The 56,417-nt window shown below is 73.3% G+C and carries 51 protein-coding genes and 5 pseudogenes (2 of these 56 only partly in view); 18 read left to right on the top strand and 38 right to left on the bottom strand.

Annotation, left to right across the window (positions count from 1 at the left end; genetic code table 11):
- The 14 genes and pseudogenes from KRR39_RS10975 to argC all read right to left on the bottom strand — a co-directional run.
- A protein-coding gene (locus tag KRR39_RS10975; protein WP_254185667.1) for an alpha-hydroxy acid oxidase crosses the window boundary here: on the bottom strand, nt 1–685 show its 5' portion. 356 nt of this gene lie to the left of the window's left edge; 685 of the gene's 1,041 nt are visible here — the first part of the coding sequence; its start codon is at nt 683–685; its stop codon lies off the left edge, out of view.
- Nucleotides 682–1,956, bottom strand: coding sequence for a tyrosine--tRNA ligase (tyrS, locus tag KRR39_RS10980; protein WP_302053575.1), 1,275 nt, complete (start codon nt 1,954–1,956; stop codon nt 682–684). The genes KRR39_RS10975 and tyrS overlap by 4 nt, the downstream gene beginning before the upstream one ends.
- Before the next feature lie 165 nt (nt 1,957–2,121).
- A complete protein-coding gene (locus tag KRR39_RS10985; RefSeq protein WP_254185668.1) occupies nt 2,122–3,489 on the bottom strand; it encodes a serine hydrolase domain-containing protein in 1,368 nt (455 codons plus the stop codon).
- 69 nt (nt 3,490–3,558) lie between these two features.
- A pseudogene (locus KRR39_RS26090) lies at nt 3,559–3,786 on the bottom strand (FMN-binding negative transcriptional regulator); the annotation flags it as partial.
- Between the two features lie 66 nt (nt 3,787–3,852).
- Nucleotides 3,853–5,397, bottom strand: a complete 1,545-nt coding sequence (locus tag KRR39_RS10990; RefSeq protein ID WP_216942047.1) for an OFA family MFS transporter — start codon at nt 5,395–5,397, stop codon at nt 3,853–3,855.
- 74 nt (nt 5,398–5,471) lie between these two features.
- Nucleotides 5,472–6,059, bottom strand: a complete 588-nt coding sequence (locus KRR39_RS10995) for a DNA-3-methyladenine glycosylase (RefSeq protein ID WP_216942048.1) — start codon at nt 6,057–6,059, stop codon at nt 5,472–5,474.
- Nucleotides 6,043–7,471, bottom strand: a pseudogene (argH, locus tag KRR39_RS11000) (argininosuccinate lyase). Before argH ends, KRR39_RS10995 begins: the two are co-directional and overlap by 17 nt.
- Before the next feature lie 84 nt (nt 7,472–7,555).
- Nucleotides 7,556–8,986 carry an argininosuccinate synthase gene (gene argG / locus KRR39_RS11005; RefSeq protein WP_216942049.1) on the bottom strand — a complete coding sequence of 477 codons (1,431 nt, stop codon included), beginning with the start codon at nt 8,984–8,986 and terminating at the stop codon, nt 7,556–7,558.
- A 38-nt stretch (nt 8,987–9,024) separates the two neighbouring features.
- The gene (locus tag KRR39_RS11010; protein WP_216942050.1) at nt 9,025–9,570 is read right to left on the bottom strand and encodes an arginine repressor; all 546 of its coding nucleotides are present in this window, start codon (nt 9,568–9,570) and stop codon (nt 9,025–9,027) included.
- Nucleotides 9,567–10,493 carry an ornithine carbamoyltransferase gene (gene argF, locus KRR39_RS11015; RefSeq protein ID WP_216942051.1) on the bottom strand — a complete coding sequence of 309 codons (927 nt, stop codon included), beginning with the start codon at nt 10,491–10,493 and terminating at the stop codon, nt 9,567–9,569. The genes KRR39_RS11010 and argF overlap by 4 nt, the downstream gene beginning before the upstream one ends.
- The gene (locus KRR39_RS11020; RefSeq protein ID WP_216942052.1) at nt 10,490–11,815 is read right to left on the bottom strand and encodes an acetylornithine transaminase; all 1,326 of its coding nucleotides are present in this window, start codon (nt 11,813–11,815) and stop codon (nt 10,490–10,492) included. The genes argF and KRR39_RS11020 overlap by 4 nt, the downstream gene beginning before the upstream one ends.
- Nucleotides 11,816–11,822: 7 nt before the next feature.
- The gene (gene argB / locus KRR39_RS11025; RefSeq protein ID WP_216942053.1) at nt 11,823–12,779 is read right to left on the bottom strand and encodes an acetylglutamate kinase; all 957 of its coding nucleotides are present in this window, start codon (nt 12,777–12,779) and stop codon (nt 11,823–11,825) included.
- An 8-nt stretch (nt 12,780–12,787) separates the two neighbouring features.
- A complete protein-coding gene (argJ, locus tag KRR39_RS11030) occupies nt 12,788–13,939 on the bottom strand; it encodes a bifunctional glutamate N-acetyltransferase/amino-acid acetyltransferase ArgJ (protein WP_216942054.1) in 1,152 nt (383 codons plus the stop codon).
- A complete protein-coding gene (gene argC / locus KRR39_RS11035) occupies nt 13,936–14,961 on the bottom strand; it encodes an N-acetyl-gamma-glutamyl-phosphate reductase (protein WP_216942539.1) in 1,026 nt (341 codons plus the stop codon). The genes argJ and argC overlap by 4 nt, the downstream gene beginning before the upstream one ends.
- A 171-nt stretch (nt 14,962–15,132) precedes the next feature.
- Between argC and KRR39_RS11040 the strand changes: the two genes are divergently transcribed.
- A complete protein-coding gene (locus tag KRR39_RS11040; protein WP_216942055.1) occupies nt 15,133–15,291 on the top strand; it encodes a hypothetical protein in 159 nt (52 codons plus the stop codon).
- A 161-nt stretch (nt 15,292–15,452) separates the two neighbouring features.
- Here KRR39_RS11040 and pheT read toward each other — a convergent pair whose 3' ends face one another.
- From pheT to infC, 7 genes and pseudogenes are all read right to left on the bottom strand, one after another.
- A complete protein-coding gene (gene pheT / locus KRR39_RS11045; protein WP_216942056.1) occupies nt 15,453–17,939 on the bottom strand; it encodes a phenylalanine--tRNA ligase subunit beta in 2,487 nt (828 codons plus the stop codon).
- Nucleotides 17,939–19,042, bottom strand: a complete 1,104-nt coding sequence (gene pheS / locus KRR39_RS11050; RefSeq protein WP_216942057.1) for a phenylalanine--tRNA ligase subunit alpha — start codon at nt 19,040–19,042, stop codon at nt 17,939–17,941. Before pheS ends, pheT begins: the two co-directional genes overlap by 1 nt.
- 72 nt (nt 19,043–19,114) lie before the next feature.
- A complete protein-coding gene (locus KRR39_RS11055) occupies nt 19,115–20,158 on the bottom strand; it encodes a sensor histidine kinase (RefSeq protein WP_216942058.1) in 1,044 nt (347 codons plus the stop codon).
- Between the two features lie 55 nt (nt 20,159–20,213).
- Nucleotides 20,214–21,047, bottom strand: a complete 834-nt coding sequence (locus tag KRR39_RS11060) for a TrmH family RNA methyltransferase (RefSeq protein WP_216942541.1) — start codon at nt 21,045–21,047, stop codon at nt 20,214–20,216.
- Nucleotides 21,048–21,101: 54 nt separating this feature from the next.
- Nucleotides 21,102–21,470, bottom strand: a pseudogene (gene rplT / locus KRR39_RS11065) (50S ribosomal protein L20); the annotation flags it as partial.
- 79 nt (nt 21,471–21,549) lie between these two features.
- Nucleotides 21,550–21,744: a 50S ribosomal protein L35 gene (rpmI, locus tag KRR39_RS11070; protein ID WP_216942059.1), complete on the bottom strand. Its 195-nt coding sequence runs from the start codon at nt 21,742–21,744 to the stop codon at nt 21,550–21,552.
- Between the two features lie 74 nt (nt 21,745–21,818).
- On the bottom strand, nt 21,819–22,598 hold the full coding sequence (gene infC / locus KRR39_RS11075) for a translation initiation factor IF-3 (protein ID WP_367303737.1): 780 nt from the start codon (nt 22,596–22,598) through the stop codon (nt 21,819–21,821).
- Nucleotides 22,599–22,875: 277 nt separating this feature from the next.
- Here infC and KRR39_RS11080 point away from each other — a divergent pair, with 277 nt between their 5' ends.
- Nucleotides 22,876–23,235: a DUF1844 domain-containing protein gene (locus KRR39_RS11080; RefSeq protein WP_216942060.1), complete on the top strand. Its 360-nt coding sequence runs from the start codon at nt 22,876–22,878 to the stop codon at nt 23,233–23,235.
- Here the strand turns inward: KRR39_RS11080 and KRR39_RS11085 are convergent.
- Nucleotides 23,198–23,695, bottom strand: coding sequence for an SseB family protein (locus KRR39_RS11085; protein WP_216942061.1), 498 nt, complete (start codon nt 23,693–23,695; stop codon nt 23,198–23,200). The genes KRR39_RS11080 and KRR39_RS11085 overlap by 38 nt on opposite strands.
- A gap of 41 nt (nt 23,696–23,736) precedes the next feature.
- Here KRR39_RS11085 and KRR39_RS11090 point away from each other — a divergent pair, with 41 nt between their 5' ends.
- Genes KRR39_RS11090 through KRR39_RS11100 form a run of 4 tightly spaced genes read left to right on the top strand, consistent with a single transcriptional unit; the run spans nt 23,737 to nt 26,048 of the window.
- A complete protein-coding gene (locus KRR39_RS11090; protein WP_216942062.1) occupies nt 23,737–24,225 on the top strand; it encodes a hypothetical protein in 489 nt (162 codons plus the stop codon).
- Between the two features lie 10 nt (nt 24,226–24,235).
- Nucleotides 24,236–25,261, top strand: a complete 1,026-nt coding sequence (locus KRR39_RS11095) for an alanine racemase (RefSeq protein ID WP_254185669.1) — start codon at nt 24,236–24,238, stop codon at nt 25,259–25,261.
- A 23-nt stretch (nt 25,262–25,284) separates the two neighbouring features.
- Nucleotides 25,285–25,461 (top strand): hypothetical protein, encoded by a 177-nt coding sequence (locus tag KRR39_RS24715; RefSeq protein WP_254185670.1) that lies wholly within the window; start codon nt 25,285–25,287, stop codon nt 25,459–25,461.
- Nucleotides 25,458–26,048, top strand: coding sequence for a uridine kinase family protein (locus KRR39_RS11100; RefSeq protein ID WP_254185671.1), 591 nt, complete (start codon nt 25,458–25,460; stop codon nt 26,046–26,048). The genes KRR39_RS24715 and KRR39_RS11100 overlap by 4 nt, the downstream gene beginning before the upstream one ends.
- Here KRR39_RS11100 and KRR39_RS11105 read toward each other — a convergent pair.
- Nucleotides 26,024–26,995: a GNAT family N-acetyltransferase gene (locus KRR39_RS11105; RefSeq protein ID WP_216942063.1), complete on the bottom strand. Its 972-nt coding sequence runs from the start codon at nt 26,993–26,995 to the stop codon at nt 26,024–26,026. The genes KRR39_RS11100 and KRR39_RS11105 overlap by 25 nt on opposite strands.
- 44 nt (nt 26,996–27,039) lie before the next feature.
- Nucleotides 27,040–28,533, bottom strand: a complete 1,494-nt coding sequence (locus tag KRR39_RS11110; protein ID WP_216942064.1) for an alkaline phosphatase PhoX — start codon at nt 28,531–28,533, stop codon at nt 27,040–27,042.
- A 132-nt stretch (nt 28,534–28,665) separates the two neighbouring features.
- On the opposite strand from KRR39_RS11110, the gene KRR39_RS11115 reads away from it, so the two are divergent.
- Entirely contained in the window at nt 28,666–29,586 is a 921-nt protein-coding gene (locus tag KRR39_RS11115) for an aldose 1-epimerase family protein (RefSeq protein WP_216942065.1), read from the top strand.
- A 74-nt stretch (nt 29,587–29,660) separates the two neighbouring features.
- Here KRR39_RS11115 and KRR39_RS24720 read toward each other — a convergent pair.
- Nucleotides 29,661–30,800: pseudogene (locus KRR39_RS24720) on the bottom strand (GDSL-type esterase/lipase family protein); the annotation flags it as partial.
- 245 nt (nt 30,801–31,045) lie between these two features.
- Between KRR39_RS24720 and KRR39_RS11125 the strand changes: the two are divergent.
- Complete coding sequence (locus tag KRR39_RS11125) at nt 31,046–31,219, top strand: hypothetical protein (protein ID WP_216942066.1); 174 nt, start codon at nt 31,046–31,048, stop codon at nt 31,217–31,219.
- Between the two features lie 38 nt (nt 31,220–31,257).
- Entirely contained in the window at nt 31,258–32,145 is an 888-nt protein-coding gene (locus KRR39_RS11130; protein ID WP_216942067.1) for a hypothetical protein, read from the top strand.
- A 26-nt stretch (nt 32,146–32,171) separates the two neighbouring features.
- On the opposite strand, the gene KRR39_RS11135 is transcribed toward KRR39_RS11130, so the two are convergent.
- Entirely contained in the window at nt 32,172–33,644 is a 1,473-nt protein-coding gene (locus tag KRR39_RS11135) for an MFS transporter (protein WP_216942068.1), read from the bottom strand.
- 133 nt (nt 33,645–33,777) lie between these two features.
- Between KRR39_RS11135 and KRR39_RS11140 the strand changes: the two genes are divergently transcribed.
- On the top strand, nt 33,778–34,329 hold the full coding sequence (locus KRR39_RS11140) for a TetR/AcrR family transcriptional regulator (protein WP_216942069.1): 552 nt from the start codon (nt 33,778–33,780) through the stop codon (nt 34,327–34,329).
- A 4-nt stretch (nt 34,330–34,333) separates the two neighbouring features.
- Here the strand turns inward: KRR39_RS11140 and bar are convergent, their stop codons facing one another.
- From bar to KRR39_RS11155, 3 genes are read right to left on the bottom strand one after another with little or no spacing between them, the layout of a single operon-like run.
- The gene (gene bar / locus KRR39_RS11145) at nt 34,334–35,473 is read right to left on the bottom strand and encodes a barbiturase (RefSeq protein ID WP_216942070.1); all 1,140 of its coding nucleotides are present in this window, start codon (nt 35,471–35,473) and stop codon (nt 34,334–34,336) included.
- 12 nt (nt 35,474–35,485) lie between these two features.
- Nucleotides 35,486–36,418 carry a carbamate kinase gene (locus KRR39_RS11150; protein ID WP_216942071.1) on the bottom strand — a complete coding sequence of 311 codons (933 nt, stop codon included), beginning with the start codon at nt 36,416–36,418 and terminating at the stop codon, nt 35,486–35,488.
- Nucleotides 36,415–37,137, bottom strand: coding sequence for an SDR family oxidoreductase (locus KRR39_RS11155; RefSeq protein WP_216942072.1), 723 nt, complete (start codon nt 37,135–37,137; stop codon nt 36,415–36,417). Before KRR39_RS11155 ends, KRR39_RS11150 begins: the two co-directional genes overlap by 4 nt.
- A 242-nt stretch (nt 37,138–37,379) precedes the next feature.
- On the opposite strand from KRR39_RS11155, the gene KRR39_RS11160 reads away from it, so the two are divergent.
- Nucleotides 37,380–38,453, top strand: coding sequence for an SGNH/GDSL hydrolase family protein (locus KRR39_RS11160; protein ID WP_216942073.1), 1,074 nt, complete (start codon nt 37,380–37,382; stop codon nt 38,451–38,453).
- Between the two features lie 21 nt (nt 38,454–38,474).
- Here the strand turns inward: KRR39_RS11160 and KRR39_RS11165 are convergent, their stop codons facing one another.
- The 9 genes and pseudogenes from KRR39_RS11165 to KRR39_RS11200 form a co-directional block, all read right to left on the bottom strand.
- Nucleotides 38,475–40,394 (bottom strand): hydantoinase B/oxoprolinase family protein, encoded by a 1,920-nt coding sequence (locus KRR39_RS11165; RefSeq protein ID WP_216942074.1) that lies wholly within the window; start codon nt 40,392–40,394, stop codon nt 38,475–38,477.
- Entirely contained in the window at nt 40,391–42,475 is a 2,085-nt protein-coding gene (locus KRR39_RS11170; protein WP_216942075.1) for a hydantoinase/oxoprolinase family protein, read from the bottom strand. Before KRR39_RS11170 ends, KRR39_RS11165 begins: the two co-directional genes overlap by 4 nt.
- The gene (locus tag KRR39_RS11175) at nt 42,472–43,896 is read right to left on the bottom strand and encodes an amidase (RefSeq protein WP_216942076.1); all 1,425 of its coding nucleotides are present in this window, start codon (nt 43,894–43,896) and stop codon (nt 42,472–42,474) included. Before KRR39_RS11175 ends, KRR39_RS11170 begins: the two co-directional genes overlap by 4 nt.
- Nucleotides 43,889–44,602, bottom strand: a complete 714-nt coding sequence (locus KRR39_RS11180) for an SRPBCC family protein (RefSeq protein ID WP_216942077.1) — start codon at nt 44,600–44,602, stop codon at nt 43,889–43,891. The genes KRR39_RS11175 and KRR39_RS11180 overlap by 8 nt, the downstream gene beginning before the upstream one ends.
- Nucleotides 44,599–46,986, bottom strand: a complete 2,388-nt coding sequence (cutA, locus tag KRR39_RS11185) for an aerobic carbon-monoxide dehydrogenase large subunit (protein WP_216942078.1) — start codon at nt 46,984–46,986, stop codon at nt 44,599–44,601. Before cutA ends, KRR39_RS11180 begins: the two co-directional genes overlap by 4 nt.
- Nucleotides 46,983–47,507: a (2Fe-2S)-binding protein gene (locus KRR39_RS11190; RefSeq protein WP_216942079.1), complete on the bottom strand. Its 525-nt coding sequence runs from the start codon at nt 47,505–47,507 to the stop codon at nt 46,983–46,985. The genes cutA and KRR39_RS11190 overlap by 4 nt, the downstream gene beginning before the upstream one ends.
- Nucleotides 47,504–47,878: an FAD binding domain-containing protein gene (locus KRR39_RS26520; RefSeq protein ID WP_436972055.1), complete on the bottom strand. Its 375-nt coding sequence runs from the start codon at nt 47,876–47,878 to the stop codon at nt 47,504–47,506. Before KRR39_RS26520 ends, KRR39_RS11190 begins: the two co-directional genes overlap by 4 nt.
- Nucleotides 47,852–48,322, bottom strand: a pseudogene (locus tag KRR39_RS26525) (FAD binding domain-containing protein); the annotation flags it as partial. The pseudogene KRR39_RS26525 and the gene KRR39_RS26520, both read right to left, overlap by 27 nt.
- A gap of 45 nt (nt 48,323–48,367) precedes the next feature.
- Complete coding sequence (locus tag KRR39_RS11200) at nt 48,368–49,810, bottom strand: uracil-xanthine permease family protein (RefSeq protein WP_216942080.1); 1,443 nt, start codon at nt 49,808–49,810, stop codon at nt 48,368–48,370.
- Between the two features lie 270 nt (nt 49,811–50,080).
- On the opposite strand from KRR39_RS11200, the gene KRR39_RS11205 reads away from it, so the two are divergent.
- The 7 genes from KRR39_RS11205 to KRR39_RS11235 all read left to right on the top strand — a co-directional run.
- Nucleotides 50,081–50,797, top strand: coding sequence for an ABC transporter permease (locus KRR39_RS11205; RefSeq protein ID WP_216942081.1), 717 nt, complete (start codon nt 50,081–50,083; stop codon nt 50,795–50,797).
- A gap of 195 nt (nt 50,798–50,992) precedes the next feature.
- Nucleotides 50,993–51,748, top strand: a complete 756-nt coding sequence (locus KRR39_RS11210) for an ABC transporter ATP-binding protein (protein ID WP_367303723.1) — start codon at nt 50,993–50,995, stop codon at nt 51,746–51,748.
- Entirely contained in the window at nt 51,745–52,545 is an 801-nt protein-coding gene (locus KRR39_RS11215; RefSeq protein ID WP_216942082.1) for an ABC transporter permease, read from the top strand. Before KRR39_RS11210 ends, KRR39_RS11215 begins: the two co-directional genes overlap by 4 nt.
- A 52-nt stretch (nt 52,546–52,597) precedes the next feature.
- Nucleotides 52,598–53,602, top strand: a complete 1,005-nt coding sequence (locus KRR39_RS11220; RefSeq protein WP_216942083.1) for a glycine betaine ABC transporter substrate-binding protein — start codon at nt 52,598–52,600, stop codon at nt 53,600–53,602.
- Nucleotides 53,603–53,674: 72 nt separating this feature from the next.
- Nucleotides 53,675–54,382, top strand: a complete 708-nt coding sequence (locus KRR39_RS11225; protein ID WP_216942084.1) for an oxamate carbamoyltransferase subunit AllH family protein — start codon at nt 53,675–53,677, stop codon at nt 54,380–54,382.
- Entirely contained in the window at nt 54,379–55,833 is a 1,455-nt protein-coding gene (locus tag KRR39_RS11230; protein ID WP_216942085.1) for an AllF/FdrA family protein, read from the top strand. Before KRR39_RS11225 ends, KRR39_RS11230 begins: the two co-directional genes overlap by 4 nt.
- Nucleotides 55,830–56,417 carry the start of a YlbE family protein gene (locus tag KRR39_RS11235; RefSeq protein WP_216942086.1) on the top strand. It continues 801 nt past the right edge of the window, so 588 of the gene's 1,389 nt are visible here — the first part of the coding sequence; the start codon lies at nt 55,830–55,832; the stop codon falls past the right edge of the window. Before KRR39_RS11230 ends, KRR39_RS11235 begins: the two co-directional genes overlap by 4 nt.

Below are 56,417 nucleotides of genomic sequence, written 5' to 3' on the forward strand. Positions count from 1 at the left end.
GGGCGTCGTCCGCGCGCAGCACCCCCTTGACCACGACCGGGAGGCGGGTGGTGCGGGCCAGCCACTCGACGTCCTGCGGACCGAGGTCAGTGGCCTTCGCGTCCCCCGGCGAGCTGCCGTAGCCGTCCGGGAAGTTGGCGTGCGACCAGCCGGGGCCCGCAAGGTCCCAGATCGTCGGGCCCTCCCCGTCGTGCTTCGTGCCCACCACCGGGGTGTCGGCGGTCAGCACCACCGCCCGGGCGCCGGCGGCGGCGGCCCGGTGCAGCAGCGGCAGGCACGCGGGCCGGTCCGCGGTGACGTAGACCTGGGCCCAGAAGGTGACGCCGGTCGCGGCGATGTCCTCGAAGGTCGACCCGGAGTTGCTGGAGACGACCATCAGCGAGCCGGCGGCCGCGATCCCGCGGGCCATCGCCACCTCCCCCTCGGGGTGGACGGCGCGCTGCATCGCGGTAGGTGCGACGGCGAACGGGCACGCGAGCTCGGCGCCCAGGACCGTGCTGCGCAGGTCGACCTCGGTCACGTCACGGAGCACCTGCGGGAGGAAGCGGTGCCTCTCCCAAGCGGCTGTCGCCTCGCTGGTGGACGTGCTGTCCCGCGAACCTTGGCGGAAGTACCGGAACACGGCCTCCGGGAGGACGTCGGCGGCGCGCTCCTCGAGCCCGTCGGCGAAGCGCCCCACGCTCACCGCACGACCTCCACGCCGGCCAGGTTCTTCTTGCCCCGCCGCAGCACCAGCCACGAGCCGCCCAGCAGGTCCGCCTCGGTCGGCACCATCTCCGGATCGGTCACGCGCTCGTTGTTGAGGTAGGCGCCGCCCTCCCCGATCGTCCGCCGGGCCTCGCCCTTGCTCTTCGACAGCCCGGAGGTGACCAGCAGGTCGACGACCGACGGCATCCCGTCGGCGAGCTTCACCTGGACCGACCCCGCCTCCCTCAGCGCGGCCGCCAGCGTCGCGACGTCGAGCTCGTGCAGGGTCCCCCCGCCGAACAGCGCCGCGGACGCGGCCTGGATCCGTGCGGTCTCGGTCGCGCCGTGCACCATCGTCGTCATCAGCTCGGCCAACGCCTTCTGCCCGGCCCGCAGGAAGGGCTTCTCGGCCGTCTGCATCTCGAGCGCCTCGATCTCGGGGCGGCTCAGGAACGTGAAGGCCCGCAGCAGCTCGCCCACCTTCTCGTCCTCGACGTTGAGCCAGAACTGGAAGAAGCCGTACGGCGACAGCATCTCCGGGTCCAGCCAGAGGGCACCGCCCTCGGTCTTGCCGTACTTCGTGCCGTCCGCGCGAGTGATCAACGGGGTCGCGAGCGCGTGCACGCGATCACCGGTGGCGCGACGGATCAGCTCGACGCCGCCGGTGATGTTGCCCCACTGGTCGCTGCCCCCGAACTGCAGCGAGATGCCGTAGTCGCGATGCAGGTTCAGGTAGTCCATCGACTGCAGCAGGACGTAGCTGAACTCGGTGTAGGAGATCCCGTCCTCGAGCCGCTTCCTCACCGTGTCGCGCGCGAGCATCCGGTTGACCGGGAAGTGCTTGCCGATGTCGCGCAGGAAGTCGATGGTCGACAGGCTCGCGGTCCAGTCGTAGTTGTTCACCATCGTCGCGGCGTTCGCGCCCTCGAACGACAGGAACGGCTCGATCTGCGCCCGCACCCGGTCGACCCAGCTCTTCACCACGTCGAGGGAGTTGAGCACCCGCTCGCCGGAGTCCTTGGGGTCGCCGATCATCCCGGTGGCGCCGCCGACCAGGGCGAAGGGGATGTGCCCGGCGTCCTGGAGCCGGCGTGCGGTGACGATCTGCAGCAGGTTCCCCATGTGCAGGCTCGGCGCGGTCGGGTCGAAGCCCACGTAGAACCTGACCGGACCGGCGTCCATCTCGGCGCGCAGGGCGTCGAGGTCCGTCGAGTGCGCGATCAGGCCGCGCCACTCGAGGTCGTCGAGGACGTGCAGGTCAGAGCTCACCGAGATGCCTTCCGTTCAGGGACGTTGCAGGGCAAGCCTGCCTCATCGGGGGGCTCCACAGCCATCGGGATTGGTCTCGACCGGCACGACCGCCCGACGCGAGACCCGGCTCGACGTGACCTCGGGCCCGGCTCGACATGACCTCGGGCCCGGGTCGGGGTGTGGTTACAGCCACTCGCCGAAGGCGAGGGGTTGGCGGGTGACGAGGTACGTCGCCCAGTTCATCTTCGTGACCTGGCCGGCGGCGTCGCGAGTCACCCGCAGCAGCTCGCCGTGCTCGCGGCCCGCGACCGTGCGGAACAGGTCGGGTGAGACCTGCTCGAACCGCGAGGCCGGCTTGTGCTCGGGCTGCCCCTCCGCGCGCGCCTCGAGGCCGCCCTGGCGCACCGAGAACACGAACGGGCTGCCCTCGGAGTACCAGACGCCGACGAGCTCCGCCAGCTCCGGGGGTACGGCGGTCCCGGGCCGCCACGGCTCGGGGTCGAGGGGCTCGTGATTGGTGACGAGGTCGGCCAGCGTGGTCGCGAAGCCGGCGACGTCCGGGGTCGACCCGGAGCCGGTCAGCACCACGCCGCCGGTCTTGGCCTCCCGGTCGGTGAACACCGCCGTGATGTGGCCGGGCATGCCGCCGGTGTGGCCGACGTACGTGCGGGTGCCGGAGCGGACCAGGAAGAACCCGAGGCCCATCGCGGCCGTCCAGCGCTCGCGGTCCATCACGACCTGCGGCTCGCACATCTCCTCGAGGGTGGCGGGGGCGAGCACCTCGGCCACCGGGTCGGCGACGAACGCGGACCAGCGCGCCATGTCCGCGCCGGTGCTGGCCAGCCCGCCGCACGGGTTCAGCGCGCGCAGGTCCAGCTGGTCCTGCGGGACGGGCACGTCGGTCCACGGCGGCACGTAGTAGCCCTGCACGCGTCCGCCGCGCTGTCCTGGGCCTGTCGACGGGGCGAACCCGACCGTGGTGCGGCGCATCTCCAGCGGGTCCAGGATCCGCGCCCGCAGCGACTCGGCCCAGGGGCGCGCGTCCAGGCGGGCCACGACCTCGCCGAGCATCGAGAACACCAGGTTCGAGTAGTGCCAGACGTGGTGCGGACGGTGCACCCGCTCGGCCTGGTTGAAGCCGCTGACCAGCTCCGCGGTGTCCGGGTTGACCAGGGTCTCCCACACGTCGCCGAGCGGCTCGCGCTGCATCCCGGACACGTGCGCCAGGCACTGCCGGATCGTCAGCCCCCGCTGGGTCACCTCGGGGACGAACGTGTCCAGCGTGTCGTCGAGCGAGAGCCTGCCCTCGTCGCGCAGCGCCATGACCAGCACCGCCGTGAACGTCTTGGTGTTGGAGGCGATGAGGAACTGGTGGTCGGCGTCCGGCGGTACCGCCGGGTCGGCCAGGTCCGCGGAGCCCACGCCCTCCTGCCAGACCAGGCCGCCGTCCCGGACCACGCCGGCGAAGAGGCCGGGGATGCGGCCGGCGCGCTGCCGGTCGAGGACGGTGCGGTGCAGCTTCCGGACGGTGTCGTCGCGCAGTTCGGTCACTCGCCCGACCCTAGCCGGAGGTCCCCCGACGCCAGGATCGCCGCCCGCTCGTGGGAGTCGTCGACGACCTCGGCACGGCAGAGCAGCCCAGCGTCGGGTCGGTGCCAGGTTCGCGTTCCAGGCCGCCTCGACGTAGGCGTAGTCGCCGGTGAGCGCGAGCACGTCGTGCGGGTCGGCCGCCAGCGCCCGCCAGAGCGGGTTGGGCCGGGCCAGGTGCAGCAGCAGACCGGGTAGCCGTCGACGTGCCCGGCCGTGACCAGCTGCCCGAAGTCGACGCCGGTGAGGAAGGGCGGCCACTCGTCACGGGCGGCCTGGTCCCGGGGGTGGATGAGCTTGTGCCCCTCCTCCCCCGGGACCGGTCCGTCAGCCGAACAGGCTCGAGGCCTTCACGACGGTCTCGTAGATGCCGTAGGCCAGCGGGATGCCGACCACCAGCCAGGCGACGACCAGCAGGACCGGCCGCGTCACGGTGGCCGTGCCGGTGCGGGTCGTGGTCGCGACCCCGCCGCCGGTCTGCGGCTGCTCGGTGAGCTGCGGCTCCTGCCGGTCGGCCTCGTGGAACTTGTCGGAGACCTGGCGGATCAGCAGGTTCGCGACGAAGCCCACGGCGAGGACGCCGACCATGGTCAGCAGCGCCGGCTTGTAGGCGTCGTACGTCAGCTTGCCGGGCGTGCCCTCGGCGTCGAGGTAGCGGTTCACGATGAGCGGCCCGGCGACACCGGCCGCGGACCACGCGGTGAGCAGGCGGCCGTGGATCGCGCCGACCTGGAAGGTGCCGAACAGGTCGCGCAGGTAGGCCGGAGCGGTCGCGAACCCGCCGCCGTAGAAGGAGATGATGATGCCCGCGAACAGCACGAACAGCGCGGTGGAGCCGTGGCCGGTGAGCGCGAGCAGGGCGTAGAGCACCATGCCGCCACCGAGGTAGCCCATGTAGATCGGCTTGCGGCCGACGACGTCGGAGGTCGAGGACCAGATGAAACGGCCGGCCATGTTGCAGATCGACAGCACGCCGACGAAGCCCGCCGCGGCGGCCGGGTCGACGCTCGAGCCGGCGCCGGTGCGGAAGAAGTCCTGGATCATCGGGGCGGCCTGCTCGAGGATGCCGATGCCGGCGGTCACGTTGCAGAACAGCACGACCCACAGCAGCCAGAACTGCGGTGTCTTCACGGCGTTCTTGGCGCTCACGCTGGCGGTGGTGACCATCGACTTGGCCTTGACCTTCGAGGGGTCGAAGCCCTCGGGACGCCAGTCGTCGGCCGGGACCTTGATCAGCCAGGCGCCGAACAGCATCACCACGAGGTAGGCGAGCCCCAGCGTGATGAACATCGCCGCGACGGCCGAGCCGCTGGCCACCGAGGTGGCGTCCTTCGGGTCGAAGCCGCTGTCGTAGAGCGCGAGCAGCTTGCTCTCGACCGGCGAGGCCACCAGGGCGCCGCCGCCGAAGCCCATGATCGCCAGGCCGGTGGCCAGACCCGGCCGGTCCGGAAACCACTTGATCAGCGTGGACACCGGCGAGATGTAGCCGATGCCCAGGCCGATGCCGCCGATCACGCCGTAGCCGAGGTAGAGCAGCCAGATGTGGCCGGTGGCGATGCCGACGGCGCCCACCATGAAGCCGACCGACCAGGCGCAGGCTGCGGCGACCATCGCGCGACGCGGGCCGCCGGTGTCCACCCAGGTGCCGAGGACGGCGGCGGACAGGCCGAGCATCACGATGGCGATCGAGAACACGATGCCGACCGAGGTCAGGCTCGCGTCGAAGTTCTTGACGAGCGAGGTCTTGTAGACGCTGGTCGCGTAGACCTGGCCGATGCAGAGGTGGATGGCCAGTGCGGCCGGTGGGATGAGCCAGCGGTTGTAGCCCGCTGGGGCGATCGTGTGCTTGCGGTCGAGTGCGGCGAACGCCATGGGTGTCTCCTGGTGCCGAGGGTGTGCCGTCGGTCACGGTGCCCGATGGGCACAGGTTGAAACGTCCACTTTCCTCAGCGCTGCACGGCCGGCCGGTACGTCGACACGCTGGGGTCGCCGTCCAGCCAGAACCGCCAGGGCCGGTCGGCGGCCAGGCGCAGGCCGACGCGGGGTCCGGTGCGGACGTCGACCGCGGGCGCGTCCGCCGGGGACAGCACCAGCGGCCCCCGCGTGAGGTCGGTCCCGTCGTGGCTCAGGTCGATGCCCAGCGCCTGGCACAGCCGCGCAGGTCCGCGGGCCAGGTCCCGGTCGGTGCTCCCCCGCCGCTCCCGAGCGAGCTCGCGGCCCTCGACGACCTCGCCGGCGCGCAGCAGCACCGCCGAGGCCGAGCCCTCCGGCCCGACCACGACGTTGCAGCAGTAGTGCATCCCGTAGGTGAAGTAGACGTAGAGCCGGCCGGGCGGCCCGAACATCGTCGCGTTGCGCCGGGTGCGGCCGTTCGCCGCGTGCGAGCCCGGGTCGCCCTGGCCGTCGTACGCCTCTACCTCGGTGACGCGGACGGCGACCGGGCCGGCGTCGGTGTCGTGGCGGAGCACCGCACCGAGCAGCCGCGGCGCGACGTCGAGCACGTCGCCGGTCAGCGAGTCAGGCCAGCCACGCACGGTGGTCCACGACTGCCCTGCGGAGCTCGGCGAGCTGCTCGGCCACCCGCACGGGAGCGGTGCCGCCTCGCGCGTCGCGCGAGGACACCGAGCCCTCGACGGTGAGCACCTCGCGCACCCCGGGGGTCAGGTGCGGGGAGATCTCGGCGAACTGCGCGTCGCTCAGCCCGTCCAGCTCGACGCCCAGCTCCTCGCAGCGTCGCACGCACGCGCCGGCCACCTCGTGGGCCACCCGGAACGGCACTCCCTCGCGGACCAGCCACTCGGCGACGTCGGTGGCCAGGGGAGAAGCCCTGCGGGGCGAGCTCGGCCATCCGTGCGGTGTCGAAGCGCAGCGTCGCGACCATGCCGGTGAAGGCCGGCAGCAGCACCTCGAGGGTGTCCACCGAGTCGAACACCGGCTCCTTGTCCTCCTGGAGGTCCCGGTTGTAGGCGAGCGGCAGCGCCTTGAGGGTGGCCAGCAGGCCGGTGACGTTGCCGATCAGCCGGCCGGCCTTGCCGCGGGCGAGCTCGGCGATGTCCGGGTTCTTCTTCTGCGGCATGATGCTCGACCCGGTCGAGTAGCCGTCGTCGAGGACCACGAAGCCGAACTCCTTGGTCGCCCAGAGGATGACCTCCTCGGCCTGCCGGCTGACGTCCACGCCGACCATCGCGGTGACGAAGGCGAACTCCGCCACGAAGTCCCGGGCCGCGGTCCCGTCGATGGAGTTCGCGCTGGAGTCGGTGAACCCCAGGTCGCGGGCCACCTCCTGGGGGTCCAGGCCGAGGCTCGACCCGGCCAGGGCACCCGACCCGTAGGGCGAGTCGACCGCGACCCGGGCGTCCCAGTCCCGGAGCCGGCCGACGTCGCGCAGCAGCGGCCACGCGTGCGCCAGCAGGTGGTGGGACAGCAGCACCGGCTGGGCGTGCTGCAGGTGCGTGCGGCCCGGCATGACCGCGCCGAGGTGCTGCTCGGCCTGCCCGGCGAGGGCCTCCACGAGGTCGAGCACGTGACCGGCCACCAGCCGCGCGTGGTCGCGCAGGAACGCCTTGAACAGCGTGGCCACCTGGTCGTTGCGCGAGCGGCCGGCCCGCAGGCGTCCGCCGAGCTCGGTGCCGACCTCGTCGAGCAGCAGCCGCTCCAGGGCGCCGTGCACGTCCTCGTCGGACGCGTCCGGGTGCAGCTGCCCCGCGTCGTACCTCTGGCCGAGGCGGTCCAGGCCCGCGACCAGCGCGTCCCGGTCGGCCTCGGTCAGCAGCCCGGCGGTGTGCAGCACCCGGGCGTGCGCCCGCGACCCGGCGAGGTCGTAGGGCACCAGCCGCCAGTCGAAGTGGGTCGACTTCGACAGCGCGGCCAGCGCGTCGCTCGGGCCGGACGCGAACCGGCCGCCCCACAGGGCGCCGGTGTTGGTGCCGTGACTCTCGGTGCTCACGTGTGCCTTCCTAGCAGGTGGCGGCGAGCCGTCAGTTGTGCGACGACACGCCGCCGGATGGGCTGCATGACTGACGGGTCGGCGTCAGTCGGTGCCGGCCTCGAGGGCCGCGTGGTCCAGGGCCTGGTCGCCGGCGTCGGCCGCGGACGGGTTGCGGGAGATCCGGTCCGCGCCGCCGGCCTCGATCTCGCCGAACAGCGTGCCGTTCTCCACGAGCACCTGGCCCTGGTCCAGCGGCTGGCCGGCGTACAGCTCGAGCTTGGCGCGCGAGTCGGCGATGTCGAGGTTGCGCATCGTCAGCTGGCCGATCCGGTCGGTCGGGCCGAACGCCGCGTTGTCGGTGCGCTCCATCGACAGCTTGTCGGGGTGGTAGGAGAACGCCGGGCCGTCGGTGCGCAGGACCGTGTAGTCCTCCCCGCGCCGCAGCCGGACCGTGACCTCGCCGGTCACCAGGGAGGCGATCCAGCGCTGGATCGACTCGCGGATCATCAGCGCCTGCGGGTCCAGCCAGCGGCCCTCGTAGAGCAGCCGGCCGAGCCGACGACCCTCGCTGTGGTAGCTCGCGATGGTGTCCTCGTTGTGCACCGCGTTGAGCAGCCGCTCGTAGGCGATCCACAGCAGGGCCATGCCGGGCGCCTCGTAGACGCCGCGGGACTTGGCCTCGATGATCCGGTTCTCGATCTGGTCGGACATCCCGAGCCCGTGCCGCCCGCCGATCTCGTTGACCTTCTCCACGAGCGCCACCGGGTCGGGGTACGACGTCCCGTCGACCGCCACCGGACGGCCGGCCTCGAAGCGGATCGTGACGTCCTCCGCCGCGATCTCGACCGTCGGGTCCCAGAACTTCACGCCCATGATCGGCTCGACGCTCTCCAGCGAGACGTCGAGGTGCTCCAGGGTCTTGGCCTCGTGGGTGGCGCCCCAGATGTTGGCGTCGGTGGAGTAGGCCTTCTCCTGGCTGTCCCGGTAGGGCAGGTCGTGCTCGGTGAGCCACTGGCTCATCTCGCTGCGGCCGCCGAGCTCGTGCACGAAGGCGGCGTCCAGCCACGGCTTGTAGATGCGCAGCTCGGGGTTGGCGAGCAGGCCGTAGCGGTAGAACCGCTCGATGTCGTTGCCCTTGAAGGTCGAGCCGTCACCCCAGATGTCCACGCCGTCCTCGTGCATGGCGCGCACCAGCATCGTGCCGGTGACCGCGCGGCCGAGCGGGGTGGTGTTGAAGTAGGCCCGGCCGCCGGAGCGGATGTGGAACGCGCCGCACGCGAGGGCGGCCAGGCCCTCCTCGACGAGCTGCGTGCGGCAGTCCAGGGTGCGGGCCAGCTCGGCGCCGTACTCCATCGCGCGGCCGGGGACGCCGGCGATGTCCGGCTCGTCGTACTGGCCGATGTTCGCCGTGTAGGTGCAGGGCACCGCGCCCTTGTCGCGCATCCAGGCGACGGCCACCGAGGTGTCGAGGCCGCCGGAGAAGGCGATGCCGACGCGCTCGCCGACCGGAAGGGAGGTCAGGACCTTGCTCACAGGGGGGAATCCTTGTCGTTGACTGCAGTGGTGCGCCCTCAGGCGCGGTGGTCGGTGTCCACGCCGGGCGGCGTGGCGTGGGTCCCGTTGGCGAGCGCGAGGAGCCGCTCGGCGAGGTCGGGCCCACCGTCGGGTCGTCGGCTGATCACCAGCACGGTGTCGTCGCCGGCGATGGTGCCGAGGATGTCGTCGAGCTCCGCGCGGTCGAACGCCGAGGCGAGGAACTGCGCGGCGCCCGGGGGCGTGCGCAGCAGCGCCATGTTCGCCGACGCGTCGACCGAGGACAGCAGCTCGCCCAGCAGCCGGGCCAGCCGGCTCTCGGAGGCCGCCGACTCGGTGACCGCGCGCGGGGTGCGGTCGCCGCCCTCGGCGGGCACCGCGTAGACCAGCGCCCCCGAGGCGACCCGCACCTTGACCGCGTCGAGCTCGACGAGGTCGCGGGACAGCGTGGCCTGGGTGACGCTCACGCCGGCCGCGGCGAGCAGCTCGGCGAGCTCGGTCTGCGAGCGCACCTGGTGGTGGGCCAGCAGGTCGACGATCTTCTGCTGCCGCGCCCCCTTGGTGACCGGGATGCCGGCGCTCACGGCTGGTGCTCCGCGAGCCAGGTCAGCAGCGCCTTCTGGGCGTGCAGCCGGTTCTCCGCCTCGTCCCAGACCGCGCTGCGCGGCCCGTCGATGACCTCGGCGGCGATCTCCTTGCCGCGGTACGCCGGCAGGCAGTGCAGCACGATCGCGTCGTCACGGGCGTGCGCCAGCAGCACGGCGTCGAGCGCGTAGGGCAGGAACGGCGCCTGCCGCGCGTCGGCCTCGCCCTCCTTGCCCATCGACACCCAGGTGTCGGTGACCACGACGTCGGCGTCCGTGACCGCCTCGACGGCGTCGGGGACGAAGGCCGCCGAGCCGCCCGTCGTACCGGCGAGCGCCTGCGCGTCGGCGAGCACCGCGGCCGCCGGGGCGAACCCGGCCGGTCCGGAGACCCGCACGTGCATCCCGGCGGTGGCGCCGGCCAGCAGGAAGGAGTGCGACATGTTCGAGGCGGTGTCGCCGAGGAACACCACGGTCAGGCCGGCCAGGCGGCCCTTGTGCTCCTCGATGGTCTGCAGGTCGGCGAGCAGCTGGCAGGGGTGGAAGTCGTCGGTGAGGGCGTTGACGACCGGCACGCCGGCGTGCGCGGCCATCTCCTCGATCCGGTCCTGCCCGAAGGTCCGCCACACGACGGCCTCGACCATCCGGCCGAGCACCCGGGCGGTGTCGGCCACCGACTCGCGGGTGCCGATCTGGGCCAGGTGGCCGTCGACCAGCATCGGGTAGCCGCCGAGCTCGGCGATGCCGGCGGTGAAGGACGCCTGGGTGCGCAGCGTCGGCTTGTCGAAGATGACCGCGACGGCGCGCGGGCCCTCGAACGGCCGGGCCGCGAACCGGTCGGCCTTGAGCCGCTTGGCGAGCGCCAGCACCTCGGCCTGCTCGGCGGGCGACAGGTCGTCGTCGCGCAGGAAGTGCCGGGTCACGCGGAGCCGGCCCGATCGGCGGCGGCCTGCTCGGCGGCGGCGTAGCCCTCGTCGAGGATCGTCGGCCACAGGGCCAGGAACTCCTCGGCCTGCTCGGCGGTGAGCACCAGCGGCGGCGCGAGCCGGATCCGCTGCGGCGTGCAGGGGTTGAGGATCACGCCGTGCCGCAGCGCCGCGTCGGCGACCTGGGCGGCGACCGCGGCGTCGAGGTCGAGCCCGATCAGCAGCCCGCGGCCCCGGACCTCGGTGACCCGCGGGTCGGCCAGGCCGGCGCGCAGCAGCTCGCCGACCTTGGTGGCGTTGTCGAGCAGCCCGTCCTCCTCGATCGTGCCGATCACCGCGAGCGCGGCAGCGGCGGAGACCGGGTTGCCGCCGAACGTGGTGCCGTGGCTGCCGGGGCCGAGCAGCGTGCCGCTCTCCCCCACCGCGACCATCGCGCCGATCGGGATGCCGCCGGCCAGCCCCTTCGCCAGCGTGACGACGTCGGGGGTGACCCCGCTCTCGGCGTGCGCCATCCACGAGCCGGTGCGGCCCATGCCGGTCTGCACCTCGTCGAGCCACAGGAGCGCACCGTGGGCGGTGGTGATCTCCCGGGCCCGCGCCAGGAAGCCCGCCGGCGGGCTGAGCACGCCGGCCTCGCCCTGGATCGGCTCGACCACGACCGCGGCGGTCTCGTCGGTGACCGCGGCGGCCAGCGCGTCCGGGTCGCCGAAGGGCACGAAGGTGACGTGCCCGGGCAGCGGCTCGAACGGCTCGCGGTAGGCCGCCTTGGACGTGAGCGCGAGCGCGCCCGTCGTCCGGCCGTGGAAGCTGCCCTCCATGGCGACCAGGTGGGTGCGGCCGGTGCGCCGGGTCAGCTTGAAGGCCGCCTCGTTGGCCTCGGTGCCGGAGTTGGTGAAGAACACCTTGCCGCCGCCGGGCTCCAGCCCGAGCAGGGACAGCAGCTTCTCGGCCAGCCGCACCTGCGGCTCGGTGGTGAAGAAGTTCGAGACGTGGCCCAGGGTGCCGAGCTGCCGGGTCACCGCCTCGACGAGGGCCGGGTGGGCGTGGCCCAGCGCGTTGACCGCGATCCCGCCGAGCAGGTCGAGGTAGCGGGTGCCCTCGGCGTCCCAGACGTAGGGGCCCTCGCCGCGGGTGAGCACCAGCCGGGGCGGGCCGAAGGTGTTCATCAGCGAGGCGGCGTAGCGCTGCTGCAGGTCGGCGGAGCTGTTCGCCCGGCTGGTCGTCTGGCTGGTCGTCTGGCTGGTCGTCTGGCTGGTCGTCTGGCTGGTCGTCTGGCTGGTCGTCTGGCTGTTCGTCTGGCTGTTCGTCTGGCTGGTCATCTCGGGGTCACTTCTCCAGCGAGGTCGTCGAGTAGTGCGCGGTCCGGATCTTGGTGGGCACGCCGGGCAGCACCTGGGTGCCGACACCCTCGTGGGTGAAGATCTCCAGCAGCACCGCGTGCGGCTCGCGGCCGTCGACCACGGTGGCCCGGGGCACCCCGCTGCTGACCGCCTTGAGGCAGGCCGTCATCTTCGGGACCATCCCGCTGGCCAGCGACGGCAGCAGCTTCTCGAGCTCCTCCGGGCTGATCTCGCCGATCACGTCGGCGCTGTCCGGCCAGTCCCGGTAGAGCCCCTCGACGTCGGTGAGCACCAGCAGCTTCTCGGCGCCCAGCGCGATCGCCAGCGCGGCGGCGGCGGTGTCGGCGTTGACGTTGTGCACCACGCCGTCCACGTCGGGCGCCACCGAGGAGATCACTGGGATGCGCCCGGCGTCGACGATGTCGCGCACCGCCTCGGGGCGCACCTCGGCGACCTCGCCGACCAGCCCGAGGTCGACCTCCTCGCCGTCCACCACGGTGTTGGTCCGCTCGGCCGTGAACAGGCCGGCGTCCTCGCCGGACATGCCGACCGCGAGCGGGCCGTGCTCGTTGAGCAGGCCGACGAGCTCGCGCTGCACCTGGCCGACGAGCACCATGCGGACGACGTCCATCGTCTCCTGCGTGGTGACGCGCAGGCCGCCCTTGAACTCGCTGTGGATGCCGAGCCGGTCCAGCATCGAGGAGATCTGCGGGCCTCCCCCGTGCACCACGACGGGCCGGAAGCCGGCCATCCGCAGGAACACGATGTCCTCGGCGAACGCGCGCTTCAGCGTGTCGTCGGTCATCGCGTTGCCGCCGTACTTCACCACGATCGTCTTGTCGTGGTACTGCTTCAGCCACGGCAGGGCGGCCGCGAGCGTGGCGGCCTTGTCGGTCGCCTGCTTCCAGGCCGGGTCCACGTCGGTGTCGCTGGGGAGGGTCATCGGTTCTCTCAGCTCGAGTAGGCGGAGTTCTCGTGCACGTAGGCGTGCGTGAGGTCGTTGGTCCAGACGGTGGCGCGGGCGTCGCCGGCCTTGAGGTCGATGGTCACGCTGACCTCGCGGGCCTCCATGTCCACGCCGGCCGGGTCCTCGTCGGGCGTGGAGGAGCGGCAGACCCACACGCCGTTCATCGCGACGTCCAGGTCGGCCGGGTCGAACGCCGCGTCCGTCGTACCGATGGAGGCGAGCACCCGGCCCCAGTTCGGGTCCTTGCCGAAGACCGCGGTCTTGAACAGCGCGCTGCGGGCCACCGAGCGGCCCACGGTCACGGCCTCGTCCTCGCTCGCCGCGTTGAGCACGGTGATCGCGATCTCGTGGTCGGCGCCCTCGGCGTCGGCGAGCAGCTGCATGGTCAGGTCGGTGCAGGCCCGGCTGAGCGCCTCGGCGAAGTCCTCCTCGGTCGGGGTGATCCCCGAGGCGCCGCTGGCCATCAGCGTGACGGTGTCGTTGGTGGACATGCAGCCGTCGGAGTCGAGCCGGTCGAAGCTCACCCGGGTGGCCGCGCGCAGCGCCCGGTCGGCGGTGGCCGCGTCGACGGTGGCGTCGGTGGTCAGCACCACGAGCATGGTGGCCAGCTGCGGCGCGAGCATGCCCGCGCCCTTGGCCATCCCGCCGATGCTCCAGCCGCTGCCCTCCACCACGACCTGCTTGCTCACGGTGTCGGTGGTCATGATCGCGGTCGCCGCGTCCTCGCCGCCGTCGGGACCGATCGCCGCGAGCGCCGCGTCGACGCCGTCGACGAGCACCTGCCGGTCGTTGGTCAGCCCGATCAGGCCGGTCGAGCAGACCACCACGTCGACGGCGCCGATGCCCAGCCCGGCGGCCACCCGCTCGGCCACCGCGTGCGTGGTGGCGAACCCCTCGGGGCCGGTGTAGCAGTTGGCGCCGCCGGAGTTCAGCACGACCGCGTGCACGACGCCGTCCTTGACGACCTCCTGGCTCCACAGCACGGGGTTCGCCTTGCAGCGGTTGGCGGTGAACACCGAGGCGGACGCGAACGCCGGCCCGTCGTTGACGACGAGGGCGAGGTCCTTCGTGCCCGAGGGCTTCAGTCCGGCGGTGACGCCGGCGGCCCGGAAGCCACGGGGGGCGGTGACGCTCATGGTGCGAGTCCGATCGTGGTCAGGCCGGTGGTCTCCGGCAGCCCGAGGGCGAGGTTCATGCACTGGACGGCGGCCCCGCCGGTGCCCTTGGCGAGGTTGTCCACCGCCGCGACGGCGACCAGCCGACCGGCCGTCTCGTCGACCGTGACCTGCACGTGCACGGCGTTGGAGCCGACCACGGACTTCGTCGCCGGCCACTGGCCCTGCGGGAGCAGGTGCACGAAGGGCTCGTCGGCACAGGCCCGCTGGTACGTCGCGTAGGCCTCGTCCGCGCTGACGGTCGTCGGCGCCGAGCAGGTCGCGAGGATGCCGCGCGGCATCGGCACGAGCAGCGGGGTGAACGAGACGCGCACGTCGTCGTCGGTGAGCAGCCGCAGGTTCTGGGTGATCTCCGGGGTGTGCCGGTGGGTGCCGCCGACGCCGTACGCGCTGGCCGAGCCCATCACCTCGGAGCCCAGCAGGTTGGTCTTCGGGGCCTTGCCGGCTCCGGAGGTGCCGGAGGCGGCCACCACGACGATGCCGGAGACGTCCACGATCCCGGCGGCGACGGCCGGGGCCAGCGCCAGCGTGGAGACGGTCGGGTAGCAGCCGGGCACCGCGATCCGGGTGGCCCCCGCGATCAGCCCACGCTGGCCGGCGAGCTCGGGAAGCCCGTAGGGCCAGGAGCCGGCGTACTCGCCGCCGTAGAAGGTGTCCCAGGCGGACTCGTCGGTGAGCCGGAAGTCGGCCCCGCAGTCGATCACCACGGTGTCGTCGGGCAGCGCCTTGGCGATCACGGCCGACTGGCCGTGCGGCAGGCCGAGGAACACCACGTCGTGGCCCGCGAGCACCTCGACGGTGGTCTCGTCCAGCACCCGGTCGGCGAGCGGCACGAGGTGCGGCTGCAGGCTGCCGAGCAGCTCCCCGGCGTTGGAGCCGGCGGTGATCGCGCCGATCTCGACCTCGGGGTGGGTCAGCAGGAGGCGGAGGACCTCGCCACCGGCGTACCCGCTCGCTCCGGCGACCGCCACTCTGCGCTTCATCATGTGCATGACTATACATTTGACTGCATATGCAGGCAACCCGGGTCGGCTGCGGGCCCGGGCCCAGTCTGTCCGGAAACCGGACCGTGAAACCTCGGGGCGGCGTCGTGAAGCCGCCGTGATGCCGCCGTGAAGCCACCGTGGAAGCCACCGGGCCCCAGAGTCGTCCGCATGGACCAGAACCCGCACTCCGACCTAGCGGTCCGCACCGTCGGCCTGGTGCGTCGCGGCGAGATCTTCGGGGTGCTCGGCCCCAACGGCGCCGGCAAGCCGGCTGCAGGGTCTGCGCTCGCGCCGGGCGCGTCCACCCGCTCGTGGCCCAGGCGGTAGCCGGGCCTCGTCGCGCGCGACGAGGCCCGGCTCGGTGGCCGCGCGGTGCGGGACACCAGGACCTGGAGGCTTGGCCGGGTTCGCCGGGACGTCGCTGCCCCAGAACCCCTCGAGCAGGGTCACCCCCTCGTCGTCCGGCCGCGGCTCCCCCGGCCCGACGCTCAGGCGCGGTGGACGGCTCCGAACTCGCTCACCACCGCCGCCACGGCCCGGTCCCGGGCCTCGGCGGTCTCCGGCTCGGTCAGCGTCCGGTCCGGGGCCCGGAAGCGCAGCGCGAACGCGAGCGACTTGCGGCCCGCGGGGATCGGGGCACCGGTGTACAGGTCGAACACCCGCACCGACTCCAGCAGCTCGCCGGCCGCCTCCCGGATCACCCGGGCGACGGACTCCGCGGGCACGTCGGCGTCGAGCTCGAAGGCCACGTCCTCCTTGGCGACCGGGTAGGTCGAGAACGGCTCGGGCCGCACCACGAGCGGTGCCCGGGCGATCAGGAACTCGAGGTCGACCTCGACGGCGCAGGTGCGCGCCGGGAGCCCGTAGCCCGCGCACACGGCCGGGTGCAGCTCGCCGGCGTGCCCGAACGCCACGCCGTCGACGCGCAGCTCGGCGCAGCGGCCGGGGTGCCAGGGGGCCCGGGTCGCCTGGACGACCTCCACCTCCACGCGCAGCACCCGGGCCACCTCGCGGACCACCTGGACGGCGTCGGCCCAGGTGGCCGGACGCCCGGGGCCCCACCAGCCGGAGGCGTCCCGCTCACCGGCGAGCACGACGCCGAGCGTCAGCGGCTGGTGAGGTACGGCGGCCATCAGCTTGGCGAGGTCGGCCTCGTCGGGGCGCCAGTCGACGCCGAGGATCGGCGCCTTGAGCCGCTCGGGCGTCGGGACGAACACCGGCGCGGTCTCGTAGATCGCGACGGCGGCCAGGCCGCGGCCGACGTTGCGGGCCGCGGTGTCCAGCAGCCCGGGGAGCAGGGTCGTGGTCAGCACCGGCTTCTGCTCGGACAGCGGGTTGGCGATCCGGATCGTGTCGCGCAGCACGTCGTCCTCGGGGAGCCCGAGCCGGTCGAAGTCGCCGGCCCCGACGAACGGCCAGTTCTTGACCTCGACCAGGCCGGCGCCGGCCAGCGCGAAGCCGACCCGGCGGCGCAGCCGCTGCGACCGGGTGAGCCCGCGCCCGGACGGCGCGGACGGCAGCACCGAGGGCACCTCGGTGTAGCCGACGATCCGGGCGACCTCCTCGACGAGGTCGTAGGGATCGGTGACGTCCGGCCGCCAGGTGGGCGGCAGCGCGGTCAGCGTGGTGCCGTCCGTGGTGACCGTGCAGCCGACCGTGCGCAGGTGCGCGACGGTGGTGCCCGCGTCGATGGCCATCCCGGTGATCCGGGCGGGCAGGTCGACCGGTGCGGTGATCGGCCGCGGCTCGGGCGGCGTGCCGGCGTAGGTGACGCCGTCGCTGACGGTGCCGCCGCCGTGCGCGACGAGCAGCTCGGCGACCCGGTCGGCGGCGTACGCCGGGAGCAGCGGGTCGACGCCGCGCTCGAAACGCTTGGACGCCTCGGAGGGCAGCTTGTGCCGGCGGGCGCTGCGGAAGATCGTGGTCGGCTCGAAGTGCGCGGCCTCGATCACCACCGTCGTGGAGGTCTCCGACAGCTCGGTGGTCTGGCCGCCCATCACGCCGGCGATGCCGATCGGGCCGTTGTCGTCGGTGATCAGCAGGTCCTCGGCGGACAGGCTGCGGCGGACGTCGTCGAGCGTGGTGATCTTCTCGCCCTCCCTCGCCCGGCGTACGACGATGGGGCCGGACAGCCGGTCGCCGTCGTAGCCGTGCAGCGGCTGGCCGAGCTCGAGCATCACGTAGTTGGTGACGTCGACGCCCAGGGAGATCGGCCGCATCCCGGCGAGCTGGATCCGCCGGGCGATGTGCCGCGGGGTCGGTGCGGCGGGGTCGAAGCCGGTGACGGTCCGGGTGACGAACACCGGGCAGGCGTCGGGGGCCTCGAGGCGCACCGGGTAGCCGCGGTCGTTCGGCGCCGGCACGTCCCGCTCGGCGGGGTCGTGGAACGGCACGTCGTAGGCGATGGCCGCCTCGCGGGCGATGCCGCGCAGGGACAGGGCGTAGGCCCGGTCGGGGTTGATCTCGAACTCGATCACGTCGTCGCGCAGGCCGAGCAGGTCGACCACGTCGTCGCCGGGCTGCAGCTCGCCGTCGATGCGCGGGTCGAGCACCAGGATGCCGCCGTGGTCCTCGCCGGTGCCGAGCTCCTTGGTGGAGCAGATCATCCCGTCGGAGACGTGCCCGTAGGTCTTGCGGGACGCGATCTGGAAGCCGCCGGGCAGGGTGGCGCCGGGCAGCGAGACGACGACGAGGTCGCCGGGCGCGAAGTTGTGCGCGCCGCAGACGATCCCGTGCACGCCGTGCTCGGGGCCGCAGTCGACCTGGCACCAGTTGATGGTCTTGCCGTTCTTCTGCGGCTCGGGCTCCATCGACAGCACCCGGCCGACGACGAGCGGTCCGACCAGGTCGGAGCCCGGCGACTCGAGCGCCTCGAGCTTGAGGCCGAGCGCGGTCAGCCGGTGGGCCAGGTCCGCGGCGGTGACGTCGTCCGGCAGGTCGACGTACGCACGGATCCAGGACAGCGGGGCCTTCATCAGATCTCCGTTCCGAAGGCGGTGGTGAAGCGGACGTCGCCCTCGACCATGTCGCGCATGTCCGAGACGCCGTGGCGGAACATCAGGGTCCGCTCCAGCCCCATGCCGAAGGCGAAGCCGGTGTAGGTCTCCGCGTCGATGCCGCAGGCGGCCAGCACCCGCGGGTTGACCACGCCGCAGCCGCCCCACTCGATCCAGCCCTCGCCCTTGCAGGTGCGGCAGGTCTCGACCGCCGGCTCGAGGCCGCGGCACACGAAGCAGACCAGGTCGACCTCGGCGGACGGCTCGGTGAACGGGAAGTACGACGGGCGGAAGCGCGTCGTGATGCCGTCGCCGAACATCGACTCCGCGAAGTGGTCGAGGGTGCCCTTGAGGTGCGCCATCGTGATGCCCTTGTCGACGACCAGGCCCTCGACCTGGGAGAACACCGGGGTGTGCGTGGCGTCGAGCTCGTCGGTGCGGAACACCCGGCCGGGGCAGATCACGTAGATCGGGGGCTGCCGCTCCAGCATCGTGCGGGCCTGCACCGGCGAGGTGTGCGTGCGCATCACCAGGCCGCCGTCGGCCGGCTCGAGCCAGAACGTGTCCTGCATGGTCCGGGCCGGGTGGTCGGGACCGAGGTTGAGGGCGTCGAAGTTCAGCCACTCGGCCTCGAGCTCGGGGCCCTCGGCGACCTCCCAGCCCATCGCCACGAAGACGTCGCAGACCAGCTCCTGCAGGGTGGTGAGCGGGTGCCGGGCGCCCTGCGGGGCGCGGTCCCAGGGCAGCGTGACGTCGACCGTCTCCTCGGCCAGCATCCGCTCCTCGGCCTCCGCCTCGAGCACCTGCTGCCGCTGCGCGAGGGCCTGGTTGACCTCGCCGCGGGCCCGGCCGACGCGCATGCCGGCGTCCTTGCGGGCCTGCGGCGGCAGCGCGCCGATCTCCCGGTTGGCGAGCGCGAGCGGCGAGCGGTCGCCCGCGTGCTCGCTGCGCACCCGCTTGAGCTCGTCGAGGCTCGTGGCCGCGGCGATCGCCTCGAGGGCGGCCACCCGCATCGCGTCGACCTCCTCCGCCTTGAGCGGGGTGACCTCGACGGGGTCGTACTCGGAGTTCGGGCCCGACATGTGGTGCCTTCCTGGAAGCGTGCGGTGCGCAGCGCTCAGTCTAGGAACCTGCCCGCGGCGGTCGCGAACGGGTTACTCCGGACGGCTGTCCTCCTCTGGCCAGAGGATCGACACCCGGGCCCCGCCGGCCGGCGAGTCGTCGATCTCGACCGACCCGCCGTGGGCGTTGACCAGGCCGTGGATGATGTACATCCCCAGTCCCGAGCCGCCCCGCGCGCCGTGCTTCCAGAACTTCGTGAACACCCGGCTGCGGATGTCCGGGCTGATGCCCTCGCCCTCGTCGTCGACGTGCAGCAGCACCCCGTCGTACGCCGCCTCGGACCCGATCGCCGAGGCGGTCAGCCGGACCTGGCCCTCGCCGTGCCGGATCGCGTTGTCCACGAGGTTGGTGACGACCTGCGCGAGCTTGTCGGGGTCGGCGCTGACCGTGGGCAGGTCGCCGTCCACGTCGAAGGCGATCTCCCGGCCGGTGCCGGCGCGCACCGAGGCGACCACCCGCTCCACGGCCGCCTGGAAGTCCAGCGGGCGGGGGTAGAGCGAGAGCCGTCCGGTGTCGATGCGGGCCACGTCGAGCAGCTCGGCGATCAGCCGGGTCAGCCGGTCGGCGTCGGCGTTCACCGTCTCCAGCATCATCTTCTTCTGGTCGTCGTTGAGCTTGTCCCACTTGGACAGCAGGGTGGCGACGAAGCCCTTCACGCCGGTCAGCGGGGACCGCAGCTCGTGGGCGACGGTGGCGACCAGGTCCGAGCGCTCCCGGTCGAGCCGCTCCCGCGCCCGGGCCGAGCGCACCGACACCGCGACCTGCCGCACCGGGGCCCCGGGCGCGTCGCGCACCATCCGGGCGGTGACCAGCAGCTCGGTGCCGTCGGAGAGGTACCACGCCTGCTCGGTGAGCTGGCTGCGCGTGGAGAGGCCGGCGTAGGGCTCGAGGCAGCCGAACCAGCTGTTGCCGGCCCGGTCCTGGAGCAGCACCACGTCGGAGAGGTGCTTGCCGACCGCGTCGCCGAGGCGGAGCAGCCGGCAGGCAGCGTCGTTGACCACGGTGACGATGCCGTCGCGGTCCGCGACGACGACGCCGTCGGGCAGCGTGTCCAGCAGTCCCTGGTCCGCGTTCATGGGGTCAGGTTAGTCGCTTGCGGGCCCTTCGAGAGATCTGTCCGCGGCGTGCCCGTCACCGGTTCGGCCGGCGCTGCGCCCGGGCCGAGTAGTACAGGCAGACCGCGGCAGCGGTGGCCAGGTTGAGGCTCTCGGCGCGGCCGTGGATCGGGATCCGGACCCGGTGGTCGGCGAGGGCGGCGGTCTCGTCGGGCAGCCCCCACGCCTCGTTGCCGAACAGCCAGGCCGTCGGCCCGGCGAGCAGGCCGTCGTCCTGGGCGTCGTCGAGGTCGAGCTCGCCGGCCCCGTCCGCGGCGAGCACGGTGACCCCGGCGGCGCGCAGCGCGGCCACCACGTCCGTCGTACCGGGCTCGAGGCTGAGCGGCAGGTGGAACAGCGAGCCGACCGAGGCCCGCACGGCCTTGCCGTTGTAGGGGTCCACCGAGCTGCCGGTGAGCACCACTCCCCCGGCGCCCGCGGCGTCGGCGCACCGGATCACGGTGCCGGCGTTGCCGGGGTCGCGCACGTCGGCGCAGACCGCGAGCAGCCGCGGCGCCCGGGCGAGCACGTCGACGAACGGCTCGTCGAGGAACCGGCACACGGCGACCACGCCCTGCGGGGAGACCGTCTCGGTCAGCGAGGCCAGCGCCGCGTCGTCGACGGGCTGCCAGGGGACCCCCGCGGCCTCGGCGGCGTCGCGCAGGTCGGCGTGCCCGGCAGCCGCGGCCGGGGAGGCGAACACCTCGCGCACGCAGCCGGGGACGGTGAACGCCTCGCGCACCGCCTGCGGGCCCTCGGCCAGGAACAGCCGGTGCTCGGCCCGGGAGACACGTCTGGCGAGCCTCCGTGCCGTCTTCACGCGGCCGCTCCTCGGCGAGAGGAGGGGCGTGTCAGCAGGGAGGCTCGCCATCGACGTGTCCGAACGAGTGCGGCCTGACGTCAGGCCGACGCCTCGACCTGGGGGGGCGTTGACGTCCTCGGGGAGGGCGGCCTTCGCGGTCTCGACGAGCACGACGAACGCCGGCAGGTCGTTGACGGCCAGGTCGGCCAGGATCTTGCGGTCCACCTCGACGCCCGCGAGCTTGAGGCCCTGGATCAGACGGTTGTAGGTGAGGCCGTTCGCGCGGGAGGCAGCGTTGATGCGCTGGATCCACAGCTTGCGGAAGTCACCCTTCTTCGTCTTGCGGTCCCGGTAGCTGTAGACCAGCGAGTGGGTGACCTGCTCCTTGGCCTTGCGGTAGAGACGCGAGCGCTGTCCGCGGTAGCCGGATGCGCGCTCGAGGGTTACCCGGCGCTTCTTGTGGGCGTTGACGGCCCTCTTGACGCGTGCCACTTGTTACTCCTTGTACTTCGAAAAGGTGGTCACGGCTGCGTGACCACCCGGGGGGACCTGGGGCGGAACGGCGCAGGGATCAGCGACCGAGAAGCTTCTTGACCTTGGCCGTGTCGGCCTTGGCCACCTCGGTGGTGCCGCTCATGCGGCGGGTCACCTTGGACGCCTTGTGCTCCAGGTTGTGGCGCAGACCGGCCTTCTGGCGCAGGATCTTGCCCGAGCCCGTGACCCGGAACCGCTTGCTGGCGCCCGAGTGCGTCTTGTTCTTCGGCATGAGTTCGTCCTTCTTCGTCAGTGGATCTGGGTGGTCGGCCCGGCCCGAGCGGCTGCTCTGGTCGGGCCGGCACGTCACATGTCGGGGTCGATGTTCTCCGAGCGACGCCGCGGCTTCTTGTCCTCCGGGGCGGTCGGCGCGGTGGCCGTGCGCTCGGCGTGCTCCGCCTCGCGCTCGGCGAGCTTCTCGGCGGCCCGCTCGGCCTTCGCGGCCTGGACCTCGATCTTGGCCTCGGCCTTCTTCTTGTGCGGCCCGAGCACCATGACCATGTTCCGGCCGTCCTGCTTCGGCGAGGACTCGATGAAGCCCAGCTCGGTCACGTCCTCGGCCAGGCGCTGCAGCAGCCGGAACCCGAGCTCGGGACGGTGCTGCTCACGACCGCGGAACATGATCGTGATCTTCACCTTGTCGCCCGCCTTCAGGAACCGGACGACGTGACCCTTCTTGGTCTCGTAGTCGTGCGCGTCGATCTTCGGACGAAGCTTCATCTCCTTGATGATGACGTTCGTCTGGTTCCGACGTGCCTCACGAGCCTTCTGGGCGTTCTCGTACTTGAACTTGCCGTAGTCCATGAGCTTGCAGACCGGCGGTCGCGCCGTGGGCGCCACCTCGACGAGGTCGAGGTCGGCCTCCTGCGCGAGTCGCAGGGCGTCGTCGATGCGGACGATGCCGACGGTCTCGCCGTTCGGGCCAACGAGCCGGACTTCGGGAACCCGAATCCGGTCGTTGATGCGCAGCTCCGTGCTGATGTGTCCTCCAGGGGTCGTCTGTGGTCGATCTGCGCCGGGGGGTCCCGGCTGTGACCTGCGACGGAGGCATGAAAAAAGGCTCCCGCCGTGCCAAGCGGAAGCCAGTCAACGGTGGGCACGACGTACGGTGCACACCTCTCGGGGGCACGGGTTCTGGTGAACCTGTCCTCCGGGACCGGACCCGACGACCTGGTGGAGCAGCGGTCGTGCGGGTGGGAGACGGATCTCCGCTTGTCAGATCTCGCTGGTGCAACCACCCACGAGCCCCGGATATTTCCGTCCCGGGGGCACCCAGGTGATCGACCCAACAGATCGGTCCCGAGCAGGCTACCGTGCCGCCCCCCGTCTCGGGAAATCCCGGACGGGTGCGACGCTGGTGCCCATGACGCACGCCTCCCCCGAGCCCGAGTCCGCCCGCGACATCGCCGAGGTGCCGGCCCTCGAGATCGTCTCGACCGCCGCCCTGCACCTGATGAGCGCCGCGGCGGTCAACCTCGGCCTCGCCGAGGACCTGCCCGAGCACCGCGACCTCGACGAGGCGCGCACCCTGATCGAGGCGCTGGCCGGCCTGGTCGTGGCCGGCGCGCCCCGGATGGGCCACCACCACGCCGCGCCGCTGCGCGACGGGCTGCGCAGCCTGCAGCTGGCGTTCCGGGAGGCCTCCGACGTGCCGGACGCCCCCGGCGAGGGCCCCGGCGAGAAGCTCACGGGCCCGGTGTCACCCACCCGTAGCGGCCGCTGACCTCCACCAGCGTGTGACCGCCGGCCAGCTCGCGCAGGTCGTCGGTCTCGACCACGAACAGCACCGGCCCGGCGACGTCGACCAGCATCGCCTGCGCCCCGTCCTGCACGGCGGCCGCGGCGGCGGTGCGCAGCGGCACCGGCACCGGCCGCGCCTCGGGGTTCCACCGGTGCAGCGCCGCGGTGGAGGTGAACGCCAGCAGCGCGCTGCGCCCGTCCCGCCCGGTCATCAGCACGGTCGCCATGTCCGAGGTCTTGTCGTGCGCCAGGCCCCGCTCGTCGTGCTCCACCTCGCCGAGCACCGCGACGACCGGGACCAGCAGCCGGGCCTGCTGCAGCACGGCGAGCGTGGCGTCGTGGAGGCGGTCCGGGTCGGCGTCGTACGCCTGCAGCGCGGCGGTGACCTCCGCGGACGCCTCGCCACCGTCGTCGGGGAAACCGGGGTCGGGGATCGAGCGCATCGAGCCATCATGACCTGCCCGCTGCCCCGTAGGCTGGTCGGGTGGACAGCATCGACTCCTCGACGTGGCAGGCGGTCGGCGTCACGCTCAGCGTGGTCGGCCTGGTGCTCAGCGCGCTGCTCTGGAAGCGACGCGGCGCGGCGGCCGGCCTGCGCGCGGTCGCCTGGTCCCTGCTGCCCGCGGCGCTCGGGCTGACCGGGACGCTGCGGCTGGTCTGGCAGGTCGGCGACCTCGTCGTGACCTGGGCGACCCGGCTGGTGTTCAGCCCGGTGGTCTGGGCCGGGATCGTGCTCGCCGGTGTGTCGGTGGTGCTCTTCGGGGTCAGTGCCGCGATGCGGGCCCGGGGCGTCGGCGGGTCCACCAGGGCCGCCGGGTCCACCGCGGCCGCCGGGCCGGCGAAGGGCGTGGGCGGCGCCGGGGGCGAGGCCGCGCTGCCGACGAAACGGTCGTCGCGCAAGGCCGGGCCGGCCGTCGGCGACGAGGACATGGACGACATCGAGGCCATCCTCCGCAAGCACGGCATCCAGTGAGCCACCCGGCATGAGGCGCAACGACCTCGCCGCGCAGGTCGCGCGGCACCGGCTGCACGCCCGGCTGAACGGCGCGGTCGCCGGGCTCCCCGAGCAGCCCCCCGCCCCGACGTACGTCGTGGACCTCGATCCGTTCGACTCCAACGCCGCCGACCTCGCACGCCGCGCCGCGGGCAAGCCGGTCCGGGTCGCCACCAAGTCGCTGCGGGTGCCGGCGCTGGTCTCCCGGGCCATGGCCGCCCCCGGCTTCTCCGGGCTGCTCGCCTACTCGCTGCGCGAGGCGCTGTGGCTCTGCGAGCAGGGGATCTCTGACGACGTCGTGATGGGCTACCCGTCCGTCGACCTCCCCGCGCTGGCCCGGCTGACCGCCTCCGAGCCGGCGCTCGCGGGCGTCACGCTGATGGTCGACGACGTCCGGCAGCTCGACCTGGTCGACTCGGTGCGGGCATCCGGCGCCCCGGTGCGGGTGGCGGTCGACGTGGACGCCGGGCTGCGGCTCGGGCCGGCGCACGTGGGACCCCGGCGCTCCCCGCTGTTCGACACCGCGGACGTGGTCGCGCTGGCCGAGGAGATCGGCCGCCGCGACGGGTTCCGGATGGTCGGGGTGATGACCTACGAGGGCCAGGTCGCCGGCGTCCCCGACGAGGTGCCCCGGCACCGGCTCCGCTCCGCGGCGGTGCGCTCGCTGAAGAGCCGGTCGGTGGCCCAGCTGGAGGACCGGCGGGCAGGCATCGCCTCGGCCCTGCACGAGGTCGTCGAGCTGGAGTTCTGGAACGCCGGCGGCTCCGGCTCGGTGGAGACCTCGGTCGCCGACCCGGCCGTGACCGAGGTGACCGCCGGGTCCGGGCTGCTGGTCCCCGGCCTGTTCGACCACTACCGGTCCTTCTCGCCGCTGCCCGCCGCCTACTTCGGGCTGCGGGTGGTGCGGCGCCCCTCGGCGACCGTCGCGACCGTGGCCGGCGGCGGCCTGGTCGCCTCCGGGCCCACCGGCACGGACCGCTCCCCGTCCCCTGGGCGCCGCCCGGGCTGCACCTGACCGCCCTCGAGGGCGCCGGCGAGGTGCAGACCCCGCTCACCGGCCCGGGCGCGTCCGCGCTGCTCGTCGGCGAGCTCGTGTGGTTCCGGCACGCCAAGTCCGGCGAGGTCGCCGAGCACGTCCTCGAGGCGCACCTGCTGCAGGGCAGCGCGATCGTGGACACCGTGCCGACCTACCGCGGCGCCGGGCACGCCTGGTGAGCTGCGAGGCCGCGGCCGCCGCGGTGGTGGCGGCCGTGCTGGCCGCGCCCGCCACGCTGGGCGCCGGCCGTCTGGTGTGCGTGGACGGCCCGTCCGGGGCGGGCAAGACGACCCTGGCCGCCGCGCTCGACCGGGGCTTCCGCGACGCGCTGCGTCCCGGCGGGCGCTCGCAGGTGCTGCACCTGGACAACGTGTACGAGGGCTGGGACGGTCTCGCCGCCGGGATGGCCACCGTCGCCGCCTCGGTCGTGGCGCCGCTACGGGCCGGGGCGCCGGGTCGCTACCGCCGGTTCGACTGGCACGCGATGGCCTGGGCCGAGGAGCGCACCCTCCCGCCGTGCGACGTGCTGGTGCTCGAGGGCGTCGGCGCCTGGTCGTCGGCGATCCGCGACGCCGTCACCTGCCTGGTGTGGGTCGAGACGCCCCCCGCGCTGCGCCTGGAGCGGGGGGTGGCCCGCGACGGGGAGGCGCTGCGGCCCCGGCTGCTGGCCTGGCGGGCGCAGGAGGAGGCGATGTACGCCGCCGAGCGGACCCGGGAGCACGCCGACGTCGTCGTCGACGGTCAGACCGGCACGGTCAGGAAGTAGTTCGTCCAGCGGGACTCCACCTCGAACCCGCAGCGCCGGTAGACGCCGAGCGCCCCGGTCGGGTTCTCGGAGTCCACGTCGAGCGACGCCTCGTCGTACCCGGCCGCGGCGTACGTCGCCAGGCAGTGCCCCAGCATCGCGCCGGCGAGGCCCCGGCCCCGGTGCCCGGGGAGCACGCCGACCTTGCCGACGTAGGCCTCGCGCCGTCCGGTGGCGGCGGCGTAGGCGTCGAACTCGTGGGTGGTGACGTAGCCGACGACCTCCTGCGAGCCGCTCGGCACCACCACGACGCTGTCCGCGGGCCGGAACGTGTGGCTGCCGGTGACCCACTGCTTCCAGGTGGTCTCGGTCCACGGCGTGAAGTTCGGGTGCGAGCCGTCGAAAGCCGCGTTGTGCGCGGCCAGCACCGCGAGGCCCATCGACTCGTCGTAGGGCCGGACCTCGTAGCCGTCGGCGACCGGCTGCGGCGCCGGCAGGCCGGTCAGCGCCGTGCGCATCACGAAGTTCCAGCGCTCGCCGCGCATCCCGTGCCCGGTGAGCAGCGCCTCCTGCTCGGCGTTGCTCGACAGGCCGGTGGTGGTCAGCCGGGCCGGCAGGCCGGGGCCGCGCTCGGCGGCGGCCGCGGTGCCGCGCGCGACCATCGCCGCGGCCAGCGCGGTGCCGATGCCCTCCCCGCGCCGCTCCGGCAGCACCGCGCCCTCCACGTGCACCTTGTAGGCGCCCTCGGCCTCCCCGCGCGGCAGCACCGAGAAGTAGCCGACGAGCCGCTGCCCGTCGTACGCCCCGACGAAGTCCGTGCCGACGGTGACCTCGGGGTTGTCCATCTCCTCGGCGAGGTCGGTCTCCCCGTAGTGCTCGCCGGTGTGCTCGACGGCCTCGATCGCGGCCAGGAGCGCTGCCCAGGCAGGGATGTCGGCGCGAGTCAGCGGGCGCAGCACGAGGTCCATCGGGCGAGCGTAGAGCTCGTCCGACGGACCTCGCACCGGGTTTTCTAGAGGTACGTCGACCACGGTCCCCGGATCGCGAACGAGTGCCCGGGCTCCTGGATGTTGCCGAACAGGATCAGCCCGTCCGGGGAGAAGCAGGGGCCGGTCATCTCGCTGTAGACGTTGCCGCCGGCCGCGCTCTTCTCGAGCACCAGCAGGTTGCGGGCGATCGCCTGCGCGCCGGTCTCCTCGCTCCAGGAGAGCAGGTGGTTGGCGGTGTTGCCGTCCTCGCTGAGCACCAGGCTGCCGTAGGGCGACACGTGGCACCCGTCGGGACCGTCGAAGGCCAGGTCGAGGCTGCGCCCGAGGCCGGCCTCCCAGCCGGGGGTCTCGGCGTGCAGCCGCTCGTTGTAGGGGAAGTACGCCTTCAGGGTCAGCGTCCGGTCCTCGTAGCGGTAGTACCAGAGCTGCCCGTCGTGCCGGGTGGCGTCGGCCGGCAGGTCGCTGGCGCCGAAGGCGAAGCTGGCCACGAAGTAGGCGCCGTGCCGGTCGCCCCAGGCGCCCTCGAGCTTCTTGGAGCGGGTCACCTCGCCGTCCGCGAACTGCTTGCGGATCGAGGTGGTCGTGGCCTGCCGGTCGGGCACCTTCTTCCAGGTGGTCCGGAACGGGTGGCCGATCTGCGCGGAGGTGACGTAGGCGAGGTCGGGCAGCACGCTGCCGTCGCGGTCCAGCAGCGCGAGGGCCTCGAGCGTGCCGTCGTCCGCGCCCAGCGCCTCCGCGATCCGGGGCCGCAGCCGGTGGCCGGTCGGGGCGGTCCACCGGTAGAACAGCCCGTTCGGGCCGCCGGCGTCCTCGGTGAGGTAGGCCCGGGTGCGGCTCGGCTCGATGACCACCGCCTCGTGGGCGAAGCGGCCCCAGGCCTTGATCGGCAGCGGGACCTGCCGGTCGGGCTGGTCGGCGAAGACCTCGAAGACGTACCCGTGGTCCTTCAGCAGCCCGCCGGTGCCGGCCCGGGCCTCGGTCTCCTCGCAGGTCAGCCAGGAGCCCCAGGGCGTCGGGCCACCGGCGCAGTTGCTGATCGTGCCGGACAGCCCCACCCACTCGGAGCGGCGCTTCCCGGTGCGGCTCACGTCGATGACCGTGCAGCCGCCGCCGAGCACGCCCGCGTCGTACGTCGTGCCCTCGACCAGCGGCACGGGGTACGTCGCGCCCGGGCCGGCCTCGTGGTTCTGCACCATCCGGTAGCCGTTGCCGGACGCCACGACCAGGGTGCCGTCGGGACGTTCGGGGGTCTTGCCGACGACCGTGCCCGAGCCGTCGTGCACCTCGGTCTGTCCGGACACCGCGACGGCCTCGTAGCTGAAGCCCTCCGGGAGCGCGAGCAGGTCGCCCGGCTTCGACTGCAGGGGGCCGAAGAGCCTCCCGGAGCCCTTCCCGGGGCTCCGGGAGGCCTGCGCGGCGTCGGCGAGGGCGGGTGAGCCGAGACCGAACGACGCGACCAGCGCGCCGGCGCTCGCGGCGCCGCCCCGGTTGAGGAGCTGACGACGGTTGAGGGACATGGGTTCTCCGTTCGAGGGGGGGCGGGTGGTTCCACCGTTTCGACCGGACTCTGTCGATGCGTGGTGAACCGCCGATGAACGGTGCCGGACGGCCGCGAGAAGAACGCGCCGCGGTCTGGCAGGGTGGTGCCCATGGTGGCGCCGAGCGGGGAGCAGTTCGAGATCAGCGGGGGCGGCTACCGGGCCGTCGTGACCGAGTGCGGCGCCGGGCTGCGGGTGCTCGAGCACGAGGGGCGACCCCTGGTGCTGGGGTACCCCGAGGACGCGCAGGCCACCTCGGGCCGCGGGCAGCTGCTCGTGCCGTGGCCGAACCGGATCCGGGACGGCGCCTACACCTTCGAGGGCCGCGACCTGCAGCTGCCGCTGACCGAGGCGTCTCGCGGGCACGCCAGCCACGGCCTGGTGCGCTGGGTGCCCTGGACCGTGGAGGAGATGACCGCCCACTCGGTGTCGCTGGTCTGCCGGCTGATGAGCCAGCCGGGCTACCCGTGGACGGTCGACCTGCACGCGCTCTACGACCTGTCCGCCGACGGGCTGACGGTGACGGTCACCGCCACCAACGTGAGCAGCAGCCCGGCGCCGTACGCCGTGGGCGCGCACCCGTACCTCACCGCCGGCCCGGGACCCGTGGACCGCTGGGAGCTCACGCTGCCGGCCGCCACGCGGCTGCTCGTCGACGACCGGCTGATCCCCACCGGCCGCGAGGACGTCCGCGACACCGAGCTGGACTTCCGGATGGCCCGGCCGATCCGCTCGACCAGCCTGGACACGGCGTTCACCGACCTGGACCGCGACGCGGACGGCCGGGTCGAGGTGCTGCTCCGCGACCCCGCCTCCGACCAGGGCGTGGCGCTGTGGATGGACGGCAGCCACTCCTACGTGCAGGTGTTCACCGGTGACGCCCTGCCGGCCCACGCCCGCGAGTCGCTGGCCGTCGAGCCGATGACCGCGCCGCCGAACGCGTTCGGATCCGGCGAGGGCCTCGTGGTGCTGGCGCCGGCCGGTTCCGACGGCGACGAGCACTCCGTCTCCTGGGGCATCCACGCCCGCTGACCCGGCGCGTCCGGCGGCCCTGAACCGCTGCCGAAGGCCAGGGCCGCGAACCGCTCGCCGATGCGGCGGTGGGTCGCGGCGTCCGGGTGCAGCTGGTCGGGCAGCGGCAGCTCGGCGAGGTCCGGCTCGCCGTACAGCTCCCGGCCGTCGAGGTAGTGCAGGTGCGGGTCGTCCTGGGCCCGCGCCGCGGTGATCCGGGCCAGCTCGTCGCGGATGGTCCGCAGGGTCAGCCGGGTGCGGTCCGCGGGGTCCCCGGTGGCCACGAAGCTCAGCCGTCCCTCGGCGAGACGTGCGAGGTCCGGCCCGGCCGGCCCGGGGGTGTCCTCGTGGATCGGGCAGAGCAGCGGGGAGACCACCAGCAGCGGCGTGCTCGGGTGCCCCTCGCGGATCGTGTCGAGGAAGCCGTGCACCGCCGGACCGAAGGCACGCAGCCGCATCAGGTCGGTGTTGACCAGGTTGATGCCGATCTTGACGCTGATCACGTCCGCGGGGGCGTCCCGCAGCGTCCGCGCGGTGAACGGGTCCAGCAGCGCGCTGCCCCCGAACCCCAGGTTCACCAGCTCCACGCCGCCGAGCGCCGCGGCCAGCGCCGGCCAGGTGGTGGACGGGCTCTCGGCGTCCGAGCCGTGGCTGATCGAGCTGCCGTGGTGCAGCCACACCCGGCGCCCGTCGCGGGGCAGCGGCGCCGTCGGCGCGTCGGTCCGCAGCGCCACCAGCTCGGTGATCTCGTTGTGCGGCAGCCAGATCTCCACGTCCTTGCCGCCGGCGGGCAGGCCGGTGAACCGCACGGTGCCGACGGGACCCGGCCGGGTCTCCACCGACCCCGTGGTCAGGTCCATCAGCCGCACGTTGCCGCCGGGGGCGCTGGACCGGTCGGTCAGCCGGCCGTCGACGACCAGGTCGTAGATCCCGTCCGGACGCGGCGGGGCGCCGGCGTAGGCGTTCCTGGTCCGGACCACGTCCAGCTCGATGGCGGTGGCCACCGTGCGGAAGGCGAGCCGTACGCCGGAGGGCTGCGCCTCGGCCATCGTGAGCTGGTCGTCGGGGACCTGTGCGCGCGCCCAGGCGGGCAGCCGGTGCGGCAGCACCCCCTGCGCCGTGCGCTCCAGCTCGACCGCGCCCCGGACGACCTCGGTGGTGATCGGGGTCGCCGACCAGCCACCGGTCCCCGTGCCCTGGTCTCCGTCGGGTACGTCGCTGCGCTCGAGGTCCATGCGCGCCAGTCTGCCAACCCCGCCCCCCGCGCCCGCGCGGCCCCGAGAAACCGGGCTATCCGCCGGCGCGGCGCGACATCCGAGGACGTACGTCGCTTGGGCGCATCGTCCGCGTTTCCCTAGTGCGGCATGGTCATAGAGAGGGGCACCCGATGGTCCGAACGTGCTGGTCACACAGCGCCGGAACGAACGTAACTTCGAACGGGTTGGTCCATTCCCGGCCCCCGAAGGACTGCCACCTAGTGATGACTCTTCCCAGCTTCTCCCTGCCCAGCCCGCTTCGACTGTTCTCGCAGGACACCGCACGGCGCAACGCGGCCCGCGCGATCAGCGTCGTCGCGGAGCGACGGTCCGAGCGCGACGAGGTGGAGCGCTTCCTGGCCCACCTCGACGCCCACCGGCACCGCCGCGTGGGCTAGACGCGCCTGGGCGGACCGCCGGCGAACGGGGTGAGGTGATGGCGGAGCTGGTCGACAGGCTGGCGCAGGTCGGTCGCTTCACCGCCGTACCGGCCTGGCAGCGGTTCGCGTACTGGTGCGCCGCGCTGCTGGTCCTGAGCGGCCTGTTCCACGTCGGCGTGTACCTCGCGGACGGCGGACCCTGGGAGGGCCCGCTGTCGTGGCGCAAGCCGATCGTGTTCGGCCTCTCCTTCGGCCTCACCGTGGCCACGCTCGCGTGGGTGCTCGGCTTCGTGCACCCGCGCCGGGCGGTCGCCTGGGTCCTGGTCGCCGTCCTGGCGGTCGCGTCGGTCGGCGAGGTCGCGCTGATCTCCCTGCAGACCTGGCGGGGCGTGCCCTCGCACTTCAACGAGAGCACGCCGTTCGACGAGACGGTGTTCTCGCTGATGGGCCTGCTGGTCACCGTCCTGGTCGTCGTGACGGTCCTCGTCACGCTCTGGTCGTTCTTCGCCATTGACGCCCCGGCCAGCCTGGCGCTCGCGATCCGTGCAGGGCTGGTGCTGATGCTCGTCGGCCAGGCGGTCGGGGTGCAGATGATCGTCGAGGGCGGCAACACGTTCGGCGCGGCCGGTGCCCTCAAGGTCCCGCACGCGTTGACCCTGCACGCCGTGCAGGTGCTGCCGGCGCTGGCCCTGCTGCTCCTGGCGTCCGACTGGCCCGAGCGCCAGCGGGTCCGGGTCGTGGGGCTCGGCATCGGCGGGTACGCCGTGCTGATCGTCGCCGCGCTGGCGCAGACCTACGCCGGACGGGCGCCGCTCGACCTGGGACCCGGGGTGAGCCTGCTGGCGCTCGCCGGCGTGGCCCTCCTCGCGGCGAGCTGGCTGGTCGCCGTCCGCCGGCTCACCACGTCGCTGCACCGGTCCCCCGACCCGTCCCACGGGACGTAGTCGCAAGGACCGGCGCAGCCGTCGCGTCAGGCGGCCTCGGCGGCCTCGGGGACCTCGGTGCGGGCGTCGGACCGGGACCCGGTCCGTGGGGTCCGCCGCACGCGGACGGTCCCCAGCACGGCGACCGCGAGGGCGGTCAGCGCGAAGAGCGACGAGGTCAGGAACGCGTGGTCCGCGCCCGGGAGGAACCGGCCGGGCACCGCGCCGGCGGCGTACACCGACACGATGACGGCCAGGCCGATCGCGCCGCCGAGCTGCTGGAAGGTCTGCAGCAGGCCGGACGCGGAGCCGGCGTGCTCCGGCGCGACGCCGGACAGCACGGCCGAGGTGGCCGGCATGAACACCAGGCCCGCGGAGAGCCCGTTGAGCAGCATCGGGCCGAAGGCACCGCTGAGGTAGGTGTCCCCCGCCGAGACCTGGCTCAGCCACGCGAAGCTCGCGGCCAGCCCGATCGTGCCGGTCACGAACATCGGGGTCCGGCCCCACCGGGCGAGCAGCCGCGGCGTGACCCGGGACATCGCGAAGATCCCGAGGGTCAGCGGCAGGAACGCCAGGCCCGTGGTGAGCGGGCCGAAGCCGAGCTCGCCCTCGAGGTACTGCACGGCGAGGAAGAACATCGACATCTGGCCGCCCACGACCAGGGCGATGATCGCCAGGCCGCTGAGCCGGCGGCGGCTGCGCAGCAGCACGGGCTGGATCATCGGGTGCGAGACGCGGGTCTCGGTGACGGCCAGCACCACCAGCAGCAGGGCGCCGAGCGCGAGGCCCCCGACGGTGCGGGCCGAGGCCCAGCCCTGCTCGGGCGCACCGATCAGGGCCCACACGATGGAGACGGCACCGAGCGTGGCGGACAGCGCACCGACCACGTCGAACCGGCCCGGCCGCAGCGGGGTCTCGTCGAGCACCCGGCGGGTCAGCGCGAGGACCGCGAGCCCGATCGGGATGTTGATGAACAGCGTCCAGCGCCAGGAGCCGAGGTCGGTCACGGCGCCACCGAGCAGCAGGCCGAGGGACATGCCGCCCGAGGACACGGCGCCGAACAGCGCGAGCGCGCGGTTGCGGGCCGCCTCGTCGGGCGCGCTCGTGGTGAGCAGGGCGAGCACGCCGGGGGCGGCCAGGGCGGCGCCGATGCCCTGGGCGCCACGGGCCGCCACCAGCCACTCCGGCGTCTGGGCCAGGCCGCCGGCCAGGGAGGCCAGCGTGAACACCGCCAGGCCGATCTCGAAGGTGCGGCGGCGGCCGAAGACGTCGCCGAGACGGCCGCCGAGGAGCAGCAGCCCGCCGAAGGCGAGCGTGTAGGCGTTGAGCACCCAGGACAGCCCGGCGGGGCCGAAGTCGAGGGCGTCGTCGATGTGCGGCAGCGCGACGTTCACCACGGTCGCGTCGAGGATCAGCATCAGCTGGGCCACGAGCACGATCGCGATGCCGGCGGCGGCGCGCCCGGCATTCGACGGGAGGTCGGCCGGCAACGGGCGCTGCGGGGTGAGGGTGTGGGACATGAGGGGGAAGTCCTGTTCTGGCCGAGCGGGCCGACGTAGACTAATATGGAGAGTGACTCCGGTTCGTGGTCCACGATACGGAGACTGTCTCCGTTTATCAAGTGCCGATCGCCGCCCGTCCTGAGAGGTGCCCATGCGTGCCGACGCGCAACGCAACCGCGACCGCATCGTCGAGGTCGCCCGCGAGGTCTTCCGCGAGCAGGGGTACGACGCCTCCCTCGACGAGGTGGCCAAGCGTGCGGGTGTCGGCGCGGGCACTCTCTACCGGCACTTCCCGGCGCGCGAGAACCTCCTGGACGCGATCATGCAGAGCTGGGTGGACCGGGTCGACGAGGCCGTCGCCAAGACGCTGGCCCACGAGGGACCCCCGCGCGAGCTGCTCCTGCGGTGGTTCGCCGCGTACGTCGAGCTGATCAGCCTGCACAAGGGCGGCCCGGCCAAGATCACCTCGGCGCTGGGCGACCCGGCCTCGCCGATCGTGCACAAGTGCCAGGTGCTGACCGCGGCCAGCGACCGCGTGGTGGCGCGGCTGCGCGACGAGCACGCCCTGCGCCCGGACGTGGACACCGTGCAGATCTGCCGGCTCGTCGGCGGGGTCGCGGCGGTCGCCGACCAGGGTGGCCTCGACGAGAGCGCCGTCCGCCCGCTGCTCGAGGTCGTGGCCGACGGGCTCCTGACGTCCTAGTCCCTCAGCCGGCGGGCGGCAGGTAGCCGGTGGGCGCGTCGCCGAGGTCGACGATCGCCGCGACCGGGCCTCCCCCGTCGGGGCCCTGGTGGGCCGCCGAGACCGACACGAAGGCCGCCGGGTCACCGGTGACCGTCGCGGTCACGCCGCCGACCGCGGACTTGATCTGCCGGTGCCAGTGCACGTCGGAGTCGTCGAGCATCGCGTTGCGCCGGCCGTGGACCTGGCCGTCCTGGCTGACCTCGCACTTGAGGAACACGTTGACCAGCCGGCCCTGCAGGTCCGAGGAGCGCGGGCGGTCCGGCAGCTCGAGCCCCGCGTCGGCGATCGCCTCCCAGATGCCGTCCGCGTCCAGGGCGTCGCGCATCACCGAGTGCCCGATCCGGTAGCGGCCGCCGATCCCCCGGGCGTTGCCGACCACCACGACCTGCGCCTGGTCGAGCTCGACGCCGCTCGAGCAGGACGCCACCGAGCTGAACAGCGACCGGTCGTGCATCACGTCCGCGTCCGTGGGCATCTCGATCTCGCCGAGCGCGACCGCGACGCCGAGCGCCGTGCACCCGTTGGACAGGTCCATCGACTCGTGGGTGTGCTCGGTCCACACCGTCTTGCCGCGGCTCTTCGCGTCCCGGATCGTGTGGATGGTGAGCAGCGGGGTCTTGGTCTGGACGTAGTGCACGTCGGCGACGTCGGTGATCCCGGCCCGCTCCATCGCGGTCCGGACCGCGTCGGCGACCTTGGAGACCATCGCGACCCGGCCGATGTCCTCGGGCAGCAGCACCTCGCTCATCGCGAAGCCCACCGTGAGCCGCGGCTCGTCGGTCTGCTCGACGGCATCGGCGGGCACGGTCGCGAAGATCGTCGCGTGCGGGCTGAGCACCCCGTCGGTGCCGCCGGACCAGACGATCGGCACCTGCTTGACGTCCTCGGCGCTGCGGGTCCCCTTGGTCACCAGCACCTCGCGGAACGCCCGGTCGGCGATGATCCGGGTGTAGTCGTTGACGCCGCCGTTCCCCTCGGTCTTGCCGATCACGGCCACCACCCGGTCGGCCTCCAGCACCCCGTCGTCGATCAGGTCGGCGAGGCCGCTCGCGTCGGAGACGGTCAGGATCGGGACCTTGCGTACTTCGATGGGCTCGGGCATCTGGCTCTCCTTCTAGGTGGGTACGACGACGGTGCCGGTCTCGCCGGCGACGGCGTCGAGGATGCGGTCCAGCGTGGTGATGACGGCGCGGGTGCCGCCCTGCTCGACGAAGCGGCAGACCGCCTCGACCTTGGGGCCCATGGACCCGCCGGCGAAGTGCCCCTCGGCGGCCAGCGCCCGCAGCCGGTGCACGGCGACGCGTCCGACCGGCTCCGCCTCGGGCGTGCCGAACCGCAGCACGGCGTGCGGCACGTCGGTCGCGACGACGAGCACGTCGACGTCCAGGGAGCGGGCGAGCAGCGCGGCCCCCAGGTCCTTGTCGATGACCGCCTCGACGCCGCGCAACCCGGACCCCTCACGGACCACCGGGATCCCACCGCCGCCGTTGGCGACCACGACGAACCCGGCCTCGACCAGCGCGTGCACCGCAGCGGCGTCCAGGATCTCGCGGGGCTCGGGCGAGGCGACGACCCGCCGCCAGCCCCGCTCGCCCCGGTCCTCCCAGGTCTCGCCGTGCTCGACCAGCACGGCGGCCTCGTCGGCGGGGAGGTAGCGCCCAATCGGCTTGCTGGGCCGGCGGAAGCCCGGGTCGTCCGGGTCGACGAGCGTCCGGGTGACGAGTGCCGCGCTCGGCCGCCGTACGCCCCGCTCGCGCAGCGCGTCGTCGAGGGCGTTCATCAGCACGAAGCCCAGCGTGGCCTGCGTCTGCGCGCCGCACCAGTCCAGCGGCACCGGGGGTACGACGGACGCGGCGATCTCGTTCTTCACCAGCAGGTTGCCGACCTGCGGGCCGTTGCCGTGGGTGACGACCACGTCGATGTCGCTGGCGACGAGCTCGGCCACGCTGCGCATGGCGACCTGGGCGGCGGCGATCTGCTCCTCGGGGCGTGCCCCGCCGTCGGGTCCGGTCATCGCGTTGCCGCCGAGGGCGAGCAGGACCCTCATCGTCCACCTGCCACGCGCAGCGTCGCGCCGGTCGCGTAGGGGCAGGCGTCCGACAGCAGCCAGGCGATCGCCGCGGCCACCTCCTCCGGCTCGCCGACCCGCCCGACGGGAACCGCGCCGGCGACGCGATCGGGACGGCCGGGGTCACCGGCCGCGGCGTGGATGCCGGTGCGCACGATGCCCGGCGCCACGCCGTTGACCCGGATGCCGCGGGCCGCGACCTCCTGGGCGAGCCCGACGGTCAGCGCGTCGACACCGGCCTTGGCTGCGGCGTAGTGGACGTACTCGTGCGGCGCCCCCAGGGTCGCGGCCGCCGAGGAGACGTTGACGATCGCGCCCCCGTCCGTCAGGTCCCGCACGGCTCGCCGCGCGACCAGGACCGCGCCGGTGAGGTTCACGTCGATGACCCGGCGGACCACCTCGACGGGGGTGTCGGCCAGGTCACCGAGGTGCAGCGTCGAGCCGGCGTTGTTGACCAGCCCGGTGACCCGGCCGACCCCGGCGGCGGCGTCGAACAGCGCGTCGACCTGGTCGGGGTCCGTCACGTCGGCCCGGACGACCTCCACGCCGACACCGTTCGCCCGGGCCGTCGCGGCGGTCGCCTCCGCGGCGTCCCGGTCGGCGGCGTAGGACAGCACCAGGTCGTGACCGTCGCGGGCTAGCCGCAGGGCCGTGGCCGCCCCGATCCCCCGGCCGCCCCCGGTGATCACGGTCAGCACCGGGGCCGGTCCACGTCGCCGCCGGTCGTCGCGGCCGCGAGGTCCGCGCGGCCCGGCAGGCCGTCGGTGCGCGGGCGGCGTACGACGAGGTCCATCGCGCGAGACTACGACGCGTCCCCCGGACGTGCACGCACATCCGCGCCGCGCGCACCACGCGCGGCACGCCGCGTCCGCCCCGCACGGCGCTCGTCCCGCATACTGGGGCCCGACAGAAGCATCCGGACCAGCTCGGGGGGACGCACGTGCTCAGACGCAAGGTGGCGATCGCCGCGTGGTCGGCGGCGCTGACGCTGGTCGCAGGGTCGGCCGCGCCCGCCACCGCCGCCCGGACGAGTGCACCGCACGACCTCTACGTCTACGGGCACTCCTGGACGACCGGCTACGCCCTGCCCGACCCGTCGCAGGCCTACCCCCACCTCGTCGCGGCGGACCTGGGCGAGACGCTGCACAACCGCGGCCGGAACGGCCCGATGGTGCACCAGGTGGCGGACTACCTCCTCGGCGTCGGCGACGGCACCGGCACCTGGCAGGCCGGCACGCCCGGCGACGTGCTGGTCCAGGCGGTCGCGAACACCGCCCGGGACCTCGGCGTGAACGCTCTCGCGCTGACCACCACCCGCAACGCGCTGCGCGTGATGGTCGCGACCTTCTCGGCGTCGCGCCGGATCGAGGACGACGACCCCAGCCACCACTACCGCGGGGTGTGGCACACCAATCGGCTGTCCCACGTCTCCGGCGGCGCCCTGCACACCACCACGCGCAACGACTCCTACGTGCAGTTCCGGGCCGTGGGCGGGGAGTACCTCGTCCTGCGCGGCGTCAGCGGGACCGGGATCACGGTGCGGCTCAGCGACCGCACGGCCGGCCACACGGTGACGCGGATCCGCACCGGGCACCAGGTGCACCCGTTGTACAGCCGCTCGGGGATCCCGCTGCTCTACCGGGTCCCGCGCACCATGGCACGGCACACGATCCGGCTCACCAAGGAGTCCGGCCGCGGCAGCCTCATGTTCGACACCCGGCTGCCGCAGGAGCGCGACCCGGACGAGGTGGTGCTGCTCAAGGAGCCGTACCTCCTCGACTACAGCCTCTCGACCGCTCACCCGCACGGCACCGACCACGTCCTCGACGTCTTCAACGCGGTCCTCGACCAGGTCGCCGCCGAGTTCCCGCACACGGTCGTGGTCGACCCCAACGCGCGCGGGTGGGACAAGCACACCATGCTGCTCACCGCCTCGACGCACCCCAACGAGGCCGGCAGCCGCTTCCTGGCCGACCTGATCGACCGGGCGCTGCGGGCCGCCCGCGCCGGCTGAGCGCGGCGTCCCGACGCACCCCTAGCCCACCCAGTCCACCTCGGCGCTGGTCGCCCCGGCGGCGAGGGTCGCGTAGCCCGGGCCGCGGTCGAAGAACGGCTGCGGGCCGCGACCGTCGCAGCGTGCCGCGCGCAGGGCGTCGCTGGCGGCCTCGTCGACGACCGGTGCCTGCGGCGGACCGCCGACGACCACGCCGTAGTCCTCCCGGGCACCCTCGACCGACACCTTGCCCCACAGCACGTCGCGGGCCACCTCGTCGTACGGCCGGTCCAGCGGGTCGCCCCAGCCGCCCCCGCCCGTCGTACGGATCCGGATGGTCTCGCCGGCCCGCACGGGCTCGGCGTCGGCCAGCGCGTCGACCACCCGCTCGTGCGGGCCGCCGGCTTCGATGGTCACCGAGAACGGCCGCCCGGCCCGGCCGCCCTTGACGCCCCAGCAGGACAGGATCGACCGGTCCGCGATGGACATGAAGTGCGCGTCGGCGAGCATCCGGATGTGCTTCTCGTAGCCCAGCCCGCCGCGGTGCCGGCCCGCGCCGCCGCTGTCGACGGCCAGCCCGAGCCGCTCGACGACGAACGGGAACCGCGACTCGGAGAACTCCGAGGGCAGGTTCCGGGAGTCCGGGACCACGTGGATGGTGTCCTCGCCGTCGGCGTAGTAGCGGCCGCCGGAGCCGCCGCCGAGCACCTCGCGCATGAGGTACGGCGCCCCGTCGAGGTCGTCGCCGTACACCCCCGTGTAGCGGATCGTCTCCTGGTCCGCCGGCATCCGGCCGTCGACCGCCTTGGCGACCACCCCGGCGAGCACGCCGAGCAGCCGCAGGATCACGAACGTGCGGGCGTTGGTGGGCGCCGGGAACACCGGGGTGAGCAGCGTGCCGGGCGGCGGGAACCGCATCTCGATCAGCGGCACGACGCCCTCGTTGACGTCCAGCTCGGCCATCCGCTCGGGGCTGTCCGCGAGGTTGCGCAGCACCGGCGCCAGCCACTTCTTGAGGAAGTTGCCGTCCGCGTAGTCGCCGCAGTGGTTGATCGGGCCCTTGGCCTGCGGGGCGGTGCCGTGGAAGTCCAGCACCAGCCGCTCGCCGCCCGGGTCGTCGGCGGCGGTGCGGGTCATCGTGATCCGCTGCGTGTGCAGCCGCGGCGCGTCCACGCCGTCGTGCTCGGCGTAGTCCTCCCAGACGTACTCCCCCACCGGGATCTTGGAGAGGATCTCGCGCCGGAACGTCTCGGTCGTCTTGTCCAGGATCGCGTCGAAGCAGGTCTCCACCGTGGCGGTGCCGTAGCGCGCGAACAGCTCGGCCATCCGGCGGGCGCCCATCAGGCAGGCCGAGCACTCGGCGTCCAGGTCGGCGGCCAGCGACTCGGGCATCCGCGAGTTGCGGGTCATGATCTTCAGCGCCGCCTCGTTGGGCACGCCGGCGTCCCACAGCCGGATCGGCGGCACCATCAGGCCCTCCTCGAAGACCGAGGTGGCGCTCGAGGGCATCGAGCCGGGTACGGCGCCGCCGATGTCGTCGTGGTGCCCGAACGCCTGCACGAACGCCACGACCACGCCGTCGTGGAACACCGGCGCCGTCACGCACAGGTCGGGCAGGTGCCCGATCCCGCCCTCGGAGAGGTAGACGTCGTTGTGGAAGAACACGTCGCCGGGCCTCATCGTGTCGATCGGGTAGTCCCGCACCACCGGGTGCACCAGCGCGGAGTACGAGCGGCCGGTGAGCTTGCGCAGCCGCCGGTCGTGGATCCCGGCCCGGTAGTCGTGGGCGTCGCGGATCATCGGGCTGCGCGACGTACGCCCGATGGCGGTCTCCACCTCCTGCTCGACGGAGGCGAGGTACCCCTCGACGATCTCCACGAGCACCGGGTCCGCCGCCCCCCTCCCCGAGTTGTCAGGCGGTGGGTCGGTCGGGGCCGCTTCAGCGCCTGACAACTCGGTCATGAGGTGCTCCTTCGGATCACGAGGTTGCCCCACCCGTCGACCCTCGCGGTGAAGCCCGGGTGCAGGGGCACGGTCGAGGAGAACTCCTCGAGCACGGCGGGCCCCTCCACGACGTCGCCGGCGCCGAGCCGGGCCCGGTCGTAGACGGTCGCCTCCACCCAGTCGTCGAAGAACACCGGCCGCGTCCCGGTCCTCGCCGCGCCCGCACCCGGGCCGGCGGCGACCTCGCGCAGCGACGGCTTGCGGATCGGGCCGACCCCGGTGACCCGCAGGTTCACCCACTCGACCTGCTGGCGCGGGTCGTCGCGGAAGTCGTAGCCGTAGAGCGCGCGGTGCTCGTCGTGGAACCGGTCCCCGACCGCGGCCACCAGCTCACCGGTCACCGGGCCGGCCGGGACGTCGACCCGCACCTCGTAGGCCTGCCCGAAGTAGCGCAGGTCCGCGGTGCGCACGAACACCCGCTCCGGCTCCGCGAACCCCTCGCGCGCCAGCGCCGCGTCGGCCCGGCCGCCCAGCGCGTCGTACACCCCCTGCACGTGGGCCACGTCGAGCGTGTCGGCGCGGACCACGGAGGTCTGCACGTAGTCGTTGCGTACGTCGACCGTGAGCAGGCCGTAGGCCGAGAGGTTGCCGGGGTTGAGCGGCACCAGCACGCCGTCGAGGCCGAGGATGTCGACCAGCCGGCAGGCGAGCAGCGAGCCCGAGCCGCCGAACGTGACCATCGTGAAGTCGCGGACGTCCAGGCCGCGCTTGACGGTGACCTGCCGCAGCGCGTTGGCCTGGTTCCACGCGGAGATCTCCAGCACGCCCGTCGCGCAGCGCTCGCGGGTGAGGTCGAGCCGCTTCGCCAGCGCGTCCATGCCGCCGGCGGCCAGGTCCACGTCGAGCGGCACCTCCCCGCCGAGCAGGTGCGGCGGGATGCGGCCGAGCAGCACGTGCGCGTCGGTGATCGTCGGCTCGGTGCCGCCGTGCCCGTAGCAGATCGGGCCCGGGTCGGCGCCCGCGCTCTGCGGCCCCACCTTGAGCGTGCCCTCCCGGGAGACCCAGGCGATCGAGCCGCCGCCGGCGCCGACGGTGACCACGTCGATCATCGGGATCTTGCTGGGGTAGGCGCCGATCGTGCCCTCGGTGGTGAGCGCCGGCCGGCCGTCGATCACGACGGTCACGTCGGTCGACGTACCCCCGCCGTCGCAGGTGACCACCTGCGGGAAGCCGGCCGCCTGCGCCACCACCGCCGCACCCAGCGCGCCCGCCGCCGGCCCGGACAGCACCGTGGTGATCGGCTGGTGCACGACCTCCTCGGCGGACAGCACGCCGCCGTTCGACTTCATCACGTAGAACGGGACCGCATGCCCGCCCCCGGGTCGGCCGCCGGACAGGTCGGCGAGGTGGCCGGCGATGTTGGCGACGTAGGAGCGGATGTTCGGCTTGACGGCGGCGTCCACCAGGGTGGTGACGGCGCGCTCGTACTCGCGGTACTCCCGCAGCACCTCGCTGCTGATCGACACGGTCGCGGCCGGGTGCTCGCGGGCCAGCACGTCGCGCATCGCGCGCTCGTGCGTGTCGTCGACGTACGAGTGCAGGAAGCACACGCCGATGCTGTCGATGCCGGCGTCGCGGAAGAACCGGGCCGCGGCGACGGCGGTCTCCTCGTCGAAGGGCCGGATCTCCTCGCCGGTGACCGACAGCCGGCCGCCGACGGTGCGGACCCGGTGGGCCGGCACGATCCGGTCGGGCTTCACCCAGAAGTAGGAGTTGCCGTAGCCGTCCGGGACCGACTGCCGGGCGATCTCCAGGAGGAACTCGTAGCCCTCGGTGGTGACGAACCCGAGGTTCTGCACCTTGCCCTCGAGCAGCTTGTTGGTCGCCACCGTGGTGCCGTGGCTGACCGCGGTCACCGCGCTCCCGTCGAGGCCGAGCTCGTCGAGGAGCTTGTGCACGCCGGTCATGAACCCCTCGGCCGGGTCGCTCGGCGTGGACGGCGTCTTGGTGACGACCAGCGCGCCGCTCTCCTCGTCGACCGCGACGACGTCGGTGAACGTGCCGCCGGTGTCGATCCCGATCCGGATCCGGCGGGTCACGGCGTCGCCCCGACCTGCGGGCGGCGCTCGCCGACGCGGGTGGCCTGCTCGAAGGCGTGCGCGATCTCCAGCAGCCGCCGCTCGCCGCGCACCGGCCCGACCAGCTGGAGGCCGACCGGCCAGCCCTCCGGGGTGAACCCGGCCGGGACGGAGATCGCCGGGCAGCCGGTGACGGTGATGAGGTACGCCGACCGCATCCAGTCCAGGTAGGTCGCCTGGGCCTCGCCGTTGATCTCGGAGGGGTACTCCAGGTCGGCGCTGAACGGCGGCACCTGGCTCACCGGGAGCGCCAGGACGTCGTACGTCTCGAAGAACGCGCGCATCCGGTCGTGGATCGAGGTGAGCTGCTGGTAGGCCCGGGCGACGTCGCCGCCGGTCAGGTCGGCGCCGAGCAGGATGTTGTCCTTGAGCGACTGCTTGAAGCCGTCGGGCCGCTTCTCCAGCAGGGTCCGGAACCGGGCCTGGAACAGCCACGCGCGCAGCGTCCGGAACGCCGCGTCGGCGCTGTGCAGCACCGGGTGCGCGTCCTCGACGGTGGCACCGGCGGCCTCGAGCACCTGCGCCTGCCGGCCGATCACGTCGGCGACCGAGTGGTCGACGGTGAACGCGCCGCCGAGGTCGATGGAGAGCGCGACGCGTACGCCGGTCAGGTCGCCGACCAGCGGGGGCGCGAACGCCGAGCCGGGCGACTCCAGCGACAGCGGGGCCCGGCGCGAGGGCCCGGCGATCACCGACAGCAGGAACGCGAGGTCCTCGACGCTGCGTGCCATCGGCCCGCCGACCGAGGTGAGCTCCCAGCCGTTGGTGGTCGGCCAGCCCGGGACCCGCCCGACGCTGGGGCGCAGGCCCACGACGTTGTTGAAGGAGGCGGGGTTGCGCAGCGAGCCGCCCATGTCGCTGCCGTCGGCGAGCGGCACCATCCCGCTGGCCAGGGCCGCCGCCGCACCGCCGCTCGAGCCGCCGGCGGACCGGGTCAGGTCGTAGGGGTTGCGGGTGGTGCCGAAGATCGGGTTGAAGGTGTGCGACCCGGCCGCCCACTCGGGCACGTTGGTGCGCCCGATCGGTACGACGCCGGCAGCCCGGATCCGCTCCACGAGAAGCTCGTCGCGCTTGGGCACGTAGTCGGCGCGCAACGGCGACCCGAACGTCGTGCGCCAGCCGGCCACCTCGTGGGTGTCCTTGAACGCGTGCGGCAGACCGTGGAGCGGCCCGACCTGCTCCCCGCGGGCGAGCCGCTCGTCGGCCTCCGCGGCACCGGTCCGGGCGCGCTCCTCGTCGAGCGACACGACCGCGTTGACCGCCGGGTTGACCTCGGCGATCCGGGCCAGGTGCAGCTCCATCAGCTCCCGGGCGGAGATCTCCTTGACGGCGGCCGCGGCCGCCATCGCCCGCGCGGAGGAGTACACGTCGAGGTCAGCCATGCCGGCGCCTCGAGATCCAGGCACCCACCACGGCCCCCGCGAGCGCGGCCGCCGCCCCGACCAGCACCCCCTGCGCGAACGCCCCGCCCGGCTGCGCCGTCACGACGTTCCCCTTCGGCGCCGTGTAGACGGTCCCGGCGGCGGGCGACGGCCGGGTCGACGGCGGGGCGGCGGTGGATGCGTCCGGCGGGAGGCGCGAAGCGCCGGATGGTCTCGCCGCCTCGTCGGCGGCGGCCACCCCGGCGGAGTCCGCGGCCGCGGCGCCAGCACCCGTCATGACGTTCTCCACGTTGCGGAAGAACTCCTCCGCCATCCGCTTCGACACCCCCACCAGCATCCGCTGGCCGACGCCGCCGATCATCCCGCCGACCACGGCGTCCGCGTCGTAGGTCACCGACGCCCCGCCGGCGGCGGACTCCTCCAGCGTGACGAGCACGTCGGCCCCGATCGTGCCCGCGGCCCCGGCGCCCTGCGCGTGCATCCGGAACGAGCCGGGCTGCTGCTGGTCGGTGAGCCGCACCTGTCCGTCGTACACACCCTTGATCGAGCCCACCCCGGCCGCGACCGTCAGCGTGTAGGCATCGTCGCCGAGCGCCTCGAGCCGCTGGCAGCCGGGGATGCAGCGCACCAGCACGGCCGGGTCGTTCAGGGCCTGCCAGACGACCTCGGGGTCGGCGGCGAACTGGGCGTTGCCGATGATCTTCATGCGTCCTCCCGTGCTTGTCGAAGCGCGTGCAGCTCGCTGGGCGAGATCGGCATCCGGGTGATCGTGATGCCCTCGGCGTCCTCGATGGCCGCGGCGATGGCGGCCGACCCGGGGATCACGCCGGCCTCGCCGGCACCCTTGACGCCCAGCGGGTTCAGCGGCGACGGCGTGACGAGGTGGTCGATCTCGATGTCGGGCACCTCCGAGGCGTAGGGCATCAGGAAGTCCATGAACGAGGCGTTCAGCAGCTGCCCGTCGGGGGCGTACTCCATCCGCTCGTAGAGCGCCCCGCCGACGCCCTGGGCGACGCCGCCGTGGATCTGGCCCTCGACGATCATCGGGTTGATCAGGGTGCCGCAGTCGTGGACCACGCAGTAGCGCAGGATCCGGGTCTCCGCGGTCTCCGGGTCGGTCTCCACGACGACCGCGTGCATGCCGTTGGCGAAGGTCGAGCGGGGCGGAGAGTAGTAGTCGGTGCCCTCCAGCCCCGGGGACTCCCCCGGCCCCACCGGCGGCCGCGACGGGTCCGCGGGCGCCGCGAACTGGGTGGCCCGGGCGGACGCCTCGTCGAAGGCGTAGCGCAGCGGGTTGGACAGCACCGCGACGGTGCCGAGGTCGATCTGGGAGAGCCCGCCGGCACCGGCGCCCCTGACCCGCACCACGCCGTCGACGATCTCCAGGTCCTCGGGGTTCGCCTCCAGCGCCTGGGCCGCGATCGCCAGCGCCTTGGCGCGCACCCCGCGCGCGGTGACCGCCACGGCGCTCCCGCTCATCACCGCGGTGCGCGAGGCGAACGTGCCCACGGCGTACTTGAACCGCCGGGTGTCGCCGGTGGTCACCGTGATCGAGCCGAACGGCACCCCGAGCTCGTCGGCGACGATCTGCGCGAGCATCGTCTGGTGCCCCTGGCCCTGCGAGGTCAGGCCGGTGGAGACCACCACGCTGCCGTCGGTCTCGACCCGGATGTGCCCGCCCTCGTAGGGGCCGACACCGGTGCCCTCGACGTAGCACGCGATCCCGATCCCGACCCGCCGGCCCTCGGCCCGCGCCCGCTCGCGGTACGCCGGGAAGCCGTCCCAGTCGACGAGCTCCTTGAGCCTGGCCAGCGAGGCCGGGAAGTCGCCCGAGTCGTAGATCAGCGGCCGGCCGTCCTGGAACACCAGGCCCTGGTCGTAGGGCATCTCCGTGGGCAGGATGAAGTTCCGCTCGCGTACGACGGTCCGGTCGAGGCCGAGGTCCGCGGCGATCGCGTCCATCACGCGCTCCATCACGAAGCAGCCCTGCGGACGTCCGGCACCGCGGTACGGCGTCACGATCACGGTGTTGGTGTAGAGCGAGCGGAACTCGACGCGGTAGGGGCCGGTCCGGTAGGGCCCCAGCAGCTGGGTGCTGGTGATGATCGGCACGATCAGGCCGTAGGGGATGTAGGCCCCGTGGTCGTGCCAGAACTCCACCGAGAGCCCGCGCAGCCGCCCGTCGTCGTCGTACCCGACCCGCACGTGGTGCAGCTGCCCGCGCTCGTGGGCGCTGGAGGTGAAGTGCTCGCGCCGGTCCTCGGTCCACTTGACCGGGCGTCCGAGCCGCCGCGCGGCCCACGGCACGAGCACCTCCTCGGGCCACGGGTGCACGATCTTGACCCCGAACCCACCGCCGACGTCGGGCGTCACCACCTCGACCCGGTCGACCGGCAGGCCGAGCTTGGCCGCGATCGCCTGCCGCACGCTGGTCGAGGTCTGCGTCGAGGTGTGCACCAGCAGGGACTGGTCGTCCTCGTCCCAGCGCGCCAGGACCCCCTTGCCCTCCAGGGGCATCGACGCGCTGCGCTCGATCGCGAGGTCCAGCTCCAGCCGGTGCGGCGCCGCGTCGATCGCGGCCTCCGCGTCCCCGGTCTGCTGCACCATCAGCGCCGCGACGTTGCCGGGCACGTCGTCGTGCACCAGGTGCTCGGCCGCGCGGGCCGCCTCGACACCGACCACCGCCGGCAGGTGCTCGTAGTCCACCCGGATCCGGTCCGCGACGTCCTCGGCGACGTACCGGTTCGTCGCCACCACCATCACGATCGCCTCGCCGACGTGGTTCACCTCGTCGTGCGCCAGGGCGTACTGCGTCCGGCCGTGCGTCAGCGTCGGGTGCGGGATCAGCAGCGGCAGCCGCTCGCCGGTGCGGCCGTCCAGGTCCTCGTAGGTGAAGATCGCCACCAGCCCCTCGACGTCGAGAGCGCCGCTCACGTCGATGTCCAGGATCCGCGCGTGCGCGTGCGGGCTGCGCACGAACGCCGCCTCGAGCGCGTCGTGCCCCAGGTCGTCGAGGAACCGCCCGTTCCCGGTGACCAGCCGGGCGTCCTCCACCCGCGGCACCCGCTCGCCGAACATCTTCGTCGTCACGCCTGCGTCGCCTTGGTCGGGGTCGCGTCACCGGCCGGGCTCCCCGCGAGCAGCTCCGCCGCGCGACCGACCGCGGCGACGATGTTGACGTACCCCGTGCAGCGGCAGAGATTGCCGGAGATCGCCTCGCGGGCCTCGGCGGGGGTGGGGTCGGGGTGGGTCTGCAGGAACGCCGCGACGGTGGTCACGAAGCCGGGCGTGCAGAAGCCGCACTGCAGGGCGTGGCACTCGTGGAACGCCTGCTGCACCGGCCCCATGCCGCCGTCGGCCGAGCGCAGACCCTCGGTGGTGGTGATCGCCGCGCCGTCCAGCGACACCGCGAACAGCAGGCAGGACCGCACCGGGGCACCGTCGACCAGGACGGTGCAGGCGCCGCAGACGCCGTGCTCGCAGCCGACGTGGGTGCCGGTCAGCCGCAGGTCGTGGCGCAGGGCGTCGGAGAGCAGCCGGCGCGGCGGCACGTCGAGGTCGTACGGCGCCCCGTTGACGGTGAACGACACGCGCACCACGTCGTCGCTCATGCCGCGCCCACCTCCGCCCGCGCCTCGCGCACCGCTCGCGCCACCAGCACGTGCGCGAGGTGGCGACGGTAGTCGGCGCTGGCGTGGATGTCGCCCTCCGGATCGATCGTGTCGTCGACCAGGACGCGCGCGGCGTCCGGGTCGAGGGCGGAACCGTCGTAGGCGGCAGAGAGGTCGACCAGCACCGGCCCGTCCCCCATGCTCACCAGCGCCACCCGGACCGTGTCCGGGCCGACGACGGCACCCACGCCGCAGACGGCGTAGTCCCCCTGCCGGCGGGCCACCTCGACGAACGCCGATCCGCTGCCCGGCGGGGGCCGCCGGAACGTCGCGGAGACGGCCAGCTCGCCGGCCCGCGCGGCGCACTCCATCGGCCCGGTGAAGAACGCCGCCGCCGGGACCTCGCGGGACCTCTCGACGCTGCGCAGCGTCACCGACCCGTCCAGCAGGAGCAGCACCGCGGGCATCTCGGCGGCCGGGTCGGCGTGCACCAGGCTGCCGACGGTCGTGCCCCGGTTGCGGATCGTCGGGTGCGCCACCTGGCGCAGCGCCCGGCGCAGCAGCGGCACGGCGTCGTACGCCGCGGCGTCGTGCTCCACCCGGCTGTGCCGCGCCAGCGCCCCCACGTGCACGGCGTCGGCGTCCACCCGCACGCCGTCCAGGCCCGGCACGTGGTTGACGTCGACGAGGTGCTCGGGCGCCGAGAGCCGCATCGACATCAGCGGCACCAGGCTCTGCCCGCCCGCGAGCACCTTGCCGCGCTCCCCCAGCCCGGCGAGCACGTCGAGGGCCTCGTCCAGGCTGCGCGGCCGGTGGTAGGTGAACGGCGAGGGCTTCCACGGGGCGAGACTATGCCCGGATCACGCCCGGTGGGCCCCGTCGCCGGGCTCCGGTGAGGCGGGCTCGTCCTGGTGCAGGCCGGTCCGCCCGACCGCCATCATCGCGCCGTCGTCCCGCAGCTCCGGCTGGGCGACGGCCCGCGCCAGGTGGTAGCCGACCAGCGTCACGATGGTGCCGAACGCGATGCCGGACAGCGAGAAGTTGTCGGTGATCACCAGCGAGGTGTTGCCGATCGCGATGATGATGCCGGCGGCGACGGGCACCAGGTTGACGGGGTTGGCGAAGTCGACCCCGTTCTCCTTCCAGATCTTGGCGCCGAGCAGGCCGATCATGCCGTAGAGCACGACGGTGATGCCGCCGAGCACCCCGCCCGGGGTGGCCGACACGATCGCCCCGAACTTCGGGCAGAGGCCGAACAGGATCGCGACGACCGCGGCCACGTAGTAGGCGGCCGTGGAGTACACCCGGGTCGCCGCCATCACGCCGATGTTCTCGGCGTACGTCGTGGTCGGCGAGCCACCGACGGCCGACGCGAGGATGGTGCCGAAGCCGTCGGCGGCGATCGCCCGGCCCATGACCGGGTCGAGGTCGCGGTCGGTCATCTCCGCGACGGCCTTGACGTGACCAGTGTTCTCCGCGATCAGAGCGATCACGGCCGGCAGCACGAGCAGCGCGAAGGTGACGCTGAAGGACGGCGCGTGCCACCCGGTGACGCCGTGGGCCAGGTCGCTGTGCGGCGGGAAGCCGACCCAGTCGGCCGCCTTCACGCCCGCCCAGCTCAGCCGGTCGTGGGTGTCGACCTTGCCGGTGCCCGCGTTGTAGGCGGTGATCGGGCCGAACACCGTGTCGAACAGCCAGGACACGAGGTAGCCGAAGACCAGCCCGAGGAAGATCGCGATCCGGCTCATGAACCCGCGCAGGCCCACCGCCATCAGGATCACGACGGTCATCGTGAGCAGCGCGACCCACTGGTCCTGGGGCCAGTAGATGTCGGCCACCACCGGCGCGAGGTTGAAGCCGATCAGCATCACCACCGCACCGGTGACCACCGGCGGCAGCAGGCGGTGCAGCACCCCGGAGCCCAGGAAGTGGATCAGCACGCCGACCAGCAGCAGCACGACGCCGGCGACCAGGATCGCGCCCGTCACGTCGGCGGAGTCCCCGCCCTGGGCCCGGATCGCCGCCACGCCGCCGACGAAGGAGGCCGAGGTGCCCAGGTAGCTGGGCACCTTGCCCTGCACGATGAGCAGGAACGCGATCGTCGCGATGCCGCTCATCATGATCGCGAGCTGCGGGTTCAGCCCCATGATCAGCGGGAAGACGAAGGTGGCGCCGAACATCGCGACCACGTGCTGGGCCCCGAGGCCGACCGTCCGGCCCCACGAGAGCCGTTCGTCGGGAGCCACGGCCGCGCCCGGAGGCGGGGTCTTGCCGTCGTAGACGAGTTTCCAACCAAGAGCCATGTCGGGCCTCCCAGCTCGGGCACCGCTCCGCCGACCGGTGCGACCAGTGCGACCCACGACGTGGACCGCGGACCCCCGAGGAGTCGGGTGACACTGTGCACCAACTGTCCCGCGCACGGTGGGAAGCGCGCCACACCCGGCGGGGCCCCTCGCAGGTCACGAAACGGCCCAGAAATCGGTCGGGGGATGAAATATGGGGTGAACCGGCGGTGATCAGTTACTGTCACAGCCGACGACAACCGTTGAAACCACCGGGATTGGGGTGTCAACGTGAACGGTCTGCCGTTCTCCGAGTACCTGTCCGAGTACAGCTCCGAGATCATCCTCCGCACCCAGCAGCACGCGCTCCTCTCCTTCTACTGCATCGCTGCCGCCACGGTCCTTGGCCTGCTCGTGGCCGTGGCCACCTACCGCTCGCCGCTGGCCGCGAACTTCAGCATCGCCACCGCCGCGGTCTTCTTCACGCTGCCCTCGGTGGCGCTGTTCGGGTTCCTGGTCTCGGTCGTCGGCTACGGCCTGGTCTCGGTCTTCCCGGTCGTCGTGGGGTACGCGATGCTGCCGATCATCCGCAACGGCATCGTCGGCCTGCAGTCCGCGGACCCCGCGGTGATCGACGCCGCCCGGGGCATGGGCGTGGGGTCGTTCCGGATGCTGTGGCAGGTGCGGATGCCGATCGCCTGGCCGGTGCTGCTGGCCGGCATCCGGGTCTCCGCCCAGCTCACCGTCGGCGTCGTCGCGATCGCCGCCTTCGTCGTGAAGCTCGGGCTCGGGCAGTACGGCTACTCCGCGCTGGACAACCTCGGCTCGGTGAACACCAAGAACCAGGCGCTCGTCTGCGTCCTGTTCGTCATCCTCGTCGCCCTGCTCTTCGACGCGATCTTCGTCGTCGTACGCCGATTCACCACCCCGAGGGGGGAGCCGTGCCTGACACCGCCACCACCGACACCCATCCGCAGCGCGGCGTGCCGATCGTCCTCACGGACCTGACCAAGCACTACCCCCACCAGCCCAAGCCGGCCGTCGACGCGGTCAACCTGGAGATCGCCGCCGGTGAGCTCGTCGTGTTCGTCGGCCCCTCGGGCTGCGGCAAGACCACCACCATGCGGATGATCAACCGGCTCATCGAGCCGACGTCGGGGACGATCACCATCGGGGGGCGAGGACGTCACCGGACTCGACGACGTGCAGCTGCGCCGCAAGATCGGCTACGTCATCCAGCAGGTCGGCCTGATCCCGCACCTGTCGATCGCGCAGAACGTCGCGCTGGTCCCCAAGCTGCTGAAGTGGGACAAGCAGCGGATCAAGGACCGGGTCGACGAGATGCTGACCGTGGTCGGGCTCGACCCGGGCGAGTACCGCGGCCGGTACCCCCGTCAGCTCTCCGGCGGGCAGCAGCAGCGGGTCGGCGTCGCCCGCGCGCTGGCCGCGGACCCGCCGATCATGCTGATGGACGAGCCGTTCGGCGCCGTCGACCCGATCACCCGCTCGCGCCTGCAGGACGAGTTCCTCTCCCTGCAGCAGACGCTGCGCAAGACGATCGTGTTCGTCACCCACGACTTCGACGAGGCACTCAAGCTCGGCGACCGGATCGCGGTGCTGCGTGAGGGCTCGCACATCGCGCAGTACGACACCCCGGAGCGGATCCTCGCCGCCCCGGCCGACGACTTCGTCGAGGGCTTCATCGGCGCCGGCGCGGCGCTCAAGCGGCTGCACTTCGAGCGGGTCGACTCCCTGGACCTGGGCGGCGAGCCGGACGTCCGCCCGTCCCACGACACCGTGGACGTGTCCTCCAGCCTGCACGCGGCCCTCGACCTGATGGTCGGCAAGGGCCTGGGCTCTCTGACCGTCGCCCGCGACGGCCGGCCGGTCGGCGCGGTGCGGATCGAGGACATCCTGAGCCGGGTGCACTCGGCCGGCGACCAGGTCGGTGCCGGGTGAGCGTGGACACCGCGCCCCCCGTGGAGGCGGTGGACACCGGGGCGGCGCTCGGCGCCCCGGTCACGCACGGCAAGCCGATCCTCTCCCCGCGCGACCTGGTGATCCCGGTGATGGTCGTGCTGATCAGCATCGCGCTCTACCTCAACGTCCACCGGCAGCCGCTCGACAGCATCGAGGCCAACGTCCTCAGCTTCGACTCGCTGAGCCGGGCGACCGCCAAGCACGTCCGGCTGAGCTTCACGATCGCGCTGCTCGTGGTGCTGGTCGCCGTCCCGCTCGGGGTGCTGGTCACCCGGCCGCGGACCCGGCGGCTGGCTCCCCTGGTGCTCGCCTTCGGCAACGTCGGTCAGGCGGCCCCGAGCCTCGGCCTGCTCGCGCTGGTCGGCTACTACTTCATCGGCTTCTGGTCGGTCACCCTCATCCTCACCGCGTACGCCGCCCTGTCGGTGCTGCGCAACACGATCGTCGGGCTCGACGGCGTCGACCGCGGGGTGATGGACGCCGCGCGCGGCATGGGCATGTCGCCGACCGCGATCCTGCTCCGCGTCGAGCTGCCGACCGCCGTACCCGTGATCGGGGCGGGCGTGCGCACCGCGCTGGTGCTCGCCGTCGGCACCGTCCCGCTCGGCTACGCGCTCGACGCCGGGGGCCTCGGCCTCCCGCTGTTCAGCGCGATCAAGACCAACCGGCCTCTCGTGACCCTCACCGTCGCGGTGATGATCGCCCTGCTCGCCCTGCTGCTCGACTGGCTCGGCGGCATCCTGCAGCGCGCCGCGACCCCGCGGGGCATCCGGTGACGCCCGCACCTCCACCCGCACACCCGACGCACGCCCACCCAAAGGGGATCTGATGACCATGCACACGAACCTGCGAGGCAAGTGGGTCGCCGGAGCGGCCGCCACCGGCCTCGCCGCACTCGCGCTGAGCGGCTGCGGCAGCCTGAGCGAGTCCTCCTCGTCGTCCTCGGCGGCCGGCGGCGGCCCCTGCGAAGGCGTCGAGGCCGGCTCGGTCGACACGAAGGCGCTGGACGGCGTCACCGTCAAGGTCGGCTCGAAGGAGTTCGACGAGCAGCTGGTGCTCGGCCAGCTCACGATCAAGATGATGTGCGCCGCGGGCGCCACGGTGAAGGACGAGACCAACACCAAGGGCAGCACGCAGACCCGCAAGAAGCTCATCGACGGCGTCAGCGACGTCGTGTGGGAGTACACCGGCACCGGCTGGATCAACTACCTCGGCCACACCAAGCCGATCAGCGACCCGCAGGCGCAGTACGACGCGGTGAAGAAGGAGGACCTCGCCAAGAACAAGCTGGTGTGGGGCCCGCTCGCGCCGTTCAACAACACCTACGCGTTCGCCGTCACCGACGAGTTCGGCAAGAAGCACAACCTCGAGACGCACTCGGACATGGCCGCCTACATCAAGGCCAACCCGGACTCGACGGTCTGCGTCGAGTCCGAGTTCGCGGCCCGCCCCGACGGGTACCCCGGCTTCAAGAAGACCTACGGGATCACCGGCGGCAAGCTGAAGAGCCTCGGCACCGGCGTCGTCTACACCCAGCTGGACAAGGGCAACTGCGACTTCGGCGAAATCTTCACGACCGACGGCCGGCTGGCCGCGCTGGGCCTGCAGATCCTCGACGACGACAAGGGCTACTTCCCGCTCTACAACGGCGTCACGGTGACCCGGGCCGACTTCGACAAGGCGCACCCGGAGATGCTCGAGGTGCTCAAGCCCCTGGCCGACGTGCTCGACACCGAGACGATGACCCAGCTGAACAAGAAGATCAGCTCCGACGGGCTCCCGGCCGACAAGATCGCCGAGGACTACCTCACGGAGAAGGGCTTCCTCAAGTAGCACCCCGAGAACCTCCACGAGGCCCGCGTGCGCTCTGCACGCGGGCCTCGTCGGCGGTCTAGGGTCGGGCCCATGACCTCCCGCGTCCTCCCCGCCGCAGCGTCCTGCCTGCTGGCCGGGCTGCTCGACGAGGGGGCCGACCTGGTCGAGGTGGCCCGCACCCGGGTCAGCGTGCACTACGAGACGGGCCGCGCCGACGTCCCGGTGCTCTGCGTGTGCACGCCCGACGCGGTCCGGCTGCCCGGGTCGGTGGTGACGTCCGTCGTACCCACGCAGGCGGTGCGGGCCCGGCACGGCGCCCTGGTCGGCGCCTCCGGAACGTGGCGGGTCGGCCGGTGGTGGCGGCCGCCCCGGCCCCGCGGGCTGACCGCGCCGGCGCTGCCGCCCGCGGCTCCTGGCGTCGACGTCCCCGGCACCGTCCGGCCGCACGACCTGCTCGGCGCGGGTCCCGGGCTGACGCCCAGCGGCGACGACGTGCTCGCCGGGCTGCTCGTCGCCGCGCACGCGGTCGACGACCCGCGGCTGGCGGCCTGGCAGGCGCAGACCCGCGCCGCCCTGCGCGACCGGGCCACCACCGCGGTCTCCCGCGGCCTGCTCGCCCACGCGCTGGACGGCTGGGCCACCCCGGAGCTCGCCGGCTTCGTCACCGCCGCCTGCGCCGGCGACGTCGGCACCGCGCTGCCCGTCCTGCTCGCCGTCGGGCACACCTCCGGTGCCGCCCTGGCCGCCGGCGCGCTGCACGTGCTCGGCACGTCGTCCGCCCTGAGAGGAGCCGCATGAGGTCCGTCCAGCTGCGCCGAGGCACGTACGTCGACTCGGTGACCCTGATGCAGGTCAGCCGCCGCGTCGCCGCCCTCGACGGCGTCACGTCCGCGCTGGTCGCGATGGCCACCGAGCTCAACCTCGACCTGGCCGCCGGCATGGGCTTCGAGGTGCCGCCGGCCTCCCCCAACGAGCTGCTCGTGGCCGTCGAGGCCGTCTCCGTCGACGCGGCCCTCGCGGAGGTCGACCTGGCCCTCCTCGAGGCGTCCCGCCCGGCCCCGTCGGGCTTCGGCAGCGCCCCCGCCCCGGTGACCGTCCGCTCGGCCGCGGCCCGCTCGGGGGCCACCGTCGCCCTCGTGTCCACCCCCGGCCAGTGGGCCTTCGCCGACGCCGTGGACGCCCTCGACGCCGGCCTGCTGACCATGGTCTTCAGCGACAACGTGCCCCTCGAGCAGGAGGTCGCCCTCAAGGAGCACGCCGCACGCGCCGGGCTGCTGGTGATGGGGCCCGACTGCGGCACCGCGGTCGTCGGCGGTGTCGGACTGGGGTTCGCCAACGTCGTGCGTCCCGGACCGGTCGGGATAGTGGCGGCCTCCGGGACCGGCGCCCAGCACCTGATGGCGCTGCTCGACGGCGCCGGGGTCGGCGTCTCGCACTGCCTGGGCGTCGGCGGCCGGGACCTGTCGGCCGAGGTCGCCGGCCGCTCCACGCTGCGGGCGCTGGACCTGCTGGACGCCGACGAGGCCACCGAGCTGGTCGTGGTGGTCTCCAAGCCGCCGGCCCCCGAGGTCGCCGAGGCCGTGCGGGCACGGGCCGCGAGCCTGGGCACGCCGGTGCTGTTCGGCCTGCTCGGCGCCGGCCGGCCCGACCTGACCGAGACCGCGGCCGCGGTGGTGCAGGCCGCCGGGGGCCGCTGGGCCGCCCCCGAGCACTGGGCTGGCCAGGTCCCCGCCGGCCGGCCGGGTGGCGCGCTGCGTGGGCTGTTCGTCGGAGGCACCCTCTGCGACGAGGCGATGCTGGTCGCGTCGGCCGCGCTCGGCCGGGTCAGCTCCAACATCCCGCTGGACCCGGCCTGGGCCGTGGGCGACGACCTCGCCTCCGACGGGCACACGATGCTCGACTTCGGCGACGACCGGCTGACCCGCGGGCGCCCGCACCCGATGATCGACGGCGCCCTGCGGGTCGAGCGGCTGCGGGCCGAGACCGAGGACCCCACCACGGGCGTGCTGCTCCTCGACGTGGTCCTGGGGCTCGGCTCGGCCGACGACCCCGCCGCCGAGCTGGTGCCCGCCCTGCACGCGGCCCGCGCCGCCGGCGTCCCCGTCGTGGTCTCGGTGACCGGGACCCGCGACGACCCCCAGGGGCTGCGCGGGCAGGTCGCCGCGCTGCACGGCGCCGGCGCCTGGGTGCACCTGTCCAACGCGGCCGCCGCCCGGTGCGCCCTCGACCTGCTCGGAGACCCGGCGTGAACCTCTCGACTCCCCCGGCCGTCGTCACCGCCGGCGCCTCCCTGCTCGCCGACGCCCTGCGCGCCCAGGCCGTCGACGTCTCCGAGGTGCTCTGGCAGCCACCGGCCGGCGACCCCGCGGCCCTGGCCGCCGTGATGGGCGACCCGCGCCGGGTGCCGGCCAACGCGCGCGCGCTGACGGCAATGCTGGCCGCGGAGGCGCACCTGGTCGACGTAGTCCCGGCGGCGGAGGCGCTCGGCCTCGGCCCCGGGGAGTTCCTGCACGCCGGTCCGCCGGTGGAGTGGGACCGGGCGTCCGGGCCGATGCGCGGCGCGCTGGTCGGGGCGATGCTGTTCGAGGGCCTGGCCGCGACACCGGAGGACGCCGAGCGCCGGCTCGCCGCCGGCGACGGGGTGAGCTGGGCGCCGTGCCACAGCCGGGGCGCGGTCGGGCCGATGGCGGGCCTGATCACCCCGTCGATGTGGGTGTTCTGCCTGCGCGACCCGAGCACCGGGCACGAGTCGTGGTGCTCGCTGAACGAGGGCCTCGGCAAGGTGCTCCGCTACGGCGCCTACGGCCCCGAGGTGATCGAGCGGCTGCACTGG

Origin of the sequence: Nocardioides panacis (assembly GCF_019039255.1) — a bacterium.
GTDB classification, from domain to species: domain Bacteria; phylum Actinomycetota; class Actinomycetes; order Propionibacteriales; family Nocardioidaceae; genus Nocardioides_B; species Nocardioides_B panacis.

Excerpts from the sequence above, each read along its gene's own strand:
- argB (WP_216942053.1), bottom strand. The coding sequence starts at position 12,779 with ATGACCCTCCCCAGCGACACCGACGTGGACCCGGCCTGGAAGCAGGCG.
- KRR39_RS11165 (WP_216942074.1), bottom strand. The coding sequence starts at position 40,394 with ATGACCGAGTTGTCAGGCGCTGAAGCGGCCCCGACCGACCCACCGCCT.
- KRR39_RS11060 (WP_216942541.1), bottom strand. The coding sequence starts at position 21,047 with ATGGCGAGCCTCCCTGCTGACACGCCCCTCCTCTCGCCGAGGAGCGGC.
- KRR39_RS11230 (WP_216942085.1), top strand. The coding sequence starts at position 54,379 with ATGAGGTCCGTCCAGCTGCGCCGAGGCACGTACGTCGACTCGGTGACC.
- pheS (WP_216942057.1), bottom strand. The coding sequence starts at position 19,042 with ATGTCGGGCCCGAACTCCGAGTACGACCCCGTCGAGGTCACCCCGCTC.
- KRR39_RS11225 (WP_216942084.1), top strand. The coding sequence starts at position 53,675 with ATGACCTCCCGCGTCCTCCCCGCCGCAGCGTCCTGCCTGCTGGCCGGG.
- KRR39_RS26520 (WP_436972055.1), bottom strand. The coding sequence starts at position 47,878 with ATGGAGTGCGCCGCGCGGGCCGGCGAGCTGGCCGTCTCCGCGACGTTC.
- KRR39_RS11200 (WP_216942080.1), bottom strand. The coding sequence starts at position 49,810 with ATGGCTCTTGGTTGGAAACTCGTCTACGACGGCAAGACCCCGCCTCCG.
- KRR39_RS11085 (WP_216942061.1), bottom strand. The coding sequence starts at position 23,695 with ATGCGCTCGATCCCCGACCCCGGTTTCCCCGACGACGGTGGCGAGGCG.
- KRR39_RS11130 (WP_216942067.1), top strand. The coding sequence starts at position 31,258 with ATGGCGGAGCTGGTCGACAGGCTGGCGCAGGTCGGTCGCTTCACCGCC.
- bar (WP_216942070.1), bottom strand. The coding sequence starts at position 35,473 with ATGCCCGAGCCCATCGAAGTACGCAAGGTCCCGATCCTGACCGTCTCC.
- KRR39_RS11080 (WP_216942060.1), top strand. The coding sequence starts at position 22,876 with ATGACGCACGCCTCCCCCGAGCCCGAGTCCGCCCGCGACATCGCCGAG.
- KRR39_RS11150 (WP_216942071.1), bottom strand. The coding sequence starts at position 36,418 with ATGAGGGTCCTGCTCGCCCTCGGCGGCAACGCGATGACCGGACCCGAC.
- KRR39_RS11190 (WP_216942079.1), bottom strand. The coding sequence starts at position 47,507 with ATGAGCGACGACGTGGTGCGCGTGTCGTTCACCGTCAACGGGGCGCCG.
- KRR39_RS11175 (WP_216942076.1), bottom strand. The coding sequence starts at position 43,896 with ATGGCTGACCTCGACGTGTACTCCTCCGCGCGGGCGATGGCGGCCGCG.
- KRR39_RS11095 (WP_254185669.1), top strand. The coding sequence starts at position 24,236 with ATGAGGCGCAACGACCTCGCCGCGCAGGTCGCGCGGCACCGGCTGCAC.
- KRR39_RS11020 (WP_216942052.1), bottom strand. The coding sequence starts at position 11,815 with ATGACCAGCCAGACGAACAGCCAGACGAACAGCCAGACGACCAGCCAG.
- pheT (WP_216942056.1), bottom strand. The coding sequence starts at position 17,939 with ATGAAGGCCCCGCTGTCCTGGATCCGTGCGTACGTCGACCTGCCGGAC.
- KRR39_RS11115 (WP_216942065.1), top strand. The coding sequence starts at position 28,666 with ATGGTGGCGCCGAGCGGGGAGCAGTTCGAGATCAGCGGGGGCGGCTAC.
- KRR39_RS10990 (WP_216942047.1), bottom strand. The coding sequence starts at position 5,397 with ATGGCGTTCGCCGCACTCGACCGCAAGCACACGATCGCCCCAGCGGGC.
- KRR39_RS11135 (WP_216942068.1), bottom strand. The coding sequence starts at position 33,644 with ATGTCCCACACCCTCACCCCGCAGCGCCCGTTGCCGGCCGACCTCCCG.
- argC (WP_216942539.1), bottom strand. The coding sequence starts at position 14,961 with ATGAAGCGCAGAGTGGCGGTCGCCGGAGCGAGCGGGTACGCCGGTGGC.
- rpmI (WP_216942059.1), bottom strand. The coding sequence starts at position 21,744 with ATGCCGAAGAACAAGACGCACTCGGGCGCCAGCAAGCGGTTCCGGGTC.
- KRR39_RS11055 (WP_216942058.1), bottom strand. The coding sequence starts at position 20,158 with ATGAACGCGGACCAGGGACTGCTGGACACGCTGCCCGACGGCGTCGTC.
- KRR39_RS11105 (WP_216942063.1), bottom strand. The coding sequence starts at position 26,995 with ATGGACCTCGTGCTGCGCCCGCTGACTCGCGCCGACATCCCTGCCTGG.
- KRR39_RS11040 (WP_216942055.1), top strand. The coding sequence starts at position 15,133 with ATGGACCAGAACCCGCACTCCGACCTAGCGGTCCGCACCGTCGGCCTG.
- KRR39_RS11125 (WP_216942066.1), top strand. The coding sequence starts at position 31,046 with ATGACTCTTCCCAGCTTCTCCCTGCCCAGCCCGCTTCGACTGTTCTCG.
- KRR39_RS11220 (WP_216942083.1), top strand. The coding sequence starts at position 52,598 with ATGACCATGCACACGAACCTGCGAGGCAAGTGGGTCGCCGGAGCGGCC.
- KRR39_RS11110 (WP_216942064.1), bottom strand. The coding sequence starts at position 28,533 with ATGTCCCTCAACCGTCGTCAGCTCCTCAACCGGGGCGGCGCCGCGAGC.
- KRR39_RS11180 (WP_216942077.1), bottom strand. The coding sequence starts at position 44,602 with ATGAAGATCATCGGCAACGCCCAGTTCGCCGCCGACCCCGAGGTCGTC.
- KRR39_RS11140 (WP_216942069.1), top strand. The coding sequence starts at position 33,778 with ATGCGTGCCGACGCGCAACGCAACCGCGACCGCATCGTCGAGGTCGCC.
- argJ (WP_216942054.1), bottom strand. The coding sequence starts at position 13,939 with ATGAGCGTCACCGCCCCCCGTGGCTTCCGGGCCGCCGGCGTCACCGCC.